Origin of the sequence: Scopulibacillus cellulosilyticus, assembly GCF_042665295.1 — a bacterium.
Classification (GTDB): domain Bacteria; phylum Bacillota; class Bacilli; order Bacillales; family Sporolactobacillaceae; genus Scopulibacillus_A; species Scopulibacillus_A cellulosilyticus.
The window spans coordinates 1-57,276 of record NZ_JBHTCO010000039.1; the positions used below are offsets into that span (position 1 = coordinate 1).

The window sequence follows — 57,276 nt, forward strand, 5'->3', positions numbered from 1 at the left end:
AAAACATGAAGAAGTAGAGGTAGTCTGTCCTTTTTGTGAAGGTACTATGCGACGAGCAAAAAAGAATCCCAAGTGATAAGGCTACACTTGGGAAGTAATTAAGTCGCGCTAGCGATTTTGTTCTTAGAATTGAGGTGACAAGCTTTGAATCCAATTATTGAATTTTGCATGAGTAATTTAGCCAGCGGTTCATGGGATGCGTTCGAAGAATTAGAAAAAGACCCTAATCTTGATGTTATTGAATATGACTGCCTTAATTTTTGTGATTATTGTTTGGAAGGTCCCTATGCACTTGTTAACGGCGAATACGTGTCGGGAAATACACCGGAAGAGCTTGTGAAAAATGTTTATAAATTTTTGGAAGAAAATCCTATGTTTTAAAAAGGTTGTTCAAAAAGTCCGGGAAAAATAACTGTCGAATTTCTTCGTCACTCGGTCTCTCCGGTCCTCAAGCAAATTCTGAGATGTATCTGTGCTCCTGCGCCGCAGGATATTCACTGACGCATCGCCAACTTCTCGTCGCAACTCGCAGTTATCGCGAGAGGCTTTGCTCGTCGCTTCGATCCTCGAGACTGTCGTTGAACTTCCGGCGCACAGGACGTGCTAGTACTGGCGTTGTCACATGGACGTGACGTTTTTAGCCAGTGTCGGTTCTTTTTGTCCTCCTTTTTGAACAGACATTTAAGTATTAAAGCAAATGAATTGACATCATTGCTTACAAAATGTAAGTTAAGTAAGATTAAACCTTGCACCATCTTAAATTATTACAGGAGTGAAATACATTGACTAAAGTACTTTATATAACAGCTAATCCTAAACCAGTCGAAGCTTCGTTCGGTCTGCAGGTTGGTGAACATTTTGCAGAAACACTGCAACGCGAAAACCCTGATGTCGAAATAGAGCGAGTGAATCTTTATAAGGAGCATATCCCCCTTATTGATACAGTTGTGTTTTCCGCATGGGAAAAAGCAGGTAAAGACCTCCCGCTTAATGAAAATGAACAAACAGCGATTAATCGTATGGAAGAAATTCTCGAGCAGTTTATATCTGCAGACGCCTATGTATTTGTAACACCTATGTGGAACTTAAGTTTTCCGCCAATGTTAAAGGCTTATATCGATAATGTTGTTATAGCAAGGAAAACTTTCCATTATACGGCTCAAGGTCCGGAAGGATTAATGAAAAATAAAAAGGTATTGCACATTCAATCCCGCGGCGGCGTCTATTCGGAAGGCCCGGCGGCAGATATGGAATTTACAAATAAATATTTACAAAGCGTCATGGCATTTATCGGAATTACAGACTATGATCATTTAGTTGTCGAAGGCATGAACGCTTTTCCGGAGAAATCTTCATCTTTATTGGAAGAAGCTAAGAAAAAGGCCGAAAAAGCTGCAAAATCTTTCCTAGCCAACGCCTTAACTGTATAAATTAAAAGTTTGGAGGATAGATAATGAAACTTACTGTAACTCCTGCAGCCGTTACCTGGTTTAAAGAAGAATGGGACTTTGAAGAAGGAGACCAGATCAAACTATTTGTCAGATATGGAGGAGACAGCACAATTCATGCCGCATTCTCTATGGGCATTGTTAAAGATGAGCCAAAAAATATTGGGATTTCCACTATAGCTGACGGCATTACATTTTATGTAGAACAAGATGAGCTTTGGTACCTTGACGGCCGGGATCTTACCCTCGACTATAGTCAAGAAAAAGATGAAATTGACTTTCAGGTTTCCGGCAAATAAGAAGAGAAGAGGCTCTCCTCTTTCTCTTCTTATTTTTATAGCATATTAGGGTTGAAAGATGATTTTTCAATAGCGTAGACGAGTGCAGTGTGGCCGTTAAACGTTACCGTTTTGGCATAGGTCATTCCTGTTTTTCTGGCAACAAATATAGAAGCGGGATGATTAGGATTAATGAGTGAGATAAGACGGTGCAGTCCTAATTGATTAAACGCATAATCCCTAAATGCTTTAGCCGATTCAACCGCAAGCCCTTTCCCCCAGTAGTCTCGGGCCAGCCAGTAACCCAGCTCAAGTTCCTGTCTATCTTCTACATCTTGAACAACAAGCCCGGTATGGCCAATGATTTCCCCGCTTTGTTTAAGGACGGCCGCAAACAGCCCCAGCCCATCATGATAACTTGGCAAAATCCAGTTTTTTAAGCTTTGTGCTGCCTCTTGACGCGTTTTCGTCTCGCCATTATTAATATAGCGAACCACTTCAGGGTCCGCCCACAGCGACGCATATGCATCTAAATCATCCATTGTATACTCTTTGAAAACGAGCCTTTTGGTTTCAATCATCCCTTTCTCCCCTCTTTCATAGACATTCTGTCTTTTATATTTTTTCCATTATAACAGTGTTTTTATATGCAAGCCATTATTTGGATGTAAAAATAATATTAAATATCATAATTATGTATAAGCCTATGGACACTTACTTATAAAGTGAAACTTAATGAAAATACTCCTTTTTTTAATATAGATGGAAGTATAGCAGGTTGGTGAATCATTATAAGCCGGCTGGAAATAATAAGAACCTCTTTTACCTTTACTTAAAACATAACTTTAAATATTAAAAGGATGTGTGCTTGTCATGAGACTTGAAAATAAAGTAGCTGTCATCACCGGCGGCGGTACTGGAATCGGTAAAGAAACCGCCCTATTATTTGCTAAAGAAGGAGCAAAAATTGTTATTACTGACATCAATCAAGAATCCGGAAGTCAAGCAGTAAAAGATATTGAAGCAAACAGCGGAGAAGCACTTTTCGTCCAACATGATGTCAGCAAAGAAGAAGACTGGAAAAAGGTTGCAGAGGAAACAATAAAGACTTTTGGCAAAGTTGACGTTCTTTTCAACAATGCCGGCATTTATATTATAAAACCAGTTGCAGACATTGAACTTGAAGAATGGAATCGTCTGATGTCTATTAATGTGACCGGCGTATTCTTAGGCATGAAGCATATTATGCCGCTGATGGCCAAACAAAATAAAGGTTCAGTGATTAATGCATCTTCCATTGCCGGTTTGATGGGTGCCCCAGGTCATGTCCTGTATGGTGCAAGTAAAGGCGCTGTTCGTATCATGACTAAAGACGCGGCGATGGAGTATGCTGAGTCAGGCGTCCGGGTTAACTCCATTCATCCGGGATATATTGATACCGGAATGGCAGACTATGCTTCCCAAGTGACCGGAAATACAAAAGAACAGCTCGGCAAAGAATTCCCTATGGGACATCTGGGATCGGTTAAGGATGTCGCAAATACAGTCCTGTTTCTTGCTTCTGATGAATCATCTTATACGACGGGTGCGGAATTTGTGATTGATGGCGGTGCAACGGCCCGTTAAATTAATTTGATCAATGAATAAAAGCAGATATTGACTTGAATTTAATGATAAATGGAGGGATTAATATGAAATTAAAAGATAAAGTAGCCATCGTCACAGGCGGAGCAAGCGGAATTGGTGAAGCGACTGTTCGCCTTTTTGCTGAAGAAGGTGCAAAAGTGGTGATTGCCGACTTTTCAGAACGAGGTAAAAATGTATCAGAAGAATTAACTTCAAATGGATTTGATACGTTATTTGTTAAAACGGATGTAACAAAAGAAGAAGATATTAAACAGATGATCAATAAAACCGTCAATAAATACGGTAAGCTGGATATCATGTACGCAAATGCCGGCGTCGCCGATGACGCACCTGCACATGAATTATCTTACGAAAAATGGAAACGGACGATTGATATTAACTTATCAGGCGTATTTCTCTCTGATAAATATTCGATTGAGCAGTTTCTTAAACAAGGCACTGGCGGTGTCATTGTTAATGCCGGTTCTATTCATAGTTTTGTTGCATTGCCGGATCCAACTGCCTATTCCTCTGCCAAAGGCGGTGTAAAGCTTTTAACTCAAAACTTATGTACGGCTTATGCAAAAGATGGTATTCGTATTAATGCTGTCTGCCCCGGTTATATTGATACACCATTACTTTCAAATGTTGATCCTCAAAATAAAGAATACTTAGCTTCGCTTCATCCGCAAGGCAGGCTTGGAAAACCGGAGGAAATTGCAAAGGCTGTCTTATTTTTAGCAAGTGATGATGCCAGTTTTGTTAATGGTACAACCCTTCTTGTTGATGGCGGCTATACCGCACATTAATTTAAATTAAAAGACCCCTTATCCCGACAAAGCAGTCTGATTTAGCACTGCTTTGTTTTTATTTTAAAAGACGCCTAATGGACTATCCGCTTCGCTTAATTTATCAATGAGATCCTCATTTTACTTAAAATAAAATTTACCATAATTGGACAAAATAATAACTCATATATCTCTATGTTTTCGTTCATTCGGAAATCCTTTTTAAGAAGGAAGGTACTCAAGATTGATATATATCTATAATTGCTTCGGCGGTACGCATTCATCCGCGCTGGCAGCGGCCTATCATCTTAATAAATTACCGCGGGATTGAAAACCAACAAAAGAAGAAATTCTCCGCGTTGATATTTTTAATAAATTAACTTATAAAGATAGAGGGAAATTTTATTTACACGGCGTTGATGAAGACAATAATAAAGTTTATACACTTGGCAGAGGGAACTCAAAAGCGTTAGTACCTGCGCTTCGCCATTTGGCTCTTATCCTTCAAGACACTCAAGCAGCCAAAGAGCCGATTGTGATATCAAATACCTCTCCAACAGTTCCTTTAGCTATGACCTTTGGCGGATTTTTCTCAAGAGGCGTTAAACTTCATTTTATTGGTGTCCCCTTGCTTGTTACTGGAGCAAAACAAGCACATCAGAACATTATTAACCTTGTTAACCACACAAAGGAATATGGGCGGACATTAGACTCTGAAATTGAAATTTTGGATAATAAAGCTTTTAAGGGGAATTCAGCTATTGACAAAGCTTAAAAACAAAAAACTTGGCGCTTGCCAAGTTTTCTTTATAAAATAGGAGATAAAAGCCGCGAAACTGACTCTTTGAACTTAACCCGCCGCGGGCGATGCTCATACATTTCCAGCGTCAATTCCCAACATTTCTTTAAATCTTGCTCAAAAATATTTTGCAGCTGCAAGGCAACATTAGAATCATAAATAAATGCGGTCGTTTCAAAATTTAATTTCAAACTTCGGACATCAATATTTGCTGTTCCAACAGAGGCAATTTTTCCATCAACGACAATTGTTTTAGCATGAATGAAGCCTTCATTATAAATATAACATTTAACCCCTGCATCCAGTAACTCGCCAATGTTAGATAAAGACGCCCAATAAACAAAAATGTGATCCGGCTTATTAGGGATCATAATCCGGACATCAACCCCCGAAAGAGCCGCAATAAGCAATGCATTCATGACACTGTCACTTGGAATAAAATAAGGGGTTTGAATGTATACACTTTCTTTTGCTAAGTGGATCATGCTAATAAAGCCATTTTTAATTTGCTGCCATTTTGAATCGGGACCGCTTGAAACAATTTGCATCCCTGCTTGCCCTTTTTCAACTAAAACTTCAGGAAAATATTTCTGATCAAATTGCAGCAAATGTTGATGCGACGCGTTATTCCAGTCAAGGAAAAAGCGGGTCTGCAGTACATGAACAGCACTTCCGCATATTTTTAAATGGGTATCGCGCCAGTAACCAAATTTTTGCCTTAATCCTAAGTACTCTTCACCTACATTAAATCCGCCCAGAAAACCGCACACACCGTCAATCACAACAATTTTGCGGTGATTCCGGTTGTTTAATTTGATATTAAAATAAGGAATTTTCGATGGAAAAAAGGCAGCCACTTCTCCGCCTGCAGCTTTTAAATCTTTAAAAAAGCGCCTTGGAAGCCTCGTTCCCCAATCATCATAGAGCACTCTGACTTTAACACCCTCATTGGCTTTTTTAGTCAGGACATTGACCAGCTTTTTTCCAAGATCATCATTTCTAATAATATAATATTGCAGATGAATGTGCTCCCGGGCCTTTTCAAGACTTTCAAACAGAGCTTCAAACTTTTTCCGCCCGTCCGTAAATATTTCAATATGATTATCTTGAGTAAAAGTTGAATGCCCTTTGTTAAGATTCATATAAATCATTTCTTCATATTCCGCTATTGAAGGATCATTATACTGAAAAGACTCATTTCTCAGCTCATCTTCCTGCTTGTGAATGATTTCTTGTATTTCATCAATTTCCTTGGAGGACAAATGAAATATTTTTTTCTTGCTTAAGTTTCGTCCAAATATAAGATAAATAATAAATCCAATAATCGGAATAAAAACTAAAACCATTAGCCATGACCAGGTTGAAGCGATGTTACGCCTTTCAAGAAAAATAATAGCTGCGGCTAATGATATGTTTAAAACTAAAGTGACAATAAATAAAATGGTTATAACTAGGCTCATCAAGTTCCTTCCTTTATAGTCGCTTATTCTTCTATATCTTAGCGGATTTGTACTATACAAGAATACCATAGTTGATGACTTAGTGTTTACTACAAATGATTATTTTATCAAGTAAGAGGATTTTTAAATCGCTGCTTCTCTGTAAGCGGCTTCTTCTCTTTTCAGAGACTCCTGTCACAGCTGCACCTCAAGAATATCTGCGACCTTCAATGTTAAAGATTTTATTGAATTACCGGTGATGCGCAATTCTTTACTGATTTCGTAAAAAGCATCTATATAACCATTCGCCTTATGGAGAGTACCATTTTGAAAATAAACGACACAGACGGGTAAGTTATTGTTTTTGGCATAACAAATGCATTGATTTAATTCCTCGAGTTTCTGTTCATCTAATATTGGCTTAATCGCTTTTTGTTGATTTTTTCTCCGTTCTGATAGAGCCTTTTTATGTTCCGGAAGAAACATCCTTGAGCCCTCCCAAAGCTTATTTCCGCGTTCAAGATAATGATTCACTTATAATGACCCCCAATCTTTTTCGCTCTGTCCGCTGCTTGACCGGCTTCAGTCAGGGAGATTGCCCTAATGATAGCATCCGGGCCGTACCGCTGCTTAATTTGGTCCATTGTATAACCGATCTCCCTTCGCGAGTCATAGCTGTCAAAAAAGCTTATTTGCCGCACTTTATCACTGCATAAATTTGAAAGGTTAACAGTTAGCCTGCGAACCGGCCGTCTATCCCAAAATTTTAAAAATAATTTCTCTGCCTCATGAAATACATCTATTGTGTTATTTGTAGGGTTTATAAGGGTTGTTTGCCTATAAAAGCCCGCAGGTGAATCGTAGTTTGCCCCCTGGCACCCCGTGGAAATGGTATATCCCATCACACCGGAAGTTCGGGCCCTGGAGCATACCTCTTCACAAAGTTCTAAAAGAATGACCTTAATTTCTTTTTCAAAATCTTGATAATCCCTTGGAAGCGTCATCGCATGCCCAATGGCTTTTTGCCCCTCATGAGATGCGGCCAAAACCGGTGAGCGGTCGACACCGTTTGCTGTCTCCCACAGCACCTGGCCGTTAATTCCCCACTTTTTTTTCAAAATCTCTAATGGGTAATTTGCCAGCCGGCCAATTGTTGAGATACCCAGCCGCCGAAGATGCTTTTCCATGCGGCTGCCAACGCCAAACATCGCACCAACAGGCAATGGCCACATATATTGCTTCATATTATTTTGATTAAGTTCGAATATACCGGTATCGTTCTTTTTTGAAAAATTGTCACAAGCGATTTTCGCGAGAACTTTGTTAGGCCCTATACCGCACCGGGCATTTACACCTGTTTCTTTCTTAATAGCGTCCTTAATTTTTTGGGCGATTTCAAAAGACGTTCCGAAAAGACGCTTGCTGCCTGTGACATCCATAAACTGTTCATCAACCGAATAAGGCTCAACCATATCCGTAAATCGCTCAAGTATATCTGTAATTTGCATTGAAACATCCAGATAGCGCTGCATGCGCGGACGAACAACGACAGCTTCCGGACAAAGCTGCTGCGCTTCCCAAAGCCGGTAAGCATTCTTCACACCACGTTTTTTCGCAAGAGGACATGCAGCCAGTACAACGCCCGACCTTCTTTCCGGATCACCTGAAACAATTACCGGGTAATCGTTTAACTCAGGGTGATCTGCTTTTTCGACACTAGCATAGAAAGATTGCATATCAACGAGAAGAATGGCCTTCTGCGCCATGTTGCCTCCACCTCACAAGGTATAAATCTCTTTACCAAAGGAACGTATATTCCTGTCATATATTTATTTTATACGAATGAGTGTTCGTTTTATACTGGTAAATAAATGTTTTTTATTTTAATTTGAAAAAAATGGAATTAAATACTGTGTTCTCCTTTATTTACACACTTTTTCATTGACTCCCACATGACATATTATATAATGGACTTTGTGGTTAATTCGCATACAAACTATTTATCATGCTAACTAAAGTAATAGGTATAAAGGCATATGTTGGAAGTCTAAAATGTAAATGAGTTGTTTTAAATGATTGGGAAATATTATAATAAGGTTCAGATTTACAGTTAGGGAGGCGGCAGTCAATGTCCTCATTTCTTATCGTCTATATAGTCTGCGCCATAATCGTTATTGCAGGATTAAATATTATCCTGAGTCGCAAACGAAACAATCGACAAAGCAAAAAATAATTTTGTTATGTATTAAAGGGGAGACATGAAAATGAATATTTATGTTGTTTATGACAGTGAAGACGGTCATACTCAAGTACTGGCAAAAGCTATTGCAGAAGGTGCCGGCGAATACCCGGGATCTAACGTCTATTTAAGACATGTTAAAGAAGCTGACGTGAGGGAGCTTGCTAATATGGATGCAATTATATGGGGGTGTCCAGGCCACTTCGGTTCAATCAGCTCCGGATTAAAAGAATGGATCGATAAATTAGGATACTTATGGGCGAAAGGTGAATTAATAAATAAAGTCGGTGCTGTCTTCTGTACAACGGCAACCCATCACGGCGGTATTGAAATGACACTCTGGAATTTGATTACCCCAATGCTTCATAATGGTATGATTATCGTCGGCCTCCCGGCTAATGTCCCTGAAAATGTATTATATGGTTCTTACTATGGTGTAGGTATAACCTGTCCCGTTGAGTACAGTGCTGATGCCCCGCCGAACATGCCTTCAGAAAATGACCTTGCTTTAGGAAAAGCACTTGGACGTCGTGTGGCTGAAGTAACTAGAAAACAAAAAGCTTAAATACCGGGGTGAGGAGTATGTTATTTTTCGTCATTTGGGTTATTGTTGTCATTATCGCATTAGCTTTATTAATGACATACAATATTATTGCATTTAGAAAAAACGATTCAAAACCTGACAATAAAGGACGACAAGCTGCAGAGGAAAGAGTATCTGCAGAGCATAGAGATGTGCCATCAAACTATTCTGAAGCCGCTTCTAACAATATTCAAGAGGAAGAGAAAATGTTTGATGAAACCATAAAAGAAGAAAAAAGCGAAACATTTAATGATGCGCCGGCTTTTGCTGCAGAAGAACAAAGGAACTTTGAAAATATACCTAGAAATGATAACAGCAATCAACAAAATAAAAATAACAGAAGCGGCGATAAAGATTACCGGGAGGCACTTCGGGAATTAATGTCCGGGCAAACAAGCCCTGAAGAAAAAATCGAGGAAGAAAAAGGGTCAAGCAGTGACTCCGATTATCGTGAAGCACTTCGCTCGTTATCAAAAAAACAATAAAAACAAAAAACACCCCTGCAATTTGGCAGGGGTATTTTTTAATGAACGTAAAGAATTTAACTGTGTTTTAACTATTTTTAAACCATAATAGCTCTTATTTAAAATATTCATGGTATCCCCTTCTAACATTTGTATTACTTTTTTAATTCTAATATTTCAATATCCTCAGAATCACTATTTTTTATTAATCGATTTTTACGGGTGTATATCCAAAATGCAGAAAGCGCACTAATAATACCAGAAAAAACAATATATAGAGTAAGTAATTTAGGTGAACCATTGTTAAGTTTAAGTAACGTTGCAGCGATGATTGGAGTTAATCCGCTTGCAAAAATACCGGAGAATTGATAAACAAATGACATTCCTGTATACCTTACTCGAGCATCAAATAATTCGGCGAACAGCGCAGCCTCTGGACCATAGACAGCTGCATAGAAAATCCCGAGGGGAATAACTACAGCGAGCCAAATCAACAGAGTGTTGCCTCCGCCTGAAGACATCAACCAAAAAGCAGGCACTGCAGAGAAACCGGTAATCAAACTGCCGCACCAATATGTCCGGCTTCTCCCGATGCGATCTGAAATATGGCCAAAAAGCGGGATGAAAAAACACATCACAAATGCGGCAATCGAAACCCCCAAAAGAGCAGTAGAACGGGAGATTTGAACGGTATTTGTAAGATAAGTGATTGAAAAAACGCCCATAATATTAAAGAAAACCCCATCAATATACCTTGCTCCCATACCAGCGATAATGTTTCCGGTATGTTTGCGCCACATCTCTGCAAAAGGAATACGAGATTCACCCTTATACTTTTTAACATTCTGAAATTCGGGTGTTTCCGACACATTTATTCGGATCCATAAACCTAAAAATATCATAACAGTACTTAGTCCAAAGGCGGCGCGCCATCCCCAGGTCATAAACTGGTCATTTGACAGTAATGATGACAGCAACCCTACAACGCCAGATGATAATAATAGACCAATGGACAGCCCTATTTGCGGCAAGCTGGCATATAAACCTCGTTTAGACCGCGGTGCATGCTCAAATGTCATAAGAACAGCACCTCCCCATTCCCCGCCTAAGCCAATGCCTTGAATAATACGTAATAAAAGCAAAAGAATAGGTGCCCAAATACCTATCAGTCTATATGTTGGTATCAAAGCTATCAATGCCGTACTTAAACCCATCATTGTTAAAGTAATGATCAGCATGCTTTTACGACCAATTTTGTCTCCAAAATGACCGAAGATGATACCGCCTAATGGACGTGTAACAAAACCGACACCGAAGGTTACATATGCAAGCAATGTAGAAATAAAGGGATCATTTGCCGGAAAGTAAAGTTTGTTTAATACAATACCGGCAATAACACCATACAGAAAGAAATCATACCATTCAATAACCGAACCAATTAGACTTGAACCTACCACACGTTTAAGCATTTTTCTTTCAGAGATACTCATAAGATTCTCCTTCTCTTTATTTAGATTAGACCTTCTGAATTTAAATAGGAGTAGAGGTTTTTGATAATCTTTCTACCAGCATGTTATAGATTACAGCTATATCGTGATAAGCGGGTATCTTTCTGTTTGTGGATATACCATTCCCTGACATGGCATCAGTAACAAGTGTTGGAACTGCATCAATTAACGCTTGTGGTTGTATATATTTTTGTCCATCTGCCCAAATACCGAATTTGGAATTAAAGTCTTCAATGATTCTTATAGAGCTTTCAGCCAAATCACCTGTTTTTGATGGATCTGCCCCTAATGCCACCGCTATATCTTTATAACGTTCTTTTGCAGCATCGAGACCAAATCTCATGACGAAAGGCAGCAAAAGTGCTACGCTCAATCCATGCGGAATATGAAAACGTGCACCTAACGGCCGGCCGGCTGCATGAGCTAAATTTGTAGATGAGTTTGAAAAAGCAATCCCTGCAAAACAACTAGCTAAACTCATGCGTTTCCGAGCCTCTATATCCCTTCCATTTAGACAAGCCTTAGGTAAAGCTGTGCTAATCATACGAATGGCCTTAAGAGCAAAAAGATCGGACATGGGTGTCGCACGATTGGAAACATAGGCTTCAATTGCATGAGTCAGTGCATCAATACCTGTATAGGCTGTAAAATTCCGTGGTAAACTCAACGTAAGTTCCGGGTCTAAAATAGCGGCATCTGGAATTAAATGAGGATGTCCCGGGTTCATCTTAACATTTGTTTCAATATTCGTTATAACCATTACTTTCGTCGCTTCGGAGCCTGTTCCTGCTGTTGTTGGAACAGCTATAAGAGGAAGTCTGTTTAGCCGCGGTTCACCTATAATATCAGACCACTTCATGTTAGGATTCATACCAAATAATGAAACAGCTTTAGCTAAATCTATCGCACTTCCGCCGCCGACCCCAATGATGCAATTACCATGGAAGCCATTTAATTGTTCAAGTGCATCGTTAACATGGTTTGTTGTCGGCTCTCCAGAATAATTACTAAAGAAAGTACATTCTAAACCCTTCTTTGTTAATACTTCTTTTACCTTTTCGTCAAGATGACATGAATTGACTAAAAAAGAATCCATGATGATAAATGCCCTATTCCCTCCGTTTGCAACGACAAATTCATCCAAACGGTTTAAGATACCGCTTTCAATATAGATTTGACGTGGTAAATCAAGTACAGACATATAATCCCCTCCATTTGGTTTTAGAAGTTCCAATCTAACACTTATGCCTATGAAAATTATTAAACAAGGATCGCGACTATACTTTTACCATTGCAAATATTATGCCAATATTAAATATTTGATAAAATCAAAATATAGGATAAACTATTAATAAGAAATGGTGTTAGTTTGTCACCATAAATGGTGTATAAATAACAACAGTTTTAGCTAAGGGGTGTGAATCTTAAATTATGGATTTAGCCAATCAAGATTTATTGGATGAGATTTCACGATTAAAAGAAAAGAATAAACAGCTTCGCACTATTATTAATTTCTCGTCAGACGGTCTTTATGTTGTAAACAATCAAGGGATTACTTTAGAAGTCAATAAAGCATATGAGGAAATGACAGGGATTTCACGCAAAGAAGTAGTAGGGAAAAACATAAGAGATCTCGTTTTTTCAGATTACTTTGACCGCTCAGCAGCATACATGGCATTACAATCAAAACAAACGACAACGATTATGCAAAAAATTAAAAAGCGTAAATATTTCGTTGCCACTGCCACACCGGTATTTGATGAGGAAAAAGAAGTTAAGATGGTAGTCACAAGTGTTAGAGATCTTACCTATTTAAACCACTTACAAAATCAACTTAGAAAGGTTGAGCATATTAACAAAAAGTTTCCTGAATATTCCTTGTCACTAAATCAGGACGCTTCTACTATCGTATTTAAAAGTCCACAAATGCGGAAAATAATAGAGAGTATCAAGCAAATATCATCATTTCCTACACCTGTATTAATTACCGGTCCCTCGGGAACAGGTAAAGAAGTCTTGGCAAACCTGATTCATCAGTTGAGTTCTGTAAATGAAAAGCCATTCATTAAAGTAAATTGTGCAGCTATTCCGCCTGAATTATTTGAGGCAGAACTGTTTGGTTATGTAAGCGGTTCATTTACAGGTGCAAGAAAAGAAGGAAAACCGGGCTTTTTTGAACAAGCTAATAATGGGACAATTTTATTGGATGAAATCGGTGAACTTCCCTTAACTCTTCAAGTAAAATTACTGCGTGTCATTCAAGATCAAACAATTACCCGTATCGGCGATACTAAACCTAAACATCTTTCCTTTAGACTCATCTGTTCAACAAATCAAGATTTAATGCAATTGGTAAGGGAGAAAAAATTTCGTGAGGATCTATGGTATCGAATTAATGTCGTACATCTGAAAATCCCTCCATTGCATGAACGAAAATCAGATATTGGCCCCTTAATTGAACAAATCCTTCAAAACTTTTGTAATGAATACCATTTAGAAAAACAACTTTTGCCGCAAACTTTATCTATTTTAAAAAACTATTCATGGCCCGGAAATGTACGTGAACTAAAAAATATTATAGAATTTCTCGTTATATCGACTTCAACGACATCTATTTCACCAAGCGATTTGCCAGAGCATATCAAAAATGCTTGGGCATTAGAACTATCATCAACTGAAAAAGAAGGTTTAAAGTTGATTAAAGGAACACCATCAACTGAAAATTTCAGTCTGAAAGAAGCAATGAAACAATTTGAAACCCGAGTTATTTTAATGGCCTTAAAATCCTCAAAAAGTATACGAGCCGCTGCTTCACAACTCGATATAGACCATGCAAATCTCATTAGGAAAATGGAAAGGTTGGGGATTACTTATCATCCTTCATAATGAAGTTAAAAGTCATGACAACATTACTTTTCCATAATGTTTAATCCATATAAAGTAAAATTTCCATCAGTGAAATAAAAATCTCATGGCTTTAATAAAGACCAAGGATATCACCCTTGGTCTTTAACAGTTATTTAGCTTGTCCTTGTTTTACCCATTCAGCAACTTCAACGACGCGTTTAGCCTGATGTTTGGCAGCCTCTTTAACATCTTCAGATTTACCTGCTATCGCACTTGTACCATAAGGGTTGCCTCCGGCAGCTGAAATAGATGGGTCAGTATAACCCGGCGCTACAACAATAGCTCCCCAGTGATACATTGATGTATAGAACTGTAAGATCGTTTGTTCTTGACCGCCGTGAATTTCATTGGCGCTTGCCATGGCACTGACAACTTTGTTAACTGTTTTACCTGTTGCCCAAAGGCCGCCGCATGTATCAATAAATTGCTTCATTTGTGAAGGAACGTTTCCGAAACGGGTTGGCATGCTGAAAATAATAGCGTCAGCCCATTCAAGATCGGCATGGGTCGCTTCAGGAATATGTTGTGTTTCATCAACATGTTTTTTCCAATCAGGATTTGAAGCGATAGCTTCAGCCGGCGCTAATTCCGGGACTCTGACCAGGCGAACTTCAGCGCCTGCTTCTTTAGCAGCTTCTTGCGCATATTCGGCCATTTTATAATTTGTTCCTGTTGAACTATAGTAAATAATTGTAAGATTGACATTTGACATGAATAACTTCCTCCCTATTGTTTACCATATTTATAAGGCTGTAAGCTACCGCTTATTAATATGTAACTTACTTTATATAAGCATGGTATTTTAAATAATTGTGTTTGTCAAGGAATACAGTAAACCGTTTTCAAGGTTATTTTTCCAACAATACAATAAAATAAACAGTTTTGTGTAAGGGTAATTAATGGCACCGGGCAAAACATCTGAAACTGCTGCGAATTGCAAAGAAAAGCGAGACTTCTCATAATAAACTTCGGCGTAAAAGTACACAAAAAAAGACCACACAAATGGTCTTTAATTAACATCGCCTAAATAGACAGGCTGCTCGTCAATATGCTCTTTAATATAAAATCTTTCTGTAATTAACGGACAAGCAGCCTTTGGGTAAAAACGATAGTCCATTAAGTCAGCTAAAGGAAGCCAAGTGACGCCTGTTTGATATTGGTCAGGCCGTCTCCCCGCTTGAGGTTCATCTTCTGACGCCGGTTTACATAAAAATATGTACTCTATTTTGTGAACATCACCATCAAAAGCATGAAATTCATGGTTTTTCCCAATATATTCTCTCAAATAAATAAGTTCTTTCGGTTCAACCCGGATGCCAATTTCCTCATAACATTCCCTTTTTAATGCTTGGTGCAGATCTTCTCCATGTTTCTGGCCGCCGCCGGGAAGCAGATAAAAGGTGCCAAAGTTGTCTTTATTTTCAGTGACAAGCAGCTTCCCATTTTTAATAATGATCGCTTTAGCAGAATGCCGTATTTTCAATCCCATCCACCGCCCTTTTTTAATTAAAAAACAGTTAAATCTATTTCTTACTAAGCAGGTTCCCGGCAATTTTTTCAACCAACCTTGGAAATATTTGATAAAGACGGGCACCTGTACTCATCGTCCATGGGATATTAACCTCACGGGTGTTAGTGCCAATAATATCAACAACCTTATGAGCTACTTTTTCAGGTTCAACCATAAATCGGCCAACATTGGCTATGTATTGTCCGCTTGGGTCAGCAATATCAAAGAAATTCGTTCGAATCGGCCCGGGATTGACGGCAGTAACATGAATGTTTGTTCCGGCAAGTTCCATTCTTAAACCATTTGTAAAACCTAATACAGCATGCTTGCTTGCCGAATAAACAGTTGATTTTGGCGTTGCCAGCTTACCCGCAATAGAAGCAACATTGATAATATGCCCTTTATTGCTCTTCAGCATATAAGGAACAACCATCCTCGTACAATTCATTAATCCTATGACATTCACTTCAAACATCTTTTTAATATCATTTGGATCCGCCTCAGCAAAATAATCAAATACACCAAATCCGGCATTATTAATAAGGGCATCAATATGGCCGTGATGATTAAAAATTTTACTGAAAACATGTTGTACAGCATTTGTATCGCTGACGTCAATGGCGTGGACTTCTGCTTCCACGCCATAATTATCATTAATATCCTTTTGAATTATTTGCAGCTTATCCAGCGATCGGGCCATTAAAATGAGAAAGGCTCCCTTTCTTGCCGCGGCGATTGCCATTTGTTTACCAATACCGCTTGAAGCACCTGTTATAATAATGATTTGATTCTTTAAACTTGGGTTGCTCATCTCTTTATTCCTGCCTTCAAAAAGTCCTTGTAGAAGTATTTTCAGCATATAAGCCTTTATAATAAATGACGCCGTTATTTTCTATTTTTTGTATATTTTCTGCTTGCAAAAGCCAGTCCAAATACCCCTGTATCTCGGATAAAACAAGATCCATTTGCGTTAAATAGGCTTTTGAAAACATTTCTTTTCCAATGTCAAATGTCGTTTTCCACCCTGATTCCAAATAACTTAATACCTTATTTCTCCGTTCAAGCTGGTTTTGCAAACGTTCATTTATTAATTCATGGGCTTGGGCAAAAACTTTTCCATGACCTGGACAGACCTTTGAAATATTAAGCTTCAAGCATCTCTTCAGCGACTCCCGATATTGGAGCAGTGAACAAGGCGGAGTCTCCTTGTCATTGTATGGCGGTTCTAAAATAGCATTAGAGGAAATTTTCTCGAGCAAAAGATCCCCCGCTAAAAATAGGCCGTCTTTTTCCCGGTACAAGCTGATATGGCTCTGGGCATGACCCGGGGTATAAAGAACTTGCCAATCTTTTAAACCGTCAATAGTATCCCCTTCATCAACAGCCTTAGTGAGGATGCCTTTCGACGCGTATTTCAAATCTTCTTCAATCGATGACATTTTCTTTCTATAAATTTCGGGTACACCCATTTGATAACCAAGTGCCTTAAAATAGCGATTGTAACGCATCATAAATGCCTCATCTTGCTCAAACCAGGGTCTTAGGCGCGAATGGGCAATGACCGGTATATCCTGATTAAAATAGTTAACAAGCCCGGTATGATCAGGGTGATGATGCGTTAAAACAATTTGATCGATATCTTTCGGTGTCATCCCAATGTGTTTTAAAGCATCGTTAAATGACAGCCAAGCCTCTTCTGTCTTAGGACCGGCATCAACTAAAGTTATGATATCATTTTGTATGAGGTAAACGTTAACAGGTCCAATGTCAAATGGCGTCGGCAAGGTCATTTGCCAAACACCATGATCAACTAATACAGGTTTCATCAGTATCACCTTATTTTAAAAGTTGTTCAACAGTATGTGAAAGGAGCGGGCGTAATTCCCCGAATGAAAAATCAACATCTAAGCGTTCAGTCCACTTATGAGCATCTTTCCCGTACGGCCCGAGATTCAATACAGGTAAATTAAGTGTTTGCATTGCATTAACAGGTAAATCATAGCGTTTTCCATAAAGGGGCATATTGTAAAATAAATCATATAAAGACGCTGAATCTTGCTGCAGGGCTGCATAACTTAAATCAGATAAACCTGCAAAGTAATATTGATGGTTAATGTCAATATTTTTGTTTTTGGCCGTCTCAATGACATTTTGCATAACATCCATAATTTTTGAATTATCTTTCGATGTGACTGCCGGGTAAAACGGCGGGCTGTAAAATAAAACTATCATTGGCGCCAAATGCTTGCACAGGCTGGCTAAATCGTAGACAAGCCTTGTTGACAAGTCCCTGTCACCAAGTTCTTGGAAATTAGCCAGAGTATAAGATTCGAGACGTTCTATCTCGGATTGACCATATAAAGCAATTGCTTTCTTTTTCAATTGTTCAAATGTCATCACACGGACGGATACAGATTCAGGTTTAAATGATGCCCACTGAGAAAATTTTTCTGATTGGTTAAAATGATGGTCTTCAATTTGCTTTGCCGCCTGTCCCGCTATTTTTAACAATTCAGCATTAATCACTTCAAGCGGCTGATCAAGCATTAAAAGGTTGAATAGTGTCACGGCTGTATGAGGGATTTGAACAGAATAATCAACCTTTAAATCTTTTTGCATCAAATTAGTTGGCGGCGGTGTCATTTCCCCTTCAATCATTTGGCAAAAATCTGTATTTAATTCCATTAAGCGATTAATTTCGGAAACCATATAATTTGCATTTAAGCCGGATAGCGGCTCGCCTACATGCGTTTCCTTTCCATAACAAAAAAATCCGGGGAGTACCTTCCCGATGGATCCCGTATAAATATAACGAGCCTCGTCGCCAGGATATCTTGGAAAAGAAGGCTCAGTATTTAAAACAGCTGTATATTCCAAGTCATACTTTTCAGCCAAATCTAACAATACTTCAACGGCTGTTGTCATCCCAAGAGAGTTAACCTCTTCATCGGGAACAGACAGCAATAAGACATTGCCGGAAAAACGGCCGGCATCTGCTTCTTCCAGAAGGGACATTTCCAAAGCTAAACCCGCTTTCATATCCATGCTGCCTCTTCCAAACAGCCAATGTCCGCTATTAAGATCTTTGTTTACTTCTTCCGGAATATGGTCTCTGTTTTCTTTAAATGTCTGTGTTAATTCATTAGGTCTAAAAGCAAGATTTTTCCAATCACCGTAGTCCTCAATGTCAACAACATCAAAATGGCTTAGTAAGATGACAGTTTTCTTCGAATGGCCGTTTTTTACTAAAGCGGTTACAAGTTTGCGTCCATCATTAGTGGGATGCAGCTCCAGCATATGCGGATAGTTTTTAAAAAACTTCAGTTCGGATAATTTGAGCTGGATATACTCACTCATTGCGATTTCAGATTCTGACCCGGTAATGCTCGGGATCTCTACAAGTTTGACTAATAATTCTTTTAGCTGGTCTTTTGTTTGCCAATTTTCCATAGTCGCTTATCACCTTTCCTTGCCATATACTATTATAGATTTCTCTGTTTTTTTCTGAAACCCTTTTAAATTTCGACATATCATTATATGATTAACGTACAGATTGGAGTGTCGAGATGTCAACAAAGATATTCGCCCACCGGGGATACAGCTCTAAATATCCTGAAAATACAATGCCTGCTTTTCTGGCGGCTTATAAATGCGGTGCCCACGGTATCGAGCTTGATGTACAATTATCACAAGATGGGGTGCCGGTTATTATACATGATGAAGCGGTCAACCGGACAACTAACAGCAAAGGACTCGTAAAGGAATTGACAGCCAGCTATTTAACCAAACTGAATGCCGGGAAACGATTCAAATGGCTATCACGTAAAGCGACCATTCCAACGTTGGAAGAAGTGCTTGATTGGATGTCAAAAACTAATCTCATACTTAATATTGAGTTGAAAAATAGCGTTTTTCCTTATAAAGGCATGGAGGAAATTGTAATTAAAATGGTTCATGATTACCATTTAGCATCAAGAACCGTCTATTCGTCTTTCAATCATGACAGTCTTTTTAAAATCCATAAAATCGATTCTGCAGCTGAAACAGCACCATTATACAAGAAGTCTATACCGGTACCATGGGAATATGCAAAATCTATACATGCCTCAGCCATTCATCCTCATTACCGTAACGTTACTAAAGAGCTGATCGAAACGACGCAGCAGCACCAAATACAAGTTAGAGCCTATACAGTGAACCAAACAAAACTTATCAATCGGCTTATTTCATGGAAAATTAATGGTATTATTACAGACGATCCGAAGCAAGCTTTGGCTTGTTTAGAGGCTTTTAAAAAATAATAATATAATTTACTAACTAAGGCTAGTTTACAAAACTGGCCATTTATTTTGTACAGGTAACACAATTACTATTTTATTTTTCTGATATAATTAATACAATGTTATTTGAAAATTCAATTTATAGGAGGGGCAGACTTTTCTTACATAAGAAAGGGGGCAATTTTATATGGGCACTGTCATACGGGAAGTACCATCGATTAAACGCCCGAAAAAAAGAAGAAGGTGGATTATTGTTACTATCACTATTATCATGATTATAGTAATAGCAATTATGGGTATAAGCTACTATGTTACAAACGCTCTGATCCACCCTGCGCGTCATCCGGTTGCAACTAATCCCGGAGCTGTTGGATTACCGTACCAAAACATTTCTTTTAACAGCCGGGAGGGTCATTTGAAATTAAATGGTTGGGTGATAAAAGCTAAAAATCCAACGCACAAATGGATCATTCTCTCCCATGGTTATACGGAAAACCGGTTAATATGGCCGGATGTTGATTCCGGAAAGCCGGGCTTAAAATTTATGAAATTCCTTAATCAAGCAGGTTTCAACGTTGTCACCTTCGATTTTCGCAACAGCGGTTCATCAGAGGGGAAAACAACAACTGTAGGTTATTATGAAAAACAAGATCTTCTAGGGGCTATAGATAAAGTTAAAAACCTTGATCATCATGCGGAAATTGGCCTCATCGGCTGGTCACAAGGCGCAGCGACGTCGTTAATGGCCGCTCCAAAAGATCCTTCCGTTAAATTGGTAGTCGCCGATTCACCTTTTACAAATTTAAAAAAATACTTAGAAACAAACCTGCCTCATTGGTCACATCTTCCTTCATTCCCATTTACACCAATTATTCTTGATTTTTGGGCACCCATATTATCGGGGCTGGATCCAAACGCTGTTTCACCGATCAATGCCGTGAAACATTTTAATGGCCCTATTTTACTTATTCATTCAACGGCTGATGAAGCCATCCCTATTTCTAACAGCCGTTCCATTTATAATAAATATAAAACTTCAAAAAGTATTGATTTAAAAACGTTTGATCAGGCAAGCCACACCGAATCCTTTTTACTGTTTCCTGACCGCTATGAGAAAACCCTTTTAAACTTTTTTATCAAAAACAGCTTTACACCGTGAGCATATTCACTGTAACCATAAAATCCTTATGCTATAATATCGTGCACATGGGAATATTACACTCTGTAGATTGCAAAAGGATGTGATTTAAATGGCAAAGAAACTATTCTCCTCTTATACAATTAAGGATTTAACACTAAAAAACCGCATTGTCATGTCACCAATGTGCATGTATTCTTGTACGAATAAGGATGGTAAAGTCACAAACTGGCATCTCACTCACTATACGAGCCGGGCTGTCGGTCAGGTAGGATTGGTTATTGTTGAAGCTAGCGCTGTAACACCGCAAGGAAGGATTTCTGATCAGGACTTAGGTATTTGGAGCGATGATCATATCGAAGGGCTGAAGCAGCTGGTAGACCTCAATCATGAGCACGGCAGTAAAATGGGGATCCAAATTGCCCATGCCGGCCGTAAAGCAGAATTAGAGGGACCAATTATCGCCCCTTCAGCTGAAGCATTCAGTGATGAATATCAAGTTCCAAAAGAAATGACTTCCGAGGATATCAAAGAAACTGTTGAAGCATTTAGACAAGGCGCCCGCCGAGCAAAAGAGGCTGGATTTGATTTAATCGAGATCCACGGTGCCCACGGCTACTTAATTAATGAGTTTCTATCCCCTCTTGCCAATAAACGGACAGATGAATATGGCGGTTCAAAAGATAATCGTTACCGTTTCTTATCAGAAGTGATTGACGCTGTCAGAGACGCATGGCAAGGACCGCTGTCTGTTCGCGTTTCCGCAAATGACTTTATTGAAGGCGGAAATACACCGGACGACTACGTATACTATGCAAAGAAAATGAAAGATCAGGGCGTTGATATTATCGACTGCAGTTCGGGTGCTGTTGCTCCGGCTAATATTGATGCTTTTCCCGGCTATCAAGTCCCGTATGCCGATCAAATAAGAAAAGAAGCAAACATACCAACCGCTGCAGTAGGACTCATACTGGATCCTGTCCAAGCAGAAGAGATTTTGAAAAATGACCGTGCTGACTTGATCTTTTTGGGCAGAGAATTACTGCGTGATCCATACTGGCCTAGAACTGCAGCCGTTAAGTTGGGCGAAACAATTGAAACGCCTGTACAATATGAGCGCGGCTGGCGGTTTTAATTAAAACCGCTCTCCGCTAAGGATAACCTAATCGTTAATTTAACTCATACGTCCAAAAGTCTTTAGCAAGATAGGTTGGATTAAAAATTTCCCGCGCTTCTTCAAGTAACAGCTGATCATCCTCCTGAAACCGGGAGCTGATATGTGTCAAAATCAAGGCGGCAACATTTGCCGCCTTGGCTGTTTTGGCAGCTTGGGTTGATGTTGAATGAAAATAGCTATGCGCCTTCTGTTCCATTCCTTTTGAAAAAGTTGATTCATGAATCAAAAGATCAGCATTTTCAGCCAGTTCTACAGCCGCCTGACAAACGCGCGTATCACCTAAAACAGCCAATTTCCTCCCTTTTTTATCCGGCCCAATATAGTCTGAAGATGTTAATGTCCGTCCATCCGGCAGCGTAACAGCCGCATGCTCCTTTATTTGTCTGTAAATAGGTCCCGGCATCACGCCTTCAGCCTTTAACCGGTCAACTAAAAGTGTTCCCGGCTGATCCTTTTCCTCGATACGATACCCAAAACATGTGATGCCATGTTCAAGTTCCTTTACAGACACCTTAAAATTTCCATCCTCATAAATAATACCGTCTTCATCTAATTCAATAATTTCCAGCGGATATTTTAAATATGTCGAAGATACAGAGAGGCTTATCTCAATAAAATCCTTAATTCCCTTCGGCCCGTACACGGTTAATTTATCAACGCCGCCTTGAAACGAACGGCTTCCTAAGACACCGGGCAAGCCGTATATATGGTCGCCGTGCATATGAGTGATAAAAATCTTTTTGATTTTAGACAATTTAACAGAAGTATGCAGAATTTGATGCTGGGTCGCTTCACCGCAATCAAACATCCATGTATCGCCTTGATATTCAGGCATCGTAAGAACCATTGATGTCGTATTACGATTTTTTGCAGGCACTCCGGCACCAGTGCCCAAAAAGGTAAAGTGCATATGTATCATTCCTTTATTTTTCGAACTAAAAAGACTTATTCAATTATAAAACATCTCTTTACATTAATAAAATCCTGTTCCCTCTCTTATTATAAGAGAAAAGAACAGGATGGAATAACCCATTACATTATCACATTTGAAACTTTAGCGAAAAAATAGCTTCTTATATTCTAAAAACCTTGCTGTACAAAGTAAAATCTTCAATTTTAGACCTGTCAGGTTCATATCCGATCCCCGGTTTATCAGGAACGGTGATCAATCCATTGTTTACAACAACTTCCGGTTCAATGATATCCTGAGCCCAATAATTTGAAGAGGCCGCCGTATCCCCGGGCAATACGAAGTTTTCCAGGCTCGTGATCGCTATATTGTGCGCCCTGCCGACACCTGATTCAAGCATGCCGCCGCACCAGACAGGAATACCATGCGACCCGCAAAGGTCATGAATTTTTTTAGATTCTGTCAACCCGCCTACGCGGCCTATTTTAATATTAATAACTTGACAGCTTCCTAATTGAATCGCCTTTCTTACATCTTCAGCTGAGTGAATGCTTTCATCTAAGCAAATAGGTGTTTCTATTTCTGATTGCAGCCGGGCATGATCAATAATATCATCAAATCCAAGAGGCTGTTCAATCATGGTTAGATTAAATTCATCAAGGGATTTTAAAAGCTCTAAATCATCAAGCGAATAGGCGGTGTTAGCGTCAGCCATTAGCGGAATATCCGGATAATGCTTGCGAATAAGAGATAATATGTTTATATCCCATCCAGGTTGAATTTTTACTTTTATACGTTTATAGCCTTCATCAAGAGACTTTTCAATAAGATCGAGCAATTCTTTCTCAGAGCTTTGAATGCCAATACTTACGCCAACCTCAATCTTATCTTTTGTGCCTCCCAGTGCTTTTGCCAAAGGCATCCCGTTTTCTCTGGCATAAAGGTCCCATATTGCTCCTTCCAAAGCTGATTTAGCCATAAAATTGCCGCGGACATGACTGAATCGTTCCGACACCTGATCAGGATGAGTAATAGGCTCTTTCAGCAAAATCGGGATTAAAAAATCACTCATGATGTGCCAATTCGTTTTGACTGTCTCTTCTTTATAAAATGGATCAATGGCTGCAACTGATTCTGCCCATCCGGATAAACCATTCTTTGCCTTAACTTCAACTAAAATAAAATCTTTATCATATTCAGTACCAACACTCGTCGTAAAAGGTTTTAAAAGATCCATTTTTAAATGACGCAATACGATATGCTTAATTTCCATTATCGAATCTCCTCTCATTAACTATTAATCTGCTTTAAAACATAGAAACATATATCAGGATCTGATTCATTTCGAACAAGGTCAACCGCTGACCAGCCGTGCTTAAAATAATGTGTAAATACTTGCCGGGTTTTCATTCTCCAAGACAATGCAAGATCCAGATTATACTGCTTTATACTTTGAAAATCGCTTGATACAGGTACAAAGAGAGATTCTTCGTCTTGATCCTTTGATAAATCAATTTCTTCTGGAACAAGGAACCCATCCGAATTTTTACCCGTTTTAATTAATAAATGACTTTCATTATTGAGCAAGTTAACGGATTGATGATAGTTTTGATTTCTCTCCTGCCTATCTTTAATTCTCCACTCCACTACAAATCTATCCGAGGGCATCCCAATGTTTAAAGCATCGGGCATGTCCCCGTAGCAATTTTCAATATAAGTCGAACACTCAGCGCCAAGCTTATGTAAATTCAAGTGTCCATTGACTGTTTCCATAGGATCATACGTCCATGTGATCAGATCGTATCCTTTTTTAATAGCTTCTTCCCGTTGTTTACATTTAAGTTTTTCCCCAATACCCATTTTCCTGAAATCAGGATGTATCCCCAAAGTTTGTGAACATAAGTACGGCTTATGACCGTCAAAACCGGCAAAACTATACTGAAAGCCAATCAGCTGATTTTCCAAAAAAGCGCCAATAACCATGCCGCCATTCTTTACTGCTGTTATTGTTTGACTGACAGGATATGATTCTAATTCACTCCAAATAAGTGACTCCAGCTGTCTAACCTCTTCAAGCTCTTGTACTGATTCAATGGAACGAATGATTAAGTTTTCACTCATAAAAAACACCTCATTTTCGAATCTCTGCATCGGCTATTGCATCCACACAATAGACAATAGAATAACTTTTTCAATATCCTTATCTTTCCGCTGCTTTTATTAATGCTTTTGTTAGAATTTGTGCACCATTGATAAGCGAGTTAACGTTAAATGTCATTTTAGGATGGTGTAATCCTGGCCTTAGATCACACCCCAAACCTATCATTGTTGCTTCAATCTCAGGGTGCTCAAAAGTATAGAAATGGAAGTCCTCCCCTCCTTTTGAAATGCAAACCGGCACAAAATTCTCCTGTCCAAGTATTTCTTCAATGGCCTCTTGCGCCAATTTCATAGCATTTTCATTAGGTGAAGCCGCAGGTACAAATTCTTCAAACTTCCAATCAATACTAGTACCTGACAATTTCGATACATGTTCCAAAATAAGCTCAGCTTTTTCTTTAAGCTTATCCATAGCTTCATTTGTTTGCGCTCTTAGATCCAATGTGAAAGTTGCTGATTCCGGTATAACATTGGATGCGTTTCCCCCTGTTTGCAATTGGGTCATTTTAATAGAAAAAGACTCTGACGTATCCAAGTGAATTTCTTTTAAACATTGTACAACGAACGCTGCTGCCTCAATCGCATTTATCCCCTCTTCCGGCCTGGAAGCATGGGCTTGTACGCCTTTAATTTTTCCCGTTAAATTAACAGAAGATCCATGAATAATCACAGCAGATGCCTTTCCATCCGGTACTTCCATATGAGGACGCAGATGTATGCCAAAAAGGGTTTTTACATTTTCAAGCGCGCCGTCTTTCATCATCTGGACAGCGCCGCCGGCTTTTTCTTCAGCGGGCTGGAAAATAAAACGAATTGTTCTTTTCGGTTGAATATTACTTTTAGCAATAGCCAAAGCCGCATACATTACCATGGTACTGTGGGCATCATGACCGCAGGAATGGTTTGGCTGCACAACGCCGTCAACCTCTTGGACAAGCGCATCCATATCAGCGCGGCACGCAACAACTTCTTCAATTTCCCCAGGTATTTCTGCAACAATCCCATAATGGTTGTCAAATGTTTTAATTTCCATTCCTAATCTTTTAAGGAATTGATAGATATAATAAGATGTTTTCTTTTCCGACCAGCTGGGTTCAGCTATCTGATGCAAATCATTGTAAGTCTTAATGATCGTTTGGCTTTGTTCTGATAAAAAATGCATCGGATCCAATTCTAAACAGCTCCTTCATATTTTGCGAATATGAATTATTCTATAAATACTTCATATCCTGAATAAAGTTCTTCTAATTTCTTCTGACGGGACTGAATCCTTGCTTTATCTTTTGCATTAATTCCCGTAATAACTAAATCCAACAAGCTGATGATGGAAGAAATGGAATTAGAACCTGATTCAGCATTTTCTTCTGTAGTAAGGGTGATATCAGATATCCGTCCGACCGGAGAAAGCATTCTGTCGGTTACCGATATTAATTGAACACCTTGTTTTTTTGTACATTTCGCAATATGTAAAGATTCCTTTGTATAACGCGGAAAAGAAATCAACAAGACTGCCGATTGTTCAGTCAGGTCACAGAACTTTTCATGAAATTCATCTGTCGAAGGACACAATGATACACCTTCCCTTAAAGTACTGAGCGTGTACGAAAACCAATGTGCAGCCGCATAGGAAGCCCGAAATCCAACAATTAAAATCCGGTCTGCGTTAATTAATGTATCTACAGCTTTCCATAAATCTTTCATATTTAATTGTTGAAGCATACTTCTTAAAATATTGATTTCATTCTCAATCACCTTTGAAAAAGGGGCATTTTTATCATTTTTGTCGTTGGAATTTGCTGAGTTATTAAAGTTAGGAGGTTGCTGATTGTTTGACAATAACTGTCTTTTAATTTTTTCTTGCATGTCGGAAAATCCGCCAAGCCCAAGCGCATAGGACAGTCTTATGACAGTTGTCTCGCTGACATCAACTTTCCGGCCGATCTGGAATGCTGTACTAAAAACTGCTTCTTCAAGATTTTGCAGTAAATATTCAGCCACCTTTTTTTGACCTGCAGATAAACTATTGAACTTTTCCTTTACTAAATTTTCAAAGGTCAAAGTTTCCATCATGATACCTCTCTCTAACATTATGATGAAGTTGCAACTTCATATCAATAAAACTAAGTTGTTTAAACTTCATTTATAGTTATATCATATCAAATATAAAAATGGAATATCTTTGACTGTTATATTTCAGAAAAATTTTAAATTTCTATTTCTGTTAAAAACTTGCTGTCTAGATGTCTATATTTAAAAGCTGTACATAAAATGTTTTATGAAAGTCCCATAGCCACGATGGTTTCAGAGGGGGGAGATAATTTTATTAAATTAATTACTTCCAACAATTTCAGAAAGCGCTCTCATTCATTTGTCATTTTCAAAATGTTTATCAAAGGAGGTCTGATTCATGTTAAGCTTTCTTCAACGAATTGGTAAATCGTTGATGCTGCCGATTGCCATTCTGCCTGCCGCAGCTATTCTAGTGCGTCTCGGTGATAAAGACATGCTCAATATACCGTTTATTCATGGCGGCGGACAGGCAATCTTGGACAATCTTCCGCTTATCTTTGCCATTGGCGTATCGATTGGCTTTTCAAAGGATCAAAGCGGTACTGCCGGTCTTGCCGGAGGTGTCGGTTATCTTGTTCTGACAGCCGCGGCAACCGCTATTAATAAGGATATTAATCTGGCAGTGTTAGGCGGCATCATCGCCGGCATTCTTGCCGGTCTCATGTATAATCGGTTTTATAGAATACAACTGCCCGATTGGCTGGCCTTTTTCGGGGGCAGACGCTTTGTGCCGATTATAACCTCTATCGCCATGGTTATATTAGGCGGCATCTTTGGCATTATATGGCCGCCCGTACAAAATGCGATTGAAGCCGTCGGCAACTGGATCATTAATTCTGGTGCCATCGGTCTAGGCGCTTTTGGCTTCCTTAACCGTCTTTTAATCCCGACCGGGCTGCATCATGTCGTCAATTCGCTGATATATTTTGAATTTGGCACTTATAAGGATGCTGCCGGCCATATCGTTCATGGCGATTTAACAAGGTTCTTTGCCGGGGATCCTAACGGCGGCAAATTTACTGCCGGATTTTTCCCAATTATGATGTTCGGTTTGCCAGGCGCATGTCTTGCCATGTATGTCACAGCTAAAAAACATCGCAGAAAAATGCTGGCAGGTTTCTTCTTTGGCATAGCCTTTACATCGTTTTTAACCGGGGTAACAGAGCCAATTGAATTTTCATTTATGTTTCTGGCGCCTTTCCTTTACGTCATACACGCGTTATTGACCGGCTCATCCTTAATTGTAGCTAATTTCCTGAGCATCCATGACTCATATGGGTTCTCAGCAGGCGCGATTGACTATCTCTTAAACTTTACTAAGGCGCAGCATCCATTGCTGTTGCTCTTACAAGGTGCAGTTTACTTCTTTATTTATTTTGTCGTCTTCTACTTTGCTATTAAACTATTTAACTTAAAAACGCCTGGGCGTGAAGATGAAGATGACAACAGCGTCGGGGATACTTCCTGGTTATTTGATCAAAGCGTTTCATCAAAAGCTGTTAGGGGAATATCATCAAATGATAAATATACACATACTGCCTATTATTTTTTGCAGGATCTTGGGGGTAAAGACAATATTGAGTCGCTTGATCATTGCGCTACCCGCCTACGCTTAGTTCTAAAAGACATGAAGAAAATCAATGAAAGCGCATTAAAAAGGCACGGGGCAAGCGGTGTAATGAAAATGGGTAAAAGAAATATTCAAGTCATTGTCGGAACTAAAGTAGAATTTGTTGCTGACGCAATGCGGGAAATCATGGCATCTGATGAGTCATTTGTTCCGCCAATTGAAGAAAAACCGGAAACCGAATCAGAAAATGAACAACATAGCCCTTTGACCGCTGATGACTTTATCATGCCTCTAGATGGAAAAGTATTGCCTATGACCGAAGTGACAGACGAGGTTTTTTCGAAAAAAATGATGGGTGACGGGTTCGCCATTGAACCTGATGATGGGACGCTTATCTCTCCTGTCGATGGCAAAGTCATTAACATCTTTCCAACCAAACATGCAATCAGCATCATGTCAAAACAGGGTTATGAAATCTTAATACATCTTGGACTGGATACTGTGGACTTAAAAGGGGCAGGACTTGAGCCATTAGTAAAAGAAAACGATGAAATAAAACAAGGCGACACGCTCATAAAAATGGACATTAGCGTTATAAAAGAACATGCTTTGTCTGCTGTTACCCCTATTGTTTTTACTAACTTAGGAGAAAATGAGAGTTTTAAACTTCTTAAAACCGGAGAAGTTGCTAAAGGAACAAAGGGGATTATTTCTATTATATAAGCTGTAAGGGGTTCTCTTATTACTTAAGGGAACTCCTTGTTTCAGGAGGTAAAATACATGAAAAGACTCATAAGCTGCCATGCTTCAGATCTTAAAACAATGAACGGCCGGCAATTGAAACAGGCGATTGCGGCTTCGGAAGGAAGAGTCATTGTTTCCGAGGTTATTCCGACAGTTGCCCCGCTTTACAGAGAAATAACAAATATCGAATTAGCTGCTGCCTTTGGCGCAGATCTTATATTACTTAACCTATTTGACGTCCTCAAGCCTCATATCATTGGATGGGAAAATATTGAACCGGAAAATCTTATCAGGGAGACTAAAAAATTAACCGGTCGCCCGATTGGCGTTAACCTTGAGCCGGTCGATCCAAAAGCAAACGCTATTGAAAAGTTAACTCAGCTCCCTAAAGGGCGCCTGGCTTCAAAAGAAACTTTTAAAGCTGTAAAAGCATTAGGCTTTGATTTTATATGTTTAACAGGAAACCCAAAAACAGGCGTAACTAACACTGAGATTTTAGAGGCGATTCAAACCGCAAAAATTGTACTTGGTGATGACTGTTTAATCATCGCCGGTAAAATGCACGGTGCTGGCATTAATGGAGAGTCAGGTGACAATATTCTTTCACGCGAAACAATAAAGGCCTTCGCAGAAGCAGGTGCAGACGTTATTTTAATCCCTTCTCCGGGAACACTGCCAGGGGTTACTAATGACATTGCACTCGATTGGATCAATGCTGTAAAACATGAAGATTGCCTTGCCATGTCCGTCATTGGTACAAGCCAAGAAGGGGCGGATGAAGCGACCCTTCGCCAAATTGCACTTAATAATAAAATGATTGGCGCTGATATCCATCATATTGGCGATGCCGGCTATACAGGCATCGCTGTACCGGAAAATATTATGGCCTATTCAATCGCCATTCGCGGGAGAAGACACACCCATGTTCGTATGGCCTCCTCTATTCTTCGGTGAAATCTTCATTATTAAAGGGCATGACTCAATCATGCCCTTCACCTTGCCGGTTACCCTTTTTATAATTTGCGGCCGAGCCTATAATCCCCTCTCCAAATTTTGATTCTATCTGATTAATCGTATTAATGAGCGGTTCATGCCTCAAGTCAATCTCATAAGAGAATAAATCCAATTGTTTACTGGCCTGTCCTAGTTCTTCAAACGATTGAACGGTTATCCCTAATAGCCGGATCGGACGGCCGTCCCAATGTTCATGAAAAATCGGCATGACTTTTATCATAATATCATCTTTAGTTTGTATCGGCTGTTTAACGGTTTGACCCCGGCTAATATTTTTCCAATCATGATACCGGATCGATAATGTCACTTGATAGGCGGACACTTTTTTCTTCCTCATCCTTTCCGCTATTTTTTCAGCGAGGATAGATAACGTTTGCCGAACAACTGCCACTGATGTCGTATCTTCGGATAAGGTCGTAGATTGGCTGATGCTTTTAAAAGTCTCTTCTGCCTCAGGGTCGACAATTCTATTATCAATACCATTGGCCCTTTGATATAATCTTTCTCCGTATAAACCAAAACGCTGAGCTATATCGGCTTTGTCACTTTTTGCAAGGTCACCTATCGTATGAATACCAATCCTTTTAAGCTTATCTTCGGTTTTTGAACCGATCCCATGCATGTCTCCAACCGGAAGCGGCCATAGTTTGGTTTGAATATCCCGTTTTCTAAGAACCGTAATTCCCAATGGCTTTTTCATATCAGAAGCCATTTTAGCTAAAAATTTATTTGGGGCAATCCCAATGCTCGACGGTACCTTTAACGTATCCAATACTTTTTGTTGAATTGATTTTGCCAGTTGAACCGGATGAATCTTGGGCGCAACCTCGGTTACGTCCATGTATCCTTCATCAATGGATACTTTTTGAACAAGAGGTGTAACCTCTCGTAAAAGCTGAAATAACTGCCGGGATGTTTCTCTGTAAAGGGGAAAATTAGGCTGCTTAACGATTAATTCAGGACAATGACGCTTTGCTTCCCAAACAGGCATTGTTGTTTTCACGCCCCGGGCACGGGCTTCATAACTGCTGGTCACGACAATACCGCGGCGATCTTCTACCTTACCTGCAATTGCCAAAGGCTTCCCTTTTAACTCCGGATGATGGGCAATTTCAACAGACGCATAGAAGCTGTTCATATCGATATGAAAGATAATGTTAGCACGGTTTTTCACGGCATCCATATTGATCACCTGTCATTAAGATTCCATTATTCTTGCTTATATTATACACTTTAGTTTTTCTTAACAATAATTTATAAAATGATTTTAATAAGCAGTCCTGAAACCGAGATGAGAACACCAAGTATGAGCAAATAACTGGTCGTAACCCGCTGTAATATTGAAGGTGAAATATTGAATTCTTTCATTAAACCGTTTAAGGCCATATTTAAAGATGTTTCAGAAAACATACCCATAAAATCCGCAAATGAGTGAAGCCGTCATTTTTCGGTGCCTATAACCATACCATTCTTATATTGAAAACCGCTTTCTATGCCGCTTTTTTTTGGTCCCCTCATAGCGTTCAAGCCCTTCTATTAAGGAATGGCTTGGGCACTTTTGAGTGTAGTTTAATAAATTATTGGCAAATCCGTAACTTATTATTGCTATTTTTGTATTATTTTACATTTAATTCGTTCCAACGTTGATAAACCTTAATGCTATCTTCATCCTTTTGCTGAACCATCGGTAATCTTCGTTCTTCGATTGGTTTGCAATACTCGTCATAGAATGTTTCTAACTCAAAATACTTGCGGTCATCTTTATAGTAAGGAGCATAATCTTCACGTGTCGTAATATAAGTAACCTTTTTAGGGCTGCAATAATAAAGGGCTCCTAAGCACATTGGAAAGGGACTTGCAAGAATATAAATCTCACAATCTGTTAAATGTTCCGTCTGCAATTTCTTACATGCCTCTCTAATTGCAACGACTTCGGCATGCGCTGTCGGGTCATTCGTTTGCGCCACAAGGTTCGGACTTTCAGCAATAATCTCTCCATCTCGTACGATGACAGTGGCAAACGGCCTGCCGCCTCCTTCTACATTTTCAAGAGCTAGTGCTATTGTACGTTTTACAAAATCCATGAAAATCACCTCAAAATTAAATATCAATCCAAAAAACGTTTCTTAAAAACAGACAGTCTCTAGTTGTTAGCTCCTTTCATCACCTATACAAATATGCTAACATTGGAAAGTTTATATGAAAAATATAAAAAAAATAAGTTTTACTTAAGTTTTTCATATAATAAAAAGGCAGAAGGTGAAGCACCTGCTGCGCTTGTTGGCCAAAGAGTATGTAGCTCTTTAGACTGCTTACCCCAAACGTTTACACTGCAACGCTATCTTTACAGTAAAAACCACTTTTTAACTTATAAGGTGCCAAATTATTAAACGAAATATATAATTAAAATTAAGAATATGGGTTCAATTTTTTTTGAAGGATTGATGGACATGTTGAAAATACGAAACGTGAAGATGGAAGATTTAACCGTACTTATTGCCATAGAAAATCTTTGCTTTACAAAAGAAGAGGCTGCCACGAAAGAAGCGTTTAAAAAGCGCATTCAACTTATACCGGATAGTTTTTTTGTAGCTGAAGAAGATGGTGTGATCAAAGGTTTAGTCAACGGGCCTGTCATTGAAGCCTCATTTATTACAGATGACTTATTTGGTGATATAAAGCCGAATCCAGCATCTGGCGGTCATCAAAGTATTTTGGGATTAGCGGTATCCCCGCATTTTCAAAAACAAGGCGTGGCATCCGCGTTACTTGAACACCTTGAAAAAGAAGCAAGAAAGAACAAACGTGAAACGATTACTCTCACTTGTAAAGAGAACTTAATTCGCTTCTATGAAAATTATGGATATCTCAATAACGGCGTTTCGAGTTCTAAGCATGGCGGGGTTATTTGGTATAACATGAGCAAAAAGTTGCAGTGAATGTACACCAAAGGGTGACCATATGATAGTCACCCTTCTCTATTTAGGTTTTTGCTATAAGTTCTTTGTTTGTAAGGAATTGCCCAATTGGTTTGCCAATGATTCCTTTTTCTAAATCAAAAACTAAAGACCCCCGAACAAATGTCTTTGTCACCCGGCAATGAATAGTCCGGCCGACATATGGACTATGTTTATGCCGATAATATAAGTCTTCTTCTGTTAAAGTGTACGACCGGTTTGGATCAATAAGGATCATATCGGCATCTTTTGAAACAGCGATTTCCCCTTTTGAGCTTAAATTAAACCGCTCAGCTGGTGTTATTGCAATCATACGTGCAAATTCTGTTACCGGTATATTCCGTTTCTTTACCGCCTCATCAAACATTAAATCAACATTATTTTGACAGCCTGTAATACCTCCCCAAACTTCAAACATGTTATCCGTCCCGCTATACTTCATTGATGGCGGACAAGGTGAATGGTCTGACGTTAACATATCAATCTTTCCTTGCTTTAACGCTCCCCACAGCTTTTCTTGTTCTTCTATTGACCGCAGCGGGGGTGAACATTTCGCGACAGGACCGATTTTTTCAAATTCTTTTGCCGTTATCGTAAAATAATGCGGACATGATTCAAGCGTCACATCCTGTCCTTCATTTCGGGCCTTAATAATTGGTTCTATCGCTTCGGCGGTACTAATATGCACAAAATGCAATGGACATCCAGTCTCTTTTCCAAGGAATAATGCCCGTTTGACAGCATCTACTTCGGTAAATATCGGTCGCGAATCCGCGTAATCCGTTGCAGTTACCTTTCCTTCTCTGATTTTTTCTTCAGCAAAGCGGTCAGTGATTTCCGCATTTTCAGCATGAATCAATAAAACAGCCCCAAGTTCCGCCAATTTTTTCATACCTTTATACAATGTATAATCATCAACGTTTTTAAAATCGTCTGGATGATCACTTCCGCAAGATGCCATAAAGCATTTAAAGCCTATGACCCCTTCATCTGAAAGCTCTTGCAAGTTTTCGATATTGCCTGGAACGAGACCGCCGTAAAATCCGTAGTCAACATAGTTTTTCCCTTTAGCTGCTTCGAATTTTAACTTCAAGGCTTCCTTTGTCGTTGTCGCCGGAAGTGCATTTAACGGCATATCGATATATGTAGTTGTCCCCCCGGCAGCGAGTGCTTTTGTTCCCGTTTCAAATCCTTCCCATTCGGTGCGTCCCGGTTCGCATATATGCACATGAGCATCAATCATTCCCGGCATAACATATTGACCGTGAGCGTCCACTATTTGCGAAGCTTCCTTCCCCAGATTCCTGTCGATAGCAGCAATTTTCCCGTTTTTCACAGCAACATCCGCTTTTTTCACTTCATGGCGGAGAACAACATTGCCGCCCTTTATAATTAAATCGTATTTCATTAACCTCACCTCATCAGCACAGAATATAATGACTGTTCAGATAATAACAATGATAGTTTTTGATTCAACAAGTAAAAATTACTTCTCAAATATTGATCCCTTTTTAAACGTTGAATGTTTAAATGTAAACCTCATTAGGAGAATATAAGCAATGCCTGCCACTACAACCCCAATTACCCAAGCCAGTTCTACTTTTAGAAAAGCAGCTCCGGCGCCGATAAACATCGCGAGCAGAGCACAGGGATTAAAACCGGCAAATGGACCGTTTTCATCATACAATTCGGCAACATTTACTTTTTGCTTCCTTAAAATATAATAGTCAATTAATAGAATTGAAACGATCGGACCTAAAAATGCGGAGTAGATAAGAATGAATATGCCAAGCCCCTTTGACGAAGAATCCTTTACAAGTACCCATGGGAATGCGCCTAATGCAAGCAGTCCTGTTACAATGACGGCCGCCTTATATTTCATTTTTGTAAGCAAAGTAATGACATAGGCCGGCGGTATAATATTGGCGACCATGTTTGTGGCGACTACGCCCATAACAATAAATACGGATACAAAAAGCGTAATGTAAGGGTTATCTACCACAATTGCAAACGCCTTCACAGGATTGGAGTTACCTGTAGCCGAAGCAAGCATCGCCCCAATTGAAAGCACAAACCCGTAAGCGATTACAATAGGTGAAAAGTATAATAACCCGCGTTTTCCATCGCTGATACCGGTTTTGAGCTCCCTGGAATAGTCCGCAGCACTTAAAAAAATCGCAGCATAGTTTCCCATAAACATCATAATTTGTCCAAAAAATGCAAGACCCCATGTACCCTTTGTATGCACCCATTTTTCCGCAATAACATGACTATGGGATGTTAACAGAATACCAAATACATAGAGAAGTGCCAAGATAATAACAATAGAGATGAGTGATTCCACCCATTTAATAGCATGGAAGCCGAACAGAGAAAGTACAATTTGCACAAGCTGAAGAACGATAAAACAAATGGCAACATGATCAAAGGCGCCGCCAGTTACGATTTTTGTAATTTCATTTAGAGCAGTGCCGCCAATCCAGCTTTGAAAACCGTACCAAACGATGGCGGGGATTCCGCGCATTAACGATGATATGATAGAGCCTTTCATCCCAAAAGACATCCTAAGCTGGATAACATATGGTATTCCCGTCCTGTATCCGAGCCTGTCATTTAAAGCAAAGATAGTTGAAATGATACCAATGGCTATCAAAGCTGCGGCAAATGTCTGAAAGATGTTCAGCGTTGCGGTCCCCGCTACAACTAAACTGGCCCCAAGCGTCATATTCCCTAAATTAACACCATCCCCGACCCACATGAACATATAAGCTACCGGCCCAACTGTCCTGCTGTCTTCGGATTTTGGAATTAAAGATTCATCCAGATTATCATCATGCTGAATCACTGACTCTTGTGAAACGTAACTTTCTAAATTTGAAGGCATTTTTTAACTCCTTTTTATGTTTTTGATTACTATCTCCTTTAAACACTTGAATGGCTTTTAATAGAGAAAATATCCGTTAAACTCATCGATGCCGCAATGTTTTCAGTAAAATCCAGACTCATTTCGATCTTTGTCAAATGATCCGATATCAAATCTACCGCAATCTCCACGTCTCTTTTTTTCATTGCTTCTAAAATTTGGTCATGCTCGTGTGAACTGCAGCTTGTTAAGTGACGATAACCATAAAAGGCGATGATGACATATGTCAATGAAACGAGTTCCTCAAGATAGCGATAAAGGTATGAATTTCGGGTTAACTCCGCAATCTTTAAATGAAAATCACCGGAAATTTGTAATGCTGCAAAAAAGTCTCCTTCTTCATGTGCCCTATGTTCGTCATCTAACAATTGCTTTAGCTCACGAAATTGTCCTTCTGTAAAATAACTGCACCCTTGCCTTATAGCAGCTGTCTCCAACAACCGTCGCATCTCAAAGACTTCTTTTGCATCTTCTACGCTTGGTGCTGAAACAAACGTACCTTTATGAGGAATAATCGTGACTAATTTCTCAAAAGCAAGCCGCCTGAGGGCATTGCGTACCGGGGTTCTGCTCACACCAAAGGACTCTGCCAGCACTTCCTCTACCAGTTGTGTATTTGGTCTTACTTTTTGTTGGATAATAGCTGATTTGATCGCCTTATAAATTTCGGTTTCATTTACTAGATTCAATTTTCATATCCCCCTTAAAGTAAATTGAAGATTGTACTTTTGATAAAAGACAAGATTGTATACAATTAACGATTAAAAAAATGACCACACCAATGGTATCGCTTTCATAAAGTACCCATCTAAACCCTTCTTATTTTCGTAAAGTTATGTGCTATGGATTAGCTAAGCGACAGATGATGAACTAAACGATTTCTTTATTAAACCGTTGCTAGCAGGGCTACCTTAGTTTTCCCCCCTTTTCGTTTCTCTCTATTACTGATTATGACTGCCACCTCCCGATGTTGCATATTAAGGAACACCGTTTCTATGATTCTGTAAAAAAACAAATCTATATCCTGTGGAATTTGTTTCATAATGAACAACGACGTTCCTTTTTTGTTCTTTTGAAAAATCATACCATTCGAATGAAATGTTTTCAAGTACCCTTTTTAAATTTTCTAAATACTATTTTAAAAAATTTCTTGGGAAGTTTAAATAAAGGATCTGTTTGTATTTAGTCAAAAAGAATGAAAAATACTTTGGCGCTGCAAAATAATAAACATTAGAGTCTATACAACAAGTAAGGGGATGATCCATTTGCATTCAAAAAAAGGTAAAAGAAAGAATTATGTTGAAGATGCAGGGTTTACGCCCTTTCATAAACGCCTGACACTTTACTCATCTGGGGGACCATTTTTAGATGGGTATATCCTGAGTATTATAGGAATGGCCTTAACGCAGATTACTCCTCAACTCCATTTAAGTGCTGTTTGGAGCGGTTTGATCGGCGCTTCCGCATTATTAGGTATTTTTATTGGCGGCTTTTTAGGATACCTTACAGATAAAATAGGAAGACAGCTCATGTACACCCTGGATTTCATCGTTTTAATCGTCGGTTCTATTTTACAATTCTGGGTTCAAAATGGTGTTGAGCTTTTTATTTTAAGACTTATCCTTGGTATAGCTGTAGGCGCAGATTATCCTATTGCCACATCACTTTTAGCTGAATTCTCTCCGCGTAAACACCGCGGGGCAATGCTTGGTGTCACCCTCGTTGCATATTATGTTGGTTCAACTGTGGCTTATATAGTCGGTGTATGGATGTTGAACATCGGTCCTGATGCTTGGCGATGGATGCTTGCCAGCAGTGCTGTTCCGGCCGTCATTCTTGTTTTGCTAAGACTCGGAACACCGGAATCGCCGCGATGGTTATTGAATCAAGGGCGTAAAAAAGACGCTAATAGGGTGGTTAAAAAGGTTTATGGCGAAAAAGCTTCAGTTGAAGATATTGTCCCGCCCGGAGCTGAAGAGAAAGAAACAAGTTTCCTTAAGGTATTTTCTCAGGGTTATTTAAAACGTCTTCTGTATATTAGTCTATTTTATACGTTCCAAGTGGCGCCGACGTTTGCCATGCTTACATTCGGTCCTGAAATGTTAAAAACATACCATCTATTTCAAGGCTCTACAGGATACGGGTCAGCTGTTATTAGCCTCTTATTCTTAATTGGCTGTATTCCGGCATTATTCCTTGTTAACAAAATGGGACGCAGACCTATGATGATTACATGCTTTGCGGTCATGACACTTGGTATCTTATTGTTAGGTCTATTCCCGAATGGGCCTTTAGGGTTCATTATGACGGGCTTTATTCTCTACGCTGTCTTTTCCGGAGGCCCGAATGTGATGGAGTGGCTCGCACCTAACGAACTTTTCCCGACTGAAATACGAGGAACAGCCATAGGTATTGTAACGTCTATCAGCCGTATTGGTGCTTTTCTTGGTACTTACCTGTTCCCTGTTTCGTTACAAGATCTAGGTATCGGGCCGACAATGATTATAGGTGCTATCGTTACATTTGCCGGACTAATCGTTTGTATCTTTATGGCGGAAGAAACAAAAAATAAAACATTGAATGAAGCAAGCACTGTTAAATAGTCCTATTATCCATAGTAAAAAGAGACCTCCCTAAGCGGCACTGATGTGCTAAAGGAAGGTCTTATTTTTAACTATGCACTATGGACTTTATTTACAATTATTCTTCTATTTCAAATCCGGGAGTCATATCCCCTGCCAAAGGCGTTTCTACAATTTTCTTAACTTCTTCCATAGATTTGGTTTGTCCCAAAGCCCACATTAATTTAGCAACGATGGCCTCTGTATTCATATCACCGGAGACAATAACGCGGTGCTGCGCTACCTTGCGCCCTACTTCATAAAGAAGCAAATCTTCACCTTCTTCTAAGCATTGGGTGGTTATCACTACGGCAATGCCGGCTTTCGTAAGTTCTTCGACCTTTGCCAACAGATTTCGGCCTTCAAAAGGCAATCCGCCGTTTCCGAAACTTTCAATGATCACACCTTTATATAAACCCTTTAAGCAATCAAAGATCTCCGGTTTGGTTCCCGGATACAGCTTCATGAGGAACACATCCGGGCACAAGCTGGTATTCCATTGAAGTTTGCCGGAAGAAGAAACAGGTTTTAAATTATACCGAACTTCCCCCCTGTCGATATATGCAACATATGGATGATTGATGCTTTCAAAAGCATCGTAGCTTTTCGTTCTCATTTTGACAGCCCTTGTACCGATGATCACCCGTCCATCAAACACAACAAAGACACCGCCTATATCTTCACGGGCAAAGCGCAGTGCATCGGCAACATTCTTTTTTGCATCTGTTTTTTTAAAGCTGATCGGCACTTGCGATCCCGTTATGATAACAGGCTTTTGTAAACCTTGCAGCATATAGGATAATGCCGCCGAAGTATATGCGAGTGTATCGGTGCCGTGAGTAATGACAAACCCGTCGTATTGATCGTAATTTCGAATAATCGCTTCAGCTATTTCAGCCCAATGTTCCGGCTGCATGTTTGTTGAGTCCCTGTTCATAAGAATTTCACAAGTTATTTCAACTGATTCTGTTGAGGTTTGGAAATGCTCCAGCAGCTCCTCCGCGGACAAGCCGGGTGCAAGGCCTCTCTCTCCTTTGACAGATGCTATTGTACCGCCTGTCGCAATCAATAATAATTTCTTCATCGCTCATCTTCCCATTCAAATGTATTTTCTTTCCCGTACGCATAATGCAAACAAATATAATTTATTATAAGTTTAATGATTATTATAAATCAACATCTGTATTCAATACGCGTACTTTTTCTTTCATATAAAGGCTACGCATGCTATAATTAAAGAAGATTAACATGGGGAGCAGGGATACAGTGCTACAACGACTAGTGAATCTTAGAAAAAGCAGAAAATGGTCTTTGCAGGAAACTGCCGACCATCTCGGAATCGCAAAAAGCACATATGCAGGGTACGAATCCGGATACAGGGAGCCTTCTTTGCAGGCTTTGATGCAAATCGCAAATTTGTTTGGTACAACGGTTGATTATATTTTGAATCGAACCGATGACAAACAGGAGATGAAACTTGAATTGACTGAATTATTGGATTCAAAGGAATTTGTTCTCTCTTTAGATAAAAATCCTTTAACAACAGAGGAATTATATGATTTCATCGCTTTTACCCGGACGAAACGTGAACTGCAAACAAACCGGGACATTTAAATTTTTAATAATCGTCCCGAAATATTAAGATAGGTTGAAAAATATGACGCTGCCTGTCATTTCGTTCATGAAAACAATGAGGTACTGGTATTTTTCTTGAAATATAGACAACTATGATGTAGGAGGAAATGAAATGGCAAACAAAGATTTGAATAGGGGCTTAAAAAATCGTCATATTCAGATGATTGCCTTGGGCGGTACAATTGGCGTTGGTTTATTTATGGGATCAACAAGTACAATCCAATGGACAGGTCCTTCTGTCATGCTGGCTTATGCAATCTCAGGGATATTTATATTTTTAATCATGCGTGCGATGGGAGAAATGCTGTATTTAGAGCCAAGTACCGGTTCATTTGCGACATTTGGCCATAAGTATATACATCCATTGGCAGGCTATATGACCGCATGGAGTAACTGGTTTCAATGGGTTATTGTAGGGATGTCGGAAATTATTGCAGTTGGAACATACATGCAGTATTGGTTTCCGGATTTACCTGCCTGGATACCCGGGGTCATTGCTATGATTATACTCGGTGCAGCAAACTTAATTTCTGTTAAATCATTTGGTGAATTTGAATTTTGGTTTGCAATGATTAAAATTATTACAATTATACTGATGATTGCGGCCGGGCTGGGTCTTATTTTCTTCGGATTTGGCAACGGAGGAGACGCGATCGGATTATCCAACCTTTGGAAACACGGCGGCTTCTTCACAGGCGGATGGTCAGGGTTCTTCTTTGCTCTATCTTTAGTTGTTGCGGCTTATCAAGGTGTCGAACTCATTGGGATTACAGCTGGTGAAGCAAAAAATCCGCAAAAAACGCTAACCAAAGCGATTCAAAGTATCATTTGGCGTATTTTAATCTTCTACATTGGCGCAATTTTTATTATTGTATCTGTTTACCCTTGGGATCAGCTAGGTTCAATCGGCAGTCCGTTTGTCGCAACTTTTGCCAAAGTTGGTATAACAGCTGCGGCTGGAATTATTAACTTTGTTGTCATCACAGCTGCTATGTCCGGCTGTAATAGCGGCATTTACAGTGCAGGACGTATGCTTTATACATTGGGAATCAATGGACAAGCACCTAAATTCTTTACGAAACTGTCTCATAACGGTGTGCCTTTGCTCGGTACAATTGGTGTTCTGGTCGGTTTGGCAATCGGCGTTATTTTAAGCTATATTGCTCCCCAAAATTTATTTGTATATGTATACAGTGCAAGTGTACTTCCCGGCATGGTTCCGTGGTTTGTTATTCTGATCAGTCAAATTCGCTTCAGAAAAATAAAAGGATCTGAAATGGACCATCATCCATTTAAAATGCCTTTTGCACCTTTGACAAACTTCTTAACCATTGCTTTCTTAATTATGGTATTAATCGGTATGTGGTTTAATCATGACACTCGTATATCGCTAATCGTTGGGATTTGTTTTCTGGCTATCATAGTCATTAGTTATTACGCATTTGGAATAGGTAAGCGTGTATCGGCAGATATGGCTGATATTCAAAAAGATGATGAAGCTGTTTCGTAAAAATCAGATTTAACATTGAGTAAAGCAATTATGATGTATTATTATTAAAATTGGACTTTCTTTAAGTTAAGATCTAATTTTCCTGACGATACCCTGCCGCAATTTAATTAAGTTTGAAACAGGCCGCTTGTTACGGGAATAGCTCCGTATTTAAGCGGCCTAATAGTTTTATCTGGTTTTTTGGATCTATAAGCATCCTTTATGAAATTCAACACCACAAACAAGTTCATTTTTTAATGTTTTTTATAGCTTTCCAATGATCCCTTACTTAATCTGCTGCTTAATTTAACAGATACCGCTTATTCCACAAGCTTATTCAAAGCATGGGATACGCCATTTTCCGAATTAGACAAAGTAATCTTATTACATATATTTTTCACCTTATTATCTGCATTTGCCATTGCTATAGAAAGCCCGGCAATTTCCAGCATAGGAATGTCGTTATAACTGTCTCCAATTGCAACTGTATCAGCTAAAGGAATATTATAGTACTCAGCAGCTTTTTTAAGTCCGCTGCCTTTATGACCATCCTTATGCATAATCTCAATGTTGGTTGGACCCGAGGTTGTTATGGTGATATTCGGAATCCGGCTTAATAATGACGTTAATTTTTCCTTAATCGTTTTATTATAAGTGAGAATAAAAAATTTATTGAAAGCTATATGGTCTTTCAAAAATAAATGATTTAAATTTGAAAAGAATTGTATCAAGCTTGAACGATATGGCTTTTCAGTGACATTTTTAATATCATTTATTGCATCTTCTGTTAAATCTTCAGTATGTTCGAGTATATCCGCGACTCGGTCTGACCAATCATCCGGTGCGAATATTCCTTGATTTGTATAGATAAAATAAGGGATCTGTTCATTATCTAATTTCTGTGCTATTTCTTCTACGTCCTCCCGGTTCATCGACACACTTTCCAATATCTTACTGTCTATTTCTAAAACCGTTCCGTTACTGCCTGCTAACGGGCAATCAAGACCGTATTTGTTAAGAATTTGTTTAATATCCTCAGGAGCACGTCCGGAGCATATCATTACAATATCTCCCTGACTTTGTTTTTTCTTAATGGCATTAATATTTTCTTGTGAAATGTGTTTTTCAGGTGACAGCAATGTACCGTCCATATCAAGCGCAATCAGTTTCAACTTATTCCCAACTTTCTTCATATTGACTATAAAGGGTGTCATAGCTCCTGTATCCCAAGACTACTCCATCCTCGATTGTTCTTCACCGTTTAAAATAAGATGGAATGTTATATTTGCTTTTAATGAATCTGATACAGCACAATATTTTTCTTTGCCAAGGTCAATAGCTCTCCAAACGCGCTTACTATCAATGGTGCCATCTATAATAAAAGTAACATCAATGGAAGTGAATCCTTTTGGCAATTCATCTTTTCGTGTACCGTCTGTTTCTATTACTAATTTTTCAATTGAAGAGAGGTGGTGTCTTAAAATCATCGTTACATCTATACCAATGCATCCGGCTACAGACGCTAATAGCATTTCTGTTGGTGTAACACCTTTTCCTTCTCCGAAATATGCTTCGGTTGCATCTAAGTTTATTTCATACCCAGAATCCCCGACAGCAGTAAAGGCGCGCTTTCCATTCCATGTTGTCAGTACCTTCATCTGTATCCCTCTTTACATTAGATTGATTCCTTATATATTTCGAAGAACCTTTTTTGCACGTTCCTTTTCTGGATTAGAGAAATATTTCTTTGTTTTTCCTTGTTCTGTAATAACTCTATCAGCTATAAAACAAAACAATCTGCTTCTTCAGGGGCTAAAATTACATTTCAATCGGAAACAACCCCATATATTAAGCTTTCGTTACTTCCTTAATAACTGCCAACACCATTTCACTTGTTTTGCAAAGTTCTTTAATCGGCATTTTTTCGTTGGTTGTATGGATATTTTCGTAACCTACTGCAAGGTTAACCGTTGGAATGCCATGCCCGGCAATCACATTGCCGTCGCTGCCCCCGCCGCTTTCTAATAACCTTGGTTCACGGTCAATGGCTTTCGCGGCCCGTTTTGCAATTTCGACTAAGTGATCCCCGTCATTGAATTTAAAGCCCGGGTAAGCAACTTCAATGTCAACTTCCGCGCGTCCGCCCTTTTCTTCCGCAGTTTCTTCAAATGCTTTTTTCATTTTATCTACTTGAGCTTCCATTTTCTCTTGGACAAGTGAGCGGGCTTCTGCAAAGATTTCAACATAATCGCATACAATATTAGTTTGTTTACCGCCTGCAAAACGGCCGATATTCGCTGTTGTTTCCTTATCAATTCGTCCGAGCGGCATTTTTGTAATTGCTTTGGCGGCGATGCTGATAGCAGAGATACCTTTTTCAGGCTCTACGCCAGCATGAGCTGTTTTGCCGTAAATTTTTGCATTAACTTTTGCTTGTGTTGGCGCAGCTGTAATAATGTCCCCGACCGGACCGTCACTATCAAGAGCATAGCCATATTTTGCTTTAACAAGATTAGTGTCCAAGGCCTTAGCACCAACAAGCCCTGATTCTTCTCCTACAGTTATAATAAATTGGATGGTGCTGTGAGGAATATTATTTTCCTTAATAATACGAATGGCTTCAAACATAGCAGCAAGACCTGCTTTGTCATCTGAACCTAAAATGGTTGTGCCGTCAGATACGATATAACCATCTTGAATAGAAGGCTTAATGCCTTTGCCGGGAACAACCGTATCCATATGCGATGTAAAATAAATCGTATCGCCATCAGCTGTTCCTTCGAGCGTGCAAACCAGATTGTTTGCGCCGTGGCCTGTTATTTCTTTAGCGTTATCTTCCTCGACTTTTAAGCCAAGGCTTAAAAATTTTTCTTTTAATACTTTAGAAATTTCTTCTTCTTCCCCAGTTTCCGAATCAATCTGGATAAGTTCCATAAATTCATTGACCAGTCTTTCTTCATTAACCATAAAATATCACCTTTCTATGTATGCAATAAAATCTTGATAATTAGCTGCATTTTCATTTTACCATAATGAGTTATAGCTCCCTTACTAGGAGAATTATCAATAGCATTTAAATTTTCGACAATGGTATAACAGATGCAGCTTTAAAAAGGATGACCTTATCTGTTAATCCATCACCGCCCTTAATTCTTTTACCCTATTTAGTATCCACAAAAACGTAACAAATCTGCTTATCATTTAAAAAAACTTGTCTTACGAGACCAATCTTTATAAAATGAAAAAAGATCTTAAAAATTTTTTCATTATCCATAAATTAAAATGTAAGTGATATAAAATAACCTCTGGCTGTTAAAATTCTTTATTTCTTTTAGGAGGGAAAGTATGCCTCGTAAAACTTTTAAGATCGTTATTTTTATCATGCTTTTGGCACTGATATTAACTACTGTTTCTTCTGCGTTTGCAGCTATTTTTTCATGATTAAAAAGACTGAAGGAAAAGCCTCCAGTCTTTTACTTTTTCCAACTATGCCGCGTTCTGTCATGGAAGGCGGTCTTCATCCGGAACTACATCCCTTTTTTGGGGGTCTGACCCTGTGAACTGTGGATAACACTTTATCTTGGAGGAAATATAATGAAGGATTCTAAAAATATTGATATCCAACAGTTGAAAAGCCAATACCCATTACTAAAAAAGCTTACTTCGCTTGAGGAGGTATTTTGGCTTAATTCTAATTTTGAAAGTTTTCAATCGGGCATTGAAAAATCACCTGTTACTCAAGAGGATGTAACAGATGCAGAGCAGAGGTTGAAACGTTTTGCACCGTATATCGCAAAGGTCTTCCCTGAAACTGAAAATACAAATGGCATTATTGAATCCCCTTTAGTCAAAATACCTTCAATGAAAAATTACTTGGAACAAGCGTATCAACAGCCTATTTCAGGTGAATTGATGTTAAAATGCGACAGCCACCTCCCCATTTCTGGATCTATTAAAGCAAGAGGAGGCATTTATGAGGTTCTGAAACATGCAGAAGAATTAGCCCTCGAACATCAAATGTTAACTTTACAAGACGATTATTCGGTTATGGATAGCGACAGGTTTCGAAGCTTTTTCTCACAATATTCAATTGCGGTGGGCTCAACAGGAAACTTAGGACTCAGCATTGGAATCATGAGCGCAAAATTAGGTTTTAATGTAACTGTACATATGTCAGCCGATGCGAAGCAATGGAAAAAAGACTTGCTGCGAAGTAAAAATGTCAACGTTATTGAATATGAAGCAGATTACAGTAAAGCGGTTGAAGAGGGCCGTAAACAGGCCAATAAAGATCCGAAATGTTACTTCGTTGATGATGAAAATTCCAGCAACCTATTCTTGGGATACGCTGTCGCAGCTTCACGGTTGAAGAGACAATTAGAAGACTTAGAGATAACGATAGATAAAAATCATCCATTGTTTGTTTACCTGCCATGCGGCGTTGGCGGCGGTCCAGGAGGCGTATCTTTTGGTTTGAAATTATTGTTTCAAGACCATGTTCACTGTTTCTTTGCAGAACCGACTCACTCTCCTTGTATGCTGCTGGGCTTAATGACTGGACTTCATGATCAAATTTCTGTACAAGATGTCGGCATTGATAATGTAACAGACGCCGACGGCCTTGCTGTCGGAAGGCCGTCAGGATTTGTGAGTAAAGCGATAGAGCCTTTTCTAAGCGGCATTTATACTGTCAGTGACGCCCATTTGTATCAGCTTCTAAAAGCATTGGTGGATACAGAAGACATCCGCTTGGAACCTTCTGCGCTTGCAGGCATGATAGGGCCAATTAAATTGCTCTGTAATCAAACTGATTATTTGACGAAACATCATATAATAGAAAAAATAGATCAAGGCACACATATTATTTGGGATACCGGCGGAAGCATGGTTCCTGAAGAAATGATGAATGAATATTATCGGAAAGGCTTAAAATAGTCGTTGTTTATGCATTTTGCTGTCAACAGAGATCCCCGAATTTAACATTAGTTACAATTCGGGGGTTACCTGTAATTGAGATAATTTTTATTCAATTAAAAAGCCTTTCTTTAATAACAAATCACAACTTAAAAACGAGATTATTTTAAAATCTTTCAATTGCCATAGCTTAATAGCTTATGCTACTGTATTAATTACAGATCAGACGAAAGGAATTATGTTAATGGAAGAAAAACAGTATGAACTAGCAACCTTTGCAGGCGGTTGTTTTTGGTGCATGGTAAAACCGTTTGATGAGTTCCCGGGTATTCATAAAGTCATTTCCGGTTATTCAGGCGGTCACACTGAAAATCCAACCTATGAAGACGTGTGTACGGGAAAAACAGGTCATTATGAAGTTGTACAAATTACGTTCGACCCTTCCGTTTTTCCGTATGAAAAACTGCTCGAGCTCTATTGGCCGCAAATAGATCCAACAGATGACGGCGGACAATTTTTTGACAGGGGCAGCCAATATCGAACCGCTATTTTTTATCATAACGATAAGCAAAAGGCATTAGCCGAAGCTTCAAAAGCCGAAATAGAAAAAAGCGGACGTTTCAATAAACCGATCGTGACTCAAATTCTTCCGGCATCAGCTTTTTATCCAGCTGAAGAATACCACCAGCATTTTTATAAAAAGAACCCTGATAAATACGCTAAGGAGCGCAAAGAATCGGGACGCAATGACTTTATTCAGAAGCATTGGAAAAAGCGATAAAAACTATCAGGACTTTCTTATTTTAATTTCACGAACATTTCCTCAACAATGTTTCATCACTCTGTAACTTTTGGTTTGCTAGAGACGATGTTACAATGATTTAAGAAGAAATATTAGCGAGGAAGATGATTATGAGTGAAAAGCGTTCAATGAAGGATAGAAATTACGCTCCGGCAATTATTTTATTTGCGATTGTCGTAAACGTTATTATCGCTGTTTTGTTCTTAATGCCCAAGCATCACAAAAATATCCCTTTTGATCTCACCATTTTTCCGAGATTGAATGCAATTTTCAATTCATTTACCTTTATATTTTTGTTGGTGGCTCTTTTCTTTATCATAAAGAAAAATGTTAAAATGCATAAACGTTTTATACTTGCGGCGTTTACAACAACAGCCTTGTTCCTGATTTCTTATCTTATTTATCATTCACTTGCCCCTGACACACATTATGCCGGCGGCGGAATACTGAAGTATATTTACTTTTTCGTGTTAATTACACATATCATATTAGCACCGATTATTGTTGTTCTGGCATTGTTTACTCTAACATGGGGATTCCAGATGAAAACAGAAAGACATAAAAAATGGGCTCACTGGACAATGCCGTTATGGCTGTATGTCAGCTTGACAGGGGTTATTGTTTATCTGATGATTTCCCCATATTATCATTAATCATCGCTCTAATTTAAAACAAATAATAAGAATATGGAAAAACCTCTCTGTCCTTTTACAACAGAGAGGTTTTTCATTTCTATTACGCGGGTTTCTTCAGAAATAGAAAAGTTAAAAGGCTTCAAATTTTCCTGTAACAGTGTCAAAAATCCATTTATAACCATCTTTAGCTTTTAGAATAAGATTATTCCCTTGTTGATCAAGTACCTTGACTGCGCCATGTTTGCCCGGTGTTTTAATTACCTTTTCATTCATAAGTATACGTTTATCGTTTAATTGATGAACAACTATAACTCCCTGTTTTGGGTCATTTTTAAGTGCACCTGCTTCAACGGTCGAGTACTTCCCTTTACTTTGACCATTTTGGCCGGTCCCTCTCCAGCCATTAGTAAAGTTAATCTGATGGTAATTAAGCGGATCATCAATATGTGAAAGAATTTTCGTCGTCCATTTTTTGTCGTGCTGGATGATATCCGGAATCGATTTAACAAGGCTTTTCAGTCTATGATTATTGATTGCTTGTTGCATGTCTTTTAGATGTCTGTTAACAATAGCTTGCTTTACCGGCGGCAAAGGAATGTCACTGCTTTGTTCAGAATAAGAAGGTTCCCCGGCAGAAGCTGATTTTACAGCTGTGTCTTGACTTTGCGCAGATGGTTCATCATTCCTCCAAGTGATATCTGTAGAATATGGAAGTTCAGACTGTTGGGTATCCGGATCTTTATTAAGCTGATCATATAATTGCTGCCAACCTTGATCAGGCTTATTATCCGTCCCGGCTATACAGCTATTGCCAGATTGGGTACATGCGCCGTCCTGGGTAAGAGCTCCCTTCAATTGCATACCTTTATAATGTTTGGCTGCATACTTACTGATGTTCTGCCATTGTCTTGCCGTTGTTCCGGATTCGTTATAGATTTCAGGTATGGCTAACGTTGGTGCCGCACCCCACGAGATTTGATAAATATCATCTTGTGTCCAATCATTGCTGCACGTTCCATTACCCGACCCTGTTGGATTTTCTTCAGCCGGACAACCATCGGCACTGCCATAATTATATAAAAAGTAACGGTATGCCGAAGCATAGCCATCCACCCAATCTTTCGTAGCACTCACGCTGTTAAAATTTGGTTCCATATCATTTCCGCCGTCTAAAATGACCTGGTCAGAGTAAGAATGGTCGGTATTATAGCTTGCAATATCGTTAACCATCTCCGCCCAAGCCTTTCCATTCGAATAAGTCTCTTGACTGGAATTATTTGTCCCTACAACTAAATGAATCGTTGATTTGTTATCAGAGCCTGTCCCTTTCCAATATCCCTTTGAGTATGCCTCAACCGCATTCTCTACTTCTTTTATAGAGGCATCCGGTCCTCCAAACAATGAAGGTCCGCTGTCCGAGCTTTTTGTTTGACTCCCGAAATCAAGGATGATAATGCTGTTCTGTGTACCTGGTGTCTGATTATCTTCCTGCCCTTTTTGATATCCCATGTTATAAAGCGTATCAGTATCAACAGTATTCATATAGTAGCTTTTACTTGAAGGAGGCGGTGACATGGCATATGTCGGTTTAGACACAAAAATAATCAAAGCAAACAAAGCTATGATTATCCCATAATAAACAAAACTATTTTTTTTAAAACAAAAAAAGATATTCCTATTAATCACATAATTCCCCTCTCTTTATACCTATATATCTTTATACTAATAATGTTATAGTTTTTTAAATGTCTTCACTTCACCCTTTTTTCCTAAATTTAGACGTAATTTGACATTCTTCCTCCAAAAGGAACAAACCTAAAGCACTATCCGGTTGTATATCTTACAATGGCAGAGTTATTGAAAATGCTGAGAACGTTAATTTGAGGAGGGTATAAAATAATGTAGAAAAAAGTATTGATTTGAAGATGAACATTGATTATAATTTTACCAATATAAAGATAATATTCAAAATTTTCTTTATATCAATCAAAACTGTTACGAAATGAAAAAGGGGGGTCATAATGAGCACACAAACTGAACCAAAAACTCTTAAGAAGAAAAAATTTAAAATCGGTATGCCGGATGCGTATGTTTTGCTATTTATGGTTGCTTTAGTTTGCGCCATTGCAACGTATTTTGTTCCGGCAGGAGAATTTAAGCGGGTTGTAAAAGGATCTATTACTACAGCTGTTCCGGGCAGCTATCACTCTGTTGCTCACTCACCAGTCGGCTTTATAGAATTTTTCACATCTATTGAAGCCGGTATGATTGATGCGGCGTCAATCATTTTTTTAATATTATTTACCGGCGGAACCATAGCCATTCTTGAAAAAACAGGGTCTATTAACGGATTAATTCATAATGTCATAAGTAAATTTCGCACGCGGCAATTATTGTTTATTTGCGTCGTAGGTGCATTATTTTCAATTCTTGGAACAACTGGCATTGTTGTTAACTCTGTTATTGGGTTTATCCCTATAGGGATTATCGTTGCCCGATCTCTTAAATGGGACGCAATTGTAGGAGCCGCCGTCGTATATCTTGGTGCTTATGCCGGGTTTAACGCTACAATTCTATCACCTACTCCTTTAGGTATTTCTCAAAAAATAGCTCAGCTTCCGCTTTTCTCTGGAATAGGTCTGCGTCTGGCTATTTATATCTGCTTTCTTTTGGCAACTATTTTCTATATTTACAGGTACGTTCGCAAGTTAAAAAAGTCCGATGATGCCAGTATTCTTGGTCAGGACTGGTTTCCAAGCAAGGCCTTACTTAGTGAAGAGGAAAATGATCAGGGATCTGTTGCCTTTACTATTCGGCACAAACTTATCCTGTCGTTAACAGGACTTTCACTTGTCGGCTTTCTCGCAGGTGCTTTATGGTTAAAGTGGAGCGATCCCCAAATGGCAGGCACATTTATTTTTATAGCTATTGCAGCTGGCCTTATTGGCGGTTTAAAATCTAATGATATCGCCAGGACTTTTTTATCAGGCTGTCAGCGTCTGGTCTATGGGGCGCTAATCGTTGGTATGGCACGGTGTATTTCTATCATTCTCCAGAATGGGAAACTGCTCGATACAATTGTCAATGCACTTGCTAATCTGCTTCACGGTCACAGTGCTCTATTCGGTGCTGTCGGAATGTACATTTCCAGCGCGCTGCTGCACTTCCTTATTTCTTCAGGATCCGGTGAATCGGTAGTCTTTATCCCTATACTGGCACCGCTTTCCGATCTTATGCATATTACCAGACAAGTAGCGGTAGAAGCCGTCATGCTCGGAGAAGGCGTTGTGAATTGTATCAACCCAACATCCGGTGTTTTGATGGGGGTTCTTGCAGCTAGCGGCATTCCATATGTAAAATGGGTACGGTTTATGGCACCTCTTGCTTTAATCTGGTTTGTCATCGGATTGGTATTTATCTGTATAGGTGTCATGATTCATTGGGGACCGTATTGATATTTTTCTACCCATTATTAAAAATATTTTATAAGTAAAAAATCGAAAAGTCTCTTCCTCTTACTTAATATCTTTAACTGAAATTTAAAAAAGCTGTGAACCACTAACAGGCGTTCACAGCCTATTTTAATTATTTTTCCGATACAACTGTAAATCTTTTATTCAAATGCTCGGGTTTTTCAATTTCATCCACAACAGCGATAGCGTAATCTTCCATACTGACATAGCTTTCACCTATTGAGTTAACTAGTAAATGATCTTTGCCTGTTTTATATGATCCAGTTCTTTTTCCCGGCATAAAAATGGCTGAAGGACTTATAAATGTCCAACTAATAGAATTAGATTGTTGTAAGTCTTCTAAGTTCTTTCCCTGGTTTTGCGCAGTTTGAAGAAATTCTTTAGGAAATTCAGGCGTTTCCATTACTCGTGTTGTTTTTTCTTCGTCTACGAAAAGGCTGCCGGCACCTCCTACAACGATTAATCTTGTGTTAGGAGCTTCCTTCAATGCTTGAATGAGTACTCTGCCAGCATCAACATGCAAATGTTCCTGGCCAGCCGGAGCGCCAAATGCATTAACAATGACATCAAATGACTTTAAGTCTTCTGAAGTTAGGTTAAATACGTCTTTTTCCAGCACCTCTGTATTCTTATCAGTTATTTTTGATGCATGTCTTACGATTGCTGTCACGTCATGTCCCCTATTTACAGCTTCTTTTAAAATACGGCTGCCCGCCTTACCAGTTGCTCCGATAACTCCTATTTTCATTAATTCTTGCCTCCTGTTTTTAATTGTAACAATCTCAGTTACATGTTAGGGGTGAAAAAAGACCTCTCTTCTATATAAAGAGATGATCTAATATGTCTTTTATCGATTTGCCCGCCAATTCATTTTCCATTGCCTTTTGGACATCATGAAACGTTTCGTTAAGTGTTGATTGAATATTTTTGCCAACAGGACAATTCGGGTTGGGCTGCTCATGAATCGCAAATAATTCATCTTTCGTTTGAACAGCACGATAAACGTCCAGTAAAGAAATATCTGATGGATCTTTAGCCAAAAACGTCCCTGCAGCCCCGGGATGAGTTTTTAATAATCCGGCTTTTTTTAACATGCCAATAATACGGCGGATAACTACCGGATTTGTATTAACGCTTGCCGCAATATAATCCGAAGTCATTTGTTCATGAGGGTTCTGAGCAATTAAAGAAAGGATATGAATGGCAACAGCAAGACGACTATTTACCACTTCTCTCACCACCTGTAACTATCTTAATTACAACTTATCATTTTGTCAATACTCATGGTTTAAATGCTCTATTCCATTATTTTTTTTATTGATAAAAAGGACTTAGCACCTGTTTTCGTGAATATTAAATATCATGCGAATAAACGAACAATCACTGAATATCATTAACGATTGAACTTTATTTGTAAAAACTTTTAAAAGAAGGAAAGGTGTTGCATTCTAGATATGAGTTTAGAGAAACAAGGCAGTTTTAAAAGAAAATTAAATGTTGTGGATTTAACGCTTCTTGGTTTGGGATCTATCATTGGTTCCGCATGGTTATTTTCCTCACAAATTGCGGCTACTTATGCCGGACCGGCGGCGTCGATCTCATGGATTCTTGGCGCCATTGCCATAGGACTTCTAGCATTAGTATGTGCGGAACTTGGAGGAGCGTTGCCGCATACAGGAGGACTTGTCCGCTATCCAAATTATTCTCACGGTCCTATTCTTGGATACCTCTCAAGTTTTATGTTCTTTATTGCTACCTCTGTTGTACCGGGACTTGAAGTCGAAGGCATGCGCACTTATGCCAGTCAATGGTTCCCTTCGTTAGGTGCAACAAATCCGACTCTCCTTGGTTGGTTTGTTCAATTCGCTATTTTAGTTATATTTTTTCTTTTAAACTATTGGAGTGTTAATATTTTTGGCAAGGTTAATTCAATCATTACTTTTTTGAAGTTCGTTATTCCGATTATGACAGTTGTTGTTTTACTCACCCATCTTCGTCCCGAAAACTTCCATGCCCATGGCTTTGCACCATTTGGTTTCAGCGGCATTGAATCTGCTGTTTCTACAGCCGGTATTGCTTTTGCTTTTATGGGCTTTCAGCAGCCGATTATTTTTGGTTCAGAAGCAAAAAATCCGGGCCGGACGATACCTTTAGCTGTCTTATTGTCACTTGGGTTAGCAACTATATTATACCTTTTTCTGCAATTTGCATTTGTCGGGGCACTGCCGGGCCATATTGTAAACAACGGATGGAGCAAATTATCATTCAGTTCACCGTTTGCGGATCTGGCTGTTTTACTCGGATTAGCATGGCTTGCCAACACAATGTTAGCCGACGCAATCCTTTCTACCGGGGGCACTGCTAATATTTATATGGGCGCAACGGCCAGAGGGGTCTTTGCCTGGGCTAAAAATGGGACGTTCTTTAAAATATTTACGAAAGTAGATCCGAAGACCGGTGTCCCGCGTCCTTCACTCTGGTTTACCTTTATTTTATCCGTCTTTTGGACAGCACCTTTCCCATCTTGGGATAAACTGATTAATGTCGCCTCATCGGCTGCAGTCCTTTCATATATTTTAATCCCGATTTCGGCGGTCGCGTTAAGGCGAACTGCAATGGATCTGCATCGTCCGTTTAAGTTAAAAGGTATAGCTATTATTGGTCCGCTTTCATTTGTCATCGCATCTTTTATCGTTTATTGGACAGGATGGAAAACCATTTCTTGGCTGATTGGTCTTGAAATCGTTATGTTTATCGGCTATCTCTTTTCTAAAAATATTGTTCAAAAATCTCATATTACCTTCAGTCAACAAATTAAAGCGAGTTGGTGGTTGATTTTTTACTGTATTGCTATGATTGTTATCAGTTACCTTGGAACATTTGGCGGAAAGGGCATTTTGCCTGCACCATGGGATCAGCTCGTTATTGTTGTATTATCTTTAGTTTCATTTTACTGGGGTGTCGCCAGTGCCCTTCCGAATCCTGCGTTTGAAAGTGATGAGGATGAAGGTAATAATGATAAAAATTATTCTGAAAAGCTAACCAACTAAAGAAAACTTGCCGATTGGCAAGCCTGAAAGGCGTAGACAGAGGCTTACATGCACTTATACTTGGAACTTAAAATTGGCACCTACGTCGAATTGGCTACATTGCTGCCAATTTATACTTTCCTAACGTATAAAGTAAAAGCACCTGCCGGACGGCAGGTGCTTTTACATGATTAAATTCCGCGTCATCCCTCTGAAACCTTTAAGGAATGACGTCATGTTACTCTAATTCTATACCTTTTGATTCTTTCCATAAGAAGGCTAAAATGATTGCTAAAATAGATGCAATGGCTACTGCATAAGTCATTGCGTGTGCCAAGCCGCCGACAAATGGTGCAACAGAAGAAACAATCAACGGCACAACTGCACCGCCTATTGCTGCACCAAAATGGTATGTGGTACCTTGCCCAGTCGAACGGACCCCCGTATCGAAGTGTTCTGCGATATAAGTTGGAATCGCTGCCCAAACACCGCCGATGGAGAAAAGCCCAATCAGGAACGTGAATACGTCACGCAAAAGATCGTTTGAAATAGTTTGAAACATAAATGAACATAATAATGTTCCAATAGCTGACAGAACAATCGTCCATCTGCGTCCAATAATATCCGATAGCCATCCGCCGATCAGATTACCGATAATGCCGGCGACATTAAGTAAGATAATTGTATTTGCCACCACAGCTGCACTGAAATGGCCATCCTGCTTTAACAAAGTCGCGTAAAACACATTGATAGGATAAGTCACCGCGAACGCAATCAGAGAGATAAGAGCCGCATGAATCGTATTCCATGTTCGCCCTTTAGTAAAGAGCCGTGATAAGGGGACGCCTTTAGTCTTCTGCTGTTGACGATTTACTTTCCAGTCCCTGGATTCCGGCAACTTCCACCAGGCATATAAAGCAACCAGGACGGCAGGTATACAAGCAATAAAAAACAAATTGTGCCAGCCAAGTGCTGAATACCAAAAATGATAAATAAGAGCAGCAAATATGTAACCAAATGAAAAACCTGACTGCATAATTCCAGAAGCAATCCCGCGCCACTTAGTCGGCACGATCTCCATCAACATCGGGGTTCCGCTGGCATACATCGATCCCATGCCTAATCCATAGAGTACACGAACGACATAAAGCAGTGTAAGGCCGAGGGAAAATCCAGTTAAGAACTCGAACACCGAAAACCAAAAGATAGAAACAATAAAGCTCATCTTCCGGCCCCAAAAATCGCCTAAAAGCCCGCCGAAGAAGCCGCCGCCAAGCCGGGCAAAGGTTGTCGCTGAAGCTACACCGGCAGCTGCTGTTAACGGCACATGGTAATCACTGACGATATCAATAAGAACAAACGTCAGAATGGAAAAGTCCATGGCGTCAAACGCCCAGGCCAGTCCAACAGTAATCAGTGCGTTGATTGCCGTTTTTTTGTTTGTTGGTACAGTTTCTGCTGTTGACAACGTTTTCATCTCCTTTTAAAAAAATAGTGGGTTTGTTTGTTGTTATTTCTGAAAAGTCCGCCTAATAATTATAATCTTCATCTAAAATTTTGTAAAATCTCTCAAACTTAAATACCCCCACCTTAAGCTTCAGGGTGAGGGACGTTCAAATAGTTTTAGTTACTCTTCAGCTGAATTAGAGGAGCCGAAATAAAGATGGTAATGCCTGCTGCATCCCGGGTTGAAATTGGCATGACACTTTGGACAGCTTGAATTACATTCTAAATATTCTTTAATCGTCAATTCATGCCCGCATGACCCGCATAAAACAGCCTTCGTACCATGTTCTGAGCTTTCCCAAGTTTCTGCCGGATGATCTGCCAATTCCTGATGGCATTCATAACAAGGATAGTATGTTTGGCAACATTTGAATTTAATCGCAATGATGTCCCGCACCGTATGATAATGCTTGCACCGTGTTTCCTTATCAACATTAACACCCGAAACCGTTTGTCCCTTAATCTTCATAAAACCTCCTGCATTTCTGAAAAATTTTATCTTCCTCTATTGTACTAAGAACAAAATCGCTAGCGCGACTTAATTACTTCCCAAGTGTAGCCTTATCACTTGGGATTCTTTTTTGCTCGTCGCATAGTACCTTCACAAAAAGGACAGACTACCTCTACTTCTTCATGTTTT

General features: G+C 39.2%; 54 protein-coding genes and 2 pseudogenes. 25 read left to right on the top strand and 31 right to left on the bottom strand.

Features of this window, described 5'->3' with window-relative positions:
- Window positions 1-144: 144 nt before the first annotated feature.
- The 3 genes from ACFQRG_RS17695 to ACFQRG_RS17705 all read left to right on the top strand — a co-directional run bounded on the left by ACFQRG_RS17695 (window position 145) and on the right by ACFQRG_RS17705 (window position 1,747).
- Complete coding sequence (locus tag ACFQRG_RS17695; RefSeq protein WP_380968563.1) at window positions 145-381, top strand: YuzB family protein; 237 nt, start codon at window positions 145-147, stop codon at window positions 379-381.
- 401 nt (window positions 382-782) lie between these two features.
- Window positions 783-1,430 (top strand): FMN-dependent NADH-azoreductase, encoded by a 648-nt coding sequence (locus ACFQRG_RS17700; RefSeq protein ID WP_380968565.1) that lies wholly within the window; start codon window positions 783-785, stop codon window positions 1,428-1,430.
- Window positions 1,431-1,453: 23 nt separating this feature from the next.
- A complete protein-coding gene (locus tag ACFQRG_RS17705) occupies window positions 1,454-1,747 on the top strand; it encodes a HesB/YadR/YfhF family protein (RefSeq protein ID WP_380968567.1) in 294 nt (97 codons plus the stop codon).
- A gap of 35 nt (window positions 1,748-1,782) precedes the next feature.
- Here ACFQRG_RS17705 and ACFQRG_RS17710 read toward each other — a convergent pair whose 3' ends face one another.
- Complete coding sequence (locus ACFQRG_RS17710) at window positions 1,783-2,307, bottom strand: GNAT family N-acetyltransferase (protein ID WP_380968569.1); 525 nt, start codon at window positions 2,305-2,307, stop codon at window positions 1,783-1,785.
- A gap of 292 nt (window positions 2,308-2,599) precedes the next feature.
- Here ACFQRG_RS17710 and ACFQRG_RS17715 point away from each other — a divergent pair, with 292 nt between their 5' ends.
- From ACFQRG_RS17715 to ACFQRG_RS17725, 3 genes and pseudogenes are all read left to right on the top strand, one after another.
- Window positions 2,600-3,352 carry an SDR family NAD(P)-dependent oxidoreductase gene (locus ACFQRG_RS17715; protein WP_380968572.1) on the top strand — a complete coding sequence of 251 codons (753 nt, stop codon included), beginning with the start codon at window positions 2,600-2,602 and terminating at the stop codon, window positions 3,350-3,352.
- A gap of 65 nt (window positions 3,353-3,417) precedes the next feature.
- Window positions 3,418-4,161: an SDR family NAD(P)-dependent oxidoreductase gene (locus ACFQRG_RS17720; RefSeq protein WP_380968574.1), complete on the top strand. Its 744-nt coding sequence runs from the start codon at window positions 3,418-3,420 to the stop codon at window positions 4,159-4,161.
- Between the two features lie 223 nt (window positions 4,162-4,384).
- Window positions 4,385-4,915 (top strand): annotated as a pseudogene (locus ACFQRG_RS17725) (DUF3189 family protein).
- A gap of 32 nt (window positions 4,916-4,947) precedes the next feature.
- Here the strand turns inward: ACFQRG_RS17725 and cls are convergent.
- The 3 genes from cls to ACFQRG_RS17740 all read right to left on the bottom strand — a co-directional run bounded on the left by cls (window position 4,948) and on the right by ACFQRG_RS17740 (window position 8,144).
- Window positions 4,948-6,399 (bottom strand): cardiolipin synthase, encoded by a 1,452-nt coding sequence (gene cls / locus ACFQRG_RS17730; RefSeq protein WP_380968576.1) that lies wholly within the window; start codon window positions 6,397-6,399, stop codon window positions 4,948-4,950.
- A 174-nt stretch (window positions 6,400-6,573) separates the two neighbouring features.
- Window positions 6,574-6,912, bottom strand: coding sequence for a YolD-like family protein (locus ACFQRG_RS17735; RefSeq protein ID WP_380968578.1), 339 nt, complete (start codon window positions 6,910-6,912; stop codon window positions 6,574-6,576).
- The gene (locus ACFQRG_RS17740; RefSeq protein WP_380968580.1) at window positions 6,909-8,144 is read right to left on the bottom strand and encodes a DNA polymerase IV; all 1,236 of its coding nucleotides are present in this window, start codon (window positions 8,142-8,144) and stop codon (window positions 6,909-6,911) included. The genes ACFQRG_RS17735 and ACFQRG_RS17740 overlap by 4 nt, the downstream gene beginning before the upstream one ends.
- A 498-nt stretch (window positions 8,145-8,642) precedes the next feature.
- Here ACFQRG_RS17740 and ACFQRG_RS17745 point away from each other — a divergent pair, with 498 nt between their 5' ends.
- Both ACFQRG_RS17745 and ACFQRG_RS17750 read left to right on the top strand, forming a co-directional pair.
- A complete protein-coding gene (locus tag ACFQRG_RS17745; RefSeq protein WP_380968582.1) occupies window positions 8,643-9,182 on the top strand; it encodes an NAD(P)H-dependent oxidoreductase in 540 nt (179 codons plus the stop codon).
- A 17-nt stretch (window positions 9,183-9,199) separates the two neighbouring features.
- Window positions 9,200-9,685: a hypothetical protein gene (locus ACFQRG_RS17750; protein WP_380968584.1), complete on the top strand. Its 486-nt coding sequence runs from the start codon at window positions 9,200-9,202 to the stop codon at window positions 9,683-9,685.
- A gap of 134 nt (window positions 9,686-9,819) precedes the next feature.
- Here ACFQRG_RS17750 and ACFQRG_RS17755 read toward each other — a convergent pair whose 3' ends face one another.
- Together ACFQRG_RS17755 and ACFQRG_RS17760 are read right to left on the bottom strand one after the other, a co-directional pair.
- Complete coding sequence (locus ACFQRG_RS17755) at window positions 9,820-11,154, bottom strand: MFS transporter (protein ID WP_380968587.1); 1,335 nt, start codon at window positions 11,152-11,154, stop codon at window positions 9,820-9,822.
- Between the two features lie 40 nt (window positions 11,155-11,194).
- Window positions 11,195-12,373, bottom strand: a complete 1,179-nt coding sequence (locus tag ACFQRG_RS17760; RefSeq protein WP_380968589.1) for an iron-containing alcohol dehydrogenase — start codon at window positions 12,371-12,373, stop codon at window positions 11,195-11,197.
- Between the two features lie 230 nt (window positions 12,374-12,603).
- Between ACFQRG_RS17760 and ACFQRG_RS17765 the strand changes: the two genes are divergently transcribed.
- Window positions 12,604-14,058, top strand: coding sequence for a sigma-54 interaction domain-containing protein (locus ACFQRG_RS17765; RefSeq protein WP_380968591.1), 1,455 nt, complete (start codon window positions 12,604-12,606; stop codon window positions 14,056-14,058).
- A gap of 130 nt (window positions 14,059-14,188) precedes the next feature.
- Here ACFQRG_RS17765 and wrbA read toward each other — a convergent pair whose 3' ends face one another.
- The 5 genes from wrbA to ACFQRG_RS17790 all read right to left on the bottom strand — a co-directional run bounded on the left by wrbA (window position 14,189) and on the right by ACFQRG_RS17790 (window position 19,039).
- Window positions 14,189-14,791 (bottom strand): NAD(P)H:quinone oxidoreductase, encoded by a 603-nt coding sequence (gene wrbA, locus ACFQRG_RS17770; protein ID WP_380968593.1) that lies wholly within the window; start codon window positions 14,789-14,791, stop codon window positions 14,189-14,191.
- 297 nt (window positions 14,792-15,088) lie between these two features.
- Entirely contained in the window at window positions 15,089-15,562 is a 474-nt protein-coding gene (locus ACFQRG_RS17775) for an NUDIX domain-containing protein (RefSeq protein WP_380968595.1), read from the bottom strand.
- A gap of 40 nt (window positions 15,563-15,602) precedes the next feature.
- Complete coding sequence (locus ACFQRG_RS17780; RefSeq protein ID WP_380968597.1) at window positions 15,603-16,400, bottom strand: SDR family NAD(P)-dependent oxidoreductase; 798 nt, start codon at window positions 16,398-16,400, stop codon at window positions 15,603-15,605.
- 16 nt (window positions 16,401-16,416) lie between these two features.
- Window positions 16,417-17,415, bottom strand: a complete 999-nt coding sequence (locus ACFQRG_RS17785) for an MBL fold metallo-hydrolase (protein WP_380968599.1) — start codon at window positions 17,413-17,415, stop codon at window positions 16,417-16,419.
- Window positions 17,416-17,425: 10 nt separating this feature from the next.
- Window positions 17,426-19,039, bottom strand: coding sequence for a M20/M25/M40 family metallo-hydrolase (locus ACFQRG_RS17790; RefSeq protein ID WP_380968601.1), 1,614 nt, complete (start codon window positions 19,037-19,039; stop codon window positions 17,426-17,428).
- A gap of 116 nt (window positions 19,040-19,155) precedes the next feature.
- Here ACFQRG_RS17790 and ACFQRG_RS17795 point away from each other — a divergent pair, with 116 nt between their 5' ends.
- The 3 genes from ACFQRG_RS17795 (at window position 19,156) to namA (ending at window position 22,142) form a co-directional block, all read left to right on the top strand.
- Entirely contained in the window at window positions 19,156-19,890 is a 735-nt protein-coding gene (locus ACFQRG_RS17795; RefSeq protein ID WP_380968604.1) for a glycerophosphodiester phosphodiesterase, read from the top strand.
- Window positions 19,891-20,056: 166 nt separating this feature from the next.
- Window positions 20,057-21,028 (top strand): alpha/beta hydrolase, encoded by a 972-nt coding sequence (locus ACFQRG_RS17800; RefSeq protein WP_380968606.1) that lies wholly within the window; start codon window positions 20,057-20,059, stop codon window positions 21,026-21,028.
- 91 nt (window positions 21,029-21,119) lie between these two features.
- Window positions 21,120-22,142 (top strand): NADPH dehydrogenase NamA, encoded by a 1,023-nt coding sequence (namA, locus tag ACFQRG_RS17805; RefSeq protein WP_380968608.1) that lies wholly within the window; start codon window positions 21,120-21,122, stop codon window positions 22,140-22,142.
- A 34-nt stretch (window positions 22,143-22,176) separates the two neighbouring features.
- Here the strand turns inward: namA and rnz are convergent, their stop codons facing one another.
- The 5 genes from rnz to ACFQRG_RS17830 all read right to left on the bottom strand — a co-directional run bounded on the left by rnz (window position 22,177) and on the right by ACFQRG_RS17830 (window position 27,324).
- Window positions 22,177-23,094: a ribonuclease Z gene (gene rnz, locus ACFQRG_RS17810; protein ID WP_380968610.1), complete on the bottom strand. Its 918-nt coding sequence runs from the start codon at window positions 23,092-23,094 to the stop codon at window positions 22,177-22,179.
- A gap of 163 nt (window positions 23,095-23,257) precedes the next feature.
- Window positions 23,258-24,367 carry an o-succinylbenzoate synthase gene (gene menC, locus ACFQRG_RS17815; RefSeq protein ID WP_380968612.1) on the bottom strand — a complete coding sequence of 370 codons (1,110 nt, stop codon included), beginning with the start codon at window positions 24,365-24,367 and terminating at the stop codon, window positions 23,258-23,260.
- Window positions 24,368-24,384: 17 nt separating this feature from the next.
- The gene (locus tag ACFQRG_RS17820; RefSeq protein ID WP_380968615.1) at window positions 24,385-25,215 is read right to left on the bottom strand and encodes a GNAT family N-acetyltransferase; all 831 of its coding nucleotides are present in this window, start codon (window positions 25,213-25,215) and stop codon (window positions 24,385-24,387) included.
- A 79-nt stretch (window positions 25,216-25,294) separates the two neighbouring features.
- Window positions 25,295-26,416, bottom strand: coding sequence for a M20 peptidase aminoacylase family protein (locus ACFQRG_RS17825; protein WP_380968674.1), 1,122 nt, complete (start codon window positions 26,414-26,416; stop codon window positions 25,295-25,297).
- 44 nt (window positions 26,417-26,460) lie between these two features.
- Window positions 26,461-27,324 carry a MurR/RpiR family transcriptional regulator gene (locus ACFQRG_RS17830; RefSeq protein ID WP_380968617.1) on the bottom strand — a complete coding sequence of 288 codons (864 nt, stop codon included), beginning with the start codon at window positions 27,322-27,324 and terminating at the stop codon, window positions 26,461-26,463.
- A 337-nt stretch (window positions 27,325-27,661) separates the two neighbouring features.
- On the opposite strand from ACFQRG_RS17830, the gene nagE reads away from it, so the two are divergent.
- Window positions 27,662-29,617, top strand: a complete 1,956-nt coding sequence (gene nagE / locus ACFQRG_RS17835) for an N-acetylglucosamine-specific PTS transporter subunit IIBC (RefSeq protein ID WP_380968619.1) — start codon at window positions 27,662-27,664, stop codon at window positions 29,615-29,617.
- 57 nt (window positions 29,618-29,674) lie between these two features.
- Window positions 29,675-30,592: a DUF7916 family protein gene (locus ACFQRG_RS17840; protein ID WP_380968621.1), complete on the top strand. Its 918-nt coding sequence runs from the start codon at window positions 29,675-29,677 to the stop codon at window positions 30,590-30,592.
- A gap of 25 nt (window positions 30,593-30,617) precedes the next feature.
- On the opposite strand, the gene ACFQRG_RS17845 is transcribed toward ACFQRG_RS17840, so the two are convergent.
- From ACFQRG_RS17845 to ACFQRG_RS17855, 3 genes and pseudogenes are all read right to left on the bottom strand, one after another.
- Window positions 30,618-31,835 carry a DNA polymerase IV gene (locus tag ACFQRG_RS17845; protein WP_380968623.1) on the bottom strand — a complete coding sequence of 406 codons (1,218 nt, stop codon included), beginning with the start codon at window positions 31,833-31,835 and terminating at the stop codon, window positions 30,618-30,620.
- Between the two features lie 83 nt (window positions 31,836-31,918).
- Window positions 31,919-32,077 (bottom strand): annotated as a pseudogene (locus ACFQRG_RS17850) (MFS transporter); the annotation flags it as partial.
- A 191-nt stretch (window positions 32,078-32,268) separates the two neighbouring features.
- The gene (locus ACFQRG_RS17855) at window positions 32,269-32,736 is read right to left on the bottom strand and encodes a nucleoside deaminase (protein ID WP_380968625.1); all 468 of its coding nucleotides are present in this window, start codon (window positions 32,734-32,736) and stop codon (window positions 32,269-32,271) included.
- Window positions 32,737-33,102: 366 nt separating this feature from the next.
- On the opposite strand from ACFQRG_RS17855, the gene ACFQRG_RS17860 reads away from it, so the two are divergent.
- Window positions 33,103-33,591 carry a GNAT family N-acetyltransferase gene (locus ACFQRG_RS17860; RefSeq protein WP_380968627.1) on the top strand — a complete coding sequence of 163 codons (489 nt, stop codon included), beginning with the start codon at window positions 33,103-33,105 and terminating at the stop codon, window positions 33,589-33,591.
- Between the two features lie 43 nt (window positions 33,592-33,634).
- Here the strand turns inward: ACFQRG_RS17860 and allB are convergent, their stop codons facing one another.
- The 3 genes from allB to ACFQRG_RS17875 all read right to left on the bottom strand — a co-directional run bounded on the left by allB (window position 33,635) and on the right by ACFQRG_RS17875 (window position 37,221).
- The gene (gene allB, locus ACFQRG_RS17865) at window positions 33,635-35,017 is read right to left on the bottom strand and encodes an allantoinase AllB (RefSeq protein ID WP_380968629.1); all 1,383 of its coding nucleotides are present in this window, start codon (window positions 35,015-35,017) and stop codon (window positions 33,635-33,637) included.
- Window positions 35,018-35,095: 78 nt separating this feature from the next.
- Window positions 35,096-36,493, bottom strand: a complete 1,398-nt coding sequence (locus ACFQRG_RS17870; protein ID WP_380968631.1) for an NCS1 family transporter — start codon at window positions 36,491-36,493, stop codon at window positions 35,096-35,098.
- Window positions 36,494-36,531: 38 nt separating this feature from the next.
- Window positions 36,532-37,221 (bottom strand): GntR family transcriptional regulator, encoded by a 690-nt coding sequence (locus tag ACFQRG_RS17875; RefSeq protein WP_380968633.1) that lies wholly within the window; start codon window positions 37,219-37,221, stop codon window positions 36,532-36,534.
- Between the two features lie 567 nt (window positions 37,222-37,788).
- On the opposite strand from ACFQRG_RS17875, the gene ACFQRG_RS17880 reads away from it, so the two are divergent.
- Entirely contained in the window at window positions 37,789-39,135 is a 1,347-nt protein-coding gene (locus tag ACFQRG_RS17880; protein WP_380968635.1) for an MFS transporter, read from the top strand.
- 97 nt (window positions 39,136-39,232) lie between these two features.
- Here the strand turns inward: ACFQRG_RS17880 and ACFQRG_RS17885 are convergent, their stop codons facing one another.
- Window positions 39,233-40,237 (bottom strand): asparaginase, encoded by a 1,005-nt coding sequence (locus tag ACFQRG_RS17885; protein ID WP_380968637.1) that lies wholly within the window; start codon window positions 40,235-40,237, stop codon window positions 39,233-39,235.
- Between the two features lie 182 nt (window positions 40,238-40,419).
- Between ACFQRG_RS17885 and ACFQRG_RS17890 the strand changes: the two genes are divergently transcribed.
- Together ACFQRG_RS17890 and ACFQRG_RS17895 are read left to right on the top strand one after the other, a co-directional pair.
- A complete protein-coding gene (locus tag ACFQRG_RS17890) occupies window positions 40,420-40,767 on the top strand; it encodes a helix-turn-helix domain-containing protein (RefSeq protein WP_380968639.1) in 348 nt (115 codons plus the stop codon).
- A 133-nt stretch (window positions 40,768-40,900) separates the two neighbouring features.
- The gene (locus ACFQRG_RS17895; RefSeq protein ID WP_380968641.1) at window positions 40,901-42,298 is read left to right on the top strand and encodes an amino acid permease; all 1,398 of its coding nucleotides are present in this window, start codon (window positions 40,901-40,903) and stop codon (window positions 42,296-42,298) included.
- Window positions 42,299-42,597: 299 nt separating this feature from the next.
- Here ACFQRG_RS17895 and ACFQRG_RS17900 read toward each other — a convergent pair whose 3' ends face one another.
- The 3 genes from ACFQRG_RS17900 to ACFQRG_RS17910 all read right to left on the bottom strand — a co-directional run bounded on the left by ACFQRG_RS17900 (window position 42,598) and on the right by ACFQRG_RS17910 (window position 45,244).
- Window positions 42,598-43,449 carry a Cof-type HAD-IIB family hydrolase gene (locus ACFQRG_RS17900; RefSeq protein WP_465270222.1) on the bottom strand — a complete coding sequence of 284 codons (852 nt, stop codon included), beginning with the start codon at window positions 43,447-43,449 and terminating at the stop codon, window positions 42,598-42,600.
- 60 nt (window positions 43,450-43,509) lie between these two features.
- The gene (locus tag ACFQRG_RS17905) at window positions 43,510-43,935 is read right to left on the bottom strand and encodes an OsmC family protein (protein ID WP_380968645.1); all 426 of its coding nucleotides are present in this window, start codon (window positions 43,933-43,935) and stop codon (window positions 43,510-43,512) included.
- Between the two features lie 190 nt (window positions 43,936-44,125).
- A complete protein-coding gene (locus ACFQRG_RS17910) occupies window positions 44,126-45,244 on the bottom strand; it encodes a tripeptidase T (RefSeq protein WP_380968647.1) in 1,119 nt (372 codons plus the stop codon).
- 378 nt (window positions 45,245-45,622) lie between these two features.
- On the opposite strand from ACFQRG_RS17910, the gene prli42 reads away from it, so the two are divergent.
- The 4 genes from prli42 (at window position 45,623) to ACFQRG_RS17930 (ending at window position 48,646) form a co-directional block, all read left to right on the top strand.
- Window positions 45,623-45,718 carry a stressosome-associated protein Prli42 gene (gene prli42, locus ACFQRG_RS17915; RefSeq protein ID WP_380968649.1) on the top strand — a complete coding sequence of 32 codons (96 nt, stop codon included), beginning with the start codon at window positions 45,623-45,625 and terminating at the stop codon, window positions 45,716-45,718.
- A 153-nt stretch (window positions 45,719-45,871) separates the two neighbouring features.
- The gene (locus tag ACFQRG_RS17920; protein WP_380968651.1) at window positions 45,872-47,212 is read left to right on the top strand and encodes a D-serine ammonia-lyase; all 1,341 of its coding nucleotides are present in this window, start codon (window positions 45,872-45,874) and stop codon (window positions 47,210-47,212) included.
- A 223-nt stretch (window positions 47,213-47,435) separates the two neighbouring features.
- Window positions 47,436-47,972, top strand: a complete 537-nt coding sequence (gene msrA / locus ACFQRG_RS17925; RefSeq protein ID WP_380968653.1) for a peptide-methionine (S)-S-oxide reductase MsrA — start codon at window positions 47,436-47,438, stop codon at window positions 47,970-47,972.
- 131 nt (window positions 47,973-48,103) lie between these two features.
- Complete coding sequence (locus ACFQRG_RS17930) at window positions 48,104-48,646, top strand: DUF420 domain-containing protein (RefSeq protein WP_380968655.1); 543 nt, start codon at window positions 48,104-48,106, stop codon at window positions 48,644-48,646.
- Window positions 48,647-48,757: 111 nt separating this feature from the next.
- On the opposite strand, the gene ACFQRG_RS17935 is transcribed toward ACFQRG_RS17930, so the two are convergent.
- Window positions 48,758-50,245 carry a hypothetical protein gene (locus ACFQRG_RS17935; protein WP_380968657.1) on the bottom strand — a complete coding sequence of 496 codons (1,488 nt, stop codon included), beginning with the start codon at window positions 50,243-50,245 and terminating at the stop codon, window positions 48,758-48,760.
- A gap of 404 nt (window positions 50,246-50,649) precedes the next feature.
- Between ACFQRG_RS17935 and ACFQRG_RS17940 the strand changes: the two genes are divergently transcribed.
- The gene (locus ACFQRG_RS17940) at window positions 50,650-52,083 is read left to right on the top strand and encodes a YfcC family protein (RefSeq protein ID WP_380968660.1); all 1,434 of its coding nucleotides are present in this window, start codon (window positions 50,650-50,652) and stop codon (window positions 52,081-52,083) included.
- Between the two features lie 130 nt (window positions 52,084-52,213).
- Here the strand turns inward: ACFQRG_RS17940 and ACFQRG_RS17945 are convergent, their stop codons facing one another.
- Together ACFQRG_RS17945 and ACFQRG_RS17950 are read right to left on the bottom strand one after the other, a co-directional pair.
- Entirely contained in the window at window positions 52,214-52,849 is a 636-nt protein-coding gene (locus tag ACFQRG_RS17945) for an NAD(P)-dependent oxidoreductase (RefSeq protein WP_380968662.1), read from the bottom strand.
- A gap of 70 nt (window positions 52,850-52,919) precedes the next feature.
- Window positions 52,920-53,330, bottom strand: coding sequence for an Rrf2 family transcriptional regulator (locus ACFQRG_RS17950; RefSeq protein WP_380968664.1), 411 nt, complete (start codon window positions 53,328-53,330; stop codon window positions 52,920-52,922).
- 225 nt (window positions 53,331-53,555) lie between these two features.
- On the opposite strand from ACFQRG_RS17950, the gene ACFQRG_RS17955 reads away from it, so the two are divergent.
- Both ACFQRG_RS17955 and ACFQRG_RS17960 read left to right on the top strand, forming a co-directional pair.
- The gene (locus ACFQRG_RS17955; protein ID WP_380968666.1) at window positions 53,556-55,151 is read left to right on the top strand and encodes an APC family permease; all 1,596 of its coding nucleotides are present in this window, start codon (window positions 53,556-53,558) and stop codon (window positions 55,149-55,151) included.
- Between the two features lie 48 nt (window positions 55,152-55,199).
- Window positions 55,200-55,325, top strand: coding sequence for a hypothetical protein (locus ACFQRG_RS17960; RefSeq protein ID WP_380968668.1), 126 nt, complete (start codon window positions 55,200-55,202; stop codon window positions 55,323-55,325).
- Between the two features lie 43 nt (window positions 55,326-55,368).
- On the opposite strand, the gene ACFQRG_RS17965 is transcribed toward ACFQRG_RS17960, so the two are convergent.
- A complete protein-coding gene (locus ACFQRG_RS17965) occupies window positions 55,369-56,607 on the bottom strand; it encodes an MFS transporter (RefSeq protein ID WP_380968670.1) in 1,239 nt (412 codons plus the stop codon).
- Between the two features lie 150 nt (window positions 56,608-56,757).
- Entirely contained in the window at window positions 56,758-57,105 is a 348-nt protein-coding gene (locus tag ACFQRG_RS17970) for a CHY zinc finger protein (protein ID WP_380968672.1), read from the bottom strand.
- Window positions 57,106-57,276: the final 171 nt, after the last annotated feature.

Excerpts from the sequence above, each read along its gene's own strand:
- ACFQRG_RS17860 (WP_380968627.1), top strand. The coding sequence starts at position 33,103 with ATGTTGAAAATACGAAACGTGAAGATGGAAGATTTAACCGTACTTATT.
- ACFQRG_RS17820 (WP_380968615.1), bottom strand. The coding sequence starts at position 25,215 with ATGAGTGAAAACTTAATCATTCGTTCCATTGAATCAGTACAAGAGCTT.
- ACFQRG_RS17830 (WP_380968617.1), bottom strand. The coding sequence starts at position 27,324 with ATGATGGAAACTTTGACCTTTGAAAATTTAGTAAAGGAAAAGTTCAAT.
- ACFQRG_RS17885 (WP_380968637.1), bottom strand. The coding sequence starts at position 40,237 with ATGAAGAAATTATTATTGATTGCGACAGGCGGTACAATAGCATCTGTC.
- namA (WP_380968608.1), top strand. The coding sequence starts at position 21,120 with ATGGCAAAGAAACTATTCTCCTCTTATACAATTAAGGATTTAACACTA.
- msrA (WP_380968653.1), top strand. The coding sequence starts at position 47,436 with ATGGAAGAAAAACAGTATGAACTAGCAACCTTTGCAGGCGGTTGTTTT.
- ACFQRG_RS17930 (WP_380968655.1), top strand. The coding sequence starts at position 48,104 with ATGAGTGAAAAGCGTTCAATGAAGGATAGAAATTACGCTCCGGCAATT.
- ACFQRG_RS17965 (WP_380968670.1), bottom strand. The coding sequence starts at position 56,607 with ATGAAAACGTTGTCAACAGCAGAAACTGTACCAACAAACAAAAAAACG.
- ACFQRG_RS17880 (WP_380968635.1), top strand. The coding sequence starts at position 37,789 with ATGATCCATTTGCATTCAAAAAAAGGTAAAAGAAAGAATTATGTTGAA.
- ACFQRG_RS17785 (WP_380968599.1), bottom strand. The coding sequence starts at position 17,415 with ATGAAACCTGTATTAGTTGATCATGGTGTTTGGCAAATGACCTTGCCG.
- ACFQRG_RS17790 (WP_380968601.1), bottom strand. The coding sequence starts at position 19,039 with ATGGAAAATTGGCAAACAAAAGACCAGCTAAAAGAATTATTAGTCAAA.
- ACFQRG_RS17945 (WP_380968662.1), bottom strand. The coding sequence starts at position 52,849 with ATGAAAATAGGAGTTATCGGAGCAACTGGTAAGGCGGGCAGCCGTATT.
- wrbA (WP_380968593.1), bottom strand. The coding sequence starts at position 14,791 with ATGTCAAATGTCAATCTTACAATTATTTACTATAGTTCAACAGGAACA.
- allB (WP_380968629.1), bottom strand. The coding sequence starts at position 35,017 with ATGAAATACGATTTAATTATAAAGGGCGGCAATGTTGTTCTCCGCCAT.
- ACFQRG_RS17920 (WP_380968651.1), top strand. The coding sequence starts at position 45,872 with ATGAAGGATTCTAAAAATATTGATATCCAACAGTTGAAAAGCCAATAC.
- ACFQRG_RS17855 (WP_380968625.1), bottom strand. The coding sequence starts at position 32,736 with ATGGATTTTGTAAAACGTACAATAGCACTAGCTCTTGAAAATGTAGAA.
- ACFQRG_RS17845 (WP_380968623.1), bottom strand. The coding sequence starts at position 31,835 with ATGGATGCCGTGAAAAACCGTGCTAACATTATCTTTCATATCGATATG.
- ACFQRG_RS17705 (WP_380968567.1), top strand. The coding sequence starts at position 1,454 with ATGAAACTTACTGTAACTCCTGCAGCCGTTACCTGGTTTAAAGAAGAA.
- ACFQRG_RS17740 (WP_380968580.1), bottom strand. The coding sequence starts at position 8,144 with ATGGCGCAGAAGGCCATTCTTCTCGTTGATATGCAATCTTTCTATGCT.
- ACFQRG_RS17940 (WP_380968660.1), top strand. The coding sequence starts at position 50,650 with ATGAGCACACAAACTGAACCAAAAACTCTTAAGAAGAAAAAATTTAAA.
- ACFQRG_RS17895 (WP_380968641.1), top strand. The coding sequence starts at position 40,901 with ATGGCAAACAAAGATTTGAATAGGGGCTTAAAAAATCGTCATATTCAG.
- ACFQRG_RS17750 (WP_380968584.1), top strand. The coding sequence starts at position 9,200 with ATGTTATTTTTCGTCATTTGGGTTATTGTTGTCATTATCGCATTAGCT.
- ACFQRG_RS17970 (WP_380968672.1), bottom strand. The coding sequence starts at position 57,105 with ATGAAGATTAAGGGACAAACGGTTTCGGGTGTTAATGTTGATAAGGAA.
- nagE (WP_380968619.1), top strand. The coding sequence starts at position 27,662 with ATGTTAAGCTTTCTTCAACGAATTGGTAAATCGTTGATGCTGCCGATT.
- menC (WP_380968612.1), bottom strand. The coding sequence starts at position 24,367 with ATGGAAATTAAGCATATCGTATTGCGTCATTTAAAAATGGATCTTTTA.
- ACFQRG_RS17745 (WP_380968582.1), top strand. The coding sequence starts at position 8,643 with ATGAATATTTATGTTGTTTATGACAGTGAAGACGGTCATACTCAAGTA.
- ACFQRG_RS17840 (WP_380968621.1), top strand. The coding sequence starts at position 29,675 with ATGAAAAGACTCATAAGCTGCCATGCTTCAGATCTTAAAACAATGAAC.
- ACFQRG_RS17765 (WP_380968591.1), top strand. The coding sequence starts at position 12,604 with ATGGATTTAGCCAATCAAGATTTATTGGATGAGATTTCACGATTAAAA.
- ACFQRG_RS17795 (WP_380968604.1), top strand. The coding sequence starts at position 19,156 with ATGTCAACAAAGATATTCGCCCACCGGGGATACAGCTCTAAATATCCT.
- ACFQRG_RS17800 (WP_380968606.1), top strand. The coding sequence starts at position 20,057 with ATGGGCACTGTCATACGGGAAGTACCATCGATTAAACGCCCGAAAAAA.
- ACFQRG_RS17905 (WP_380968645.1), bottom strand. The coding sequence starts at position 43,935 with ATGAAGGTACTGACAACATGGAATGGAAAGCGCGCCTTTACTGCTGTC.
- ACFQRG_RS17715 (WP_380968572.1), top strand. The coding sequence starts at position 2,600 with ATGAGACTTGAAAATAAAGTAGCTGTCATCACCGGCGGCGGTACTGGA.
- ACFQRG_RS17960 (WP_380968668.1), top strand. The coding sequence starts at position 55,200 with ATGCACTTATACTTGGAACTTAAAATTGGCACCTACGTCGAATTGGCT.
- ACFQRG_RS17755 (WP_380968587.1), bottom strand. The coding sequence starts at position 11,154 with ATGAGTATCTCTGAAAGAAAAATGCTTAAACGTGTGGTAGGTTCAAGT.
- ACFQRG_RS17720 (WP_380968574.1), top strand. The coding sequence starts at position 3,418 with ATGAAATTAAAAGATAAAGTAGCCATCGTCACAGGCGGAGCAAGCGGA.
- prli42 (WP_380968649.1), top strand. The coding sequence starts at position 45,623 with ATGCCTCGTAAAACTTTTAAGATCGTTATTTTTATCATGCTTTTGGCA.
- ACFQRG_RS17780 (WP_380968597.1), bottom strand. The coding sequence starts at position 16,400 with ATGAGCAACCCAAGTTTAAAGAATCAAATCATTATTATAACAGGTGCT.
- ACFQRG_RS17870 (WP_380968631.1), bottom strand. The coding sequence starts at position 36,493 with ATGCCTTCAAATTTAGAAAGTTACGTTTCACAAGAGTCAGTGATTCAG.
- cls (WP_380968576.1), bottom strand. The coding sequence starts at position 6,399 with ATGAGCCTAGTTATAACCATTTTATTTATTGTCACTTTAGTTTTAAAC.
- ACFQRG_RS17910 (WP_380968647.1), bottom strand. The coding sequence starts at position 45,244 with ATGGTTAATGAAGAAAGACTGGTCAATGAATTTATGGAACTTATCCAG.
- ACFQRG_RS17710 (WP_380968569.1), bottom strand. The coding sequence starts at position 2,307 with ATGATTGAAACCAAAAGGCTCGTTTTCAAAGAGTATACAATGGATGAT.
- rnz (WP_380968610.1), bottom strand. The coding sequence starts at position 23,094 with ATGCACTTTACCTTTTTGGGCACTGGTGCCGGAGTGCCTGCAAAAAAT.
- ACFQRG_RS17955 (WP_380968666.1), top strand. The coding sequence starts at position 53,556 with ATGAGTTTAGAGAAACAAGGCAGTTTTAAAAGAAAATTAAATGTTGTG.
- ACFQRG_RS17760 (WP_380968589.1), bottom strand. The coding sequence starts at position 12,373 with ATGTCTGTACTTGATTTACCACGTCAAATCTATATTGAAAGCGGTATC.
- ACFQRG_RS17825 (WP_380968674.1), bottom strand. The coding sequence starts at position 26,416 with ATGCATTTTTTATCAGAACAAAGCCAAACGATCATTAAGACTTACAAT.